This is a genomic window from Pseudomonas fluorescens (assembly GCF_002837185.1).
Lineage (GTDB): Bacteria > Pseudomonadota > Gammaproteobacteria > Pseudomonadales > Pseudomonadaceae > Aquipseudomonas > Aquipseudomonas fluorescens_AM.
Genome location: NZ_KZ477987.1, coordinates 113,079 through 169,269, shown reverse-complemented (window position 1 = coordinate 169,269; position 56,191 = coordinate 113,079). Strand labels below are relative to the sequence as shown.

At 59.9% G+C, this 56,191-nt stretch carries 51 protein-coding genes; 24 read left to right on the top strand and 27 right to left on the bottom strand.

From position 1 onward, the window contains the following. Positions 1-163: 163 nt before the first annotated feature. Genes CIB54_RS04440 through CIB54_RS04430 form a run of 3 tightly spaced genes read left to right on the top strand, consistent with a single transcriptional unit; the run spans position 164 to position 2,790 of the window. The gene (locus CIB54_RS04440; protein WP_232790522.1) at positions 164-1,396 is read left to right on the top strand and encodes a TRAFs-binding domain-containing protein; all 1,233 of its coding nucleotides are present in this window, start codon (positions 164-166) and stop codon (positions 1,394-1,396) included. A 50-nt stretch (positions 1,397-1,446) separates the two neighbouring features. Then, on the top strand, positions 1,447-1,923 hold the full coding sequence (locus CIB54_RS04435) for a TIR domain-containing protein (RefSeq protein WP_101218770.1): 477 nt from the start codon (positions 1,447-1,449) through the stop codon (positions 1,921-1,923). A gap of 3 nt (positions 1,924-1,926) precedes the next feature. Next, entirely contained in the window at positions 1,927-2,790 is an 864-nt protein-coding gene (locus CIB54_RS04430; RefSeq protein ID WP_101218768.1) for a DUF4231 domain-containing protein, read from the top strand. A gap of 191 nt (positions 2,791-2,981) precedes the next feature. On the opposite strand, the gene CIB54_RS04425 is transcribed toward CIB54_RS04430, so the two are convergent. The 5 genes from CIB54_RS04425 to CIB54_RS04405 form a co-directional block, all read right to left on the bottom strand. After that, positions 2,982-3,449 (bottom strand): TIR domain-containing protein, encoded by a 468-nt coding sequence (locus CIB54_RS04425; RefSeq protein WP_101218766.1) that lies wholly within the window; start codon positions 3,447-3,449, stop codon positions 2,982-2,984. After that, entirely contained in the window at positions 3,449-4,042 is a 594-nt protein-coding gene (locus tag CIB54_RS04420; protein WP_101218764.1) for a 7-cyano-7-deazaguanine synthase, read from the bottom strand. The genes CIB54_RS04425 and CIB54_RS04420 overlap by 1 nt, the downstream gene beginning before the upstream one ends. Next, positions 4,039-4,737, bottom strand: a complete 699-nt coding sequence (locus CIB54_RS04415; protein ID WP_101218762.1) for an 8-oxoguanine DNA glycosylase — start codon at positions 4,735-4,737, stop codon at positions 4,039-4,041. The genes CIB54_RS04420 and CIB54_RS04415 overlap by 4 nt, the downstream gene beginning before the upstream one ends. After that, entirely contained in the window at positions 4,734-6,113 is a 1,380-nt protein-coding gene (locus CIB54_RS04410) for a toll/interleukin-1 receptor domain-containing protein (protein ID WP_101218760.1), read from the bottom strand. Before CIB54_RS04410 ends, CIB54_RS04415 begins: the two co-directional genes overlap by 4 nt. A gap of 64 nt (positions 6,114-6,177) precedes the next feature. Beyond that, positions 6,178-7,338: a carbohydrate kinase family protein gene (locus tag CIB54_RS04405; protein WP_101218758.1), complete on the bottom strand. Its 1,161-nt coding sequence runs from the start codon at positions 7,336-7,338 to the stop codon at positions 6,178-6,180. 781 nt (positions 7,339-8,119) lie between these two features. On the opposite strand from CIB54_RS04405, the gene CIB54_RS04400 reads away from it, so the two are divergent. Continuing rightward, positions 8,120-8,632 (top strand): DUF6367 family protein, encoded by a 513-nt coding sequence (locus tag CIB54_RS04400; RefSeq protein WP_198557183.1) that lies wholly within the window; start codon positions 8,120-8,122, stop codon positions 8,630-8,632. Positions 8,633-8,889: 257 nt separating this feature from the next. Here CIB54_RS04400 and CIB54_RS04395 read toward each other — a convergent pair whose 3' ends face one another. The 7 genes from CIB54_RS04395 to CIB54_RS04365 all read right to left on the bottom strand — a co-directional run bounded on the left by CIB54_RS04395 (position 8,890) and on the right by CIB54_RS04365 (position 15,945). Continuing rightward, the gene (locus CIB54_RS04395; protein ID WP_101218756.1) at positions 8,890-9,765 is read right to left on the bottom strand and encodes a TIR domain-containing protein; all 876 of its coding nucleotides are present in this window, start codon (positions 9,763-9,765) and stop codon (positions 8,890-8,892) included. Positions 9,766-10,257: 492 nt separating this feature from the next. Continuing rightward, positions 10,258-11,190 (bottom strand): phosphatidate cytidylyltransferase, encoded by a 933-nt coding sequence (locus CIB54_RS04390; RefSeq protein WP_065933648.1) that lies wholly within the window; start codon positions 11,188-11,190, stop codon positions 10,258-10,260. Position 11,191: 1 nt separating this feature from the next. Beyond that, positions 11,192-11,812, bottom strand: a complete 621-nt coding sequence (locus tag CIB54_RS04385; protein ID WP_065953327.1) for a lysophospholipid acyltransferase family protein — start codon at positions 11,810-11,812, stop codon at positions 11,192-11,194. 9 nt (positions 11,813-11,821) lie between these two features. Then, a complete protein-coding gene (locus CIB54_RS04380) occupies positions 11,822-12,265 on the bottom strand; it encodes a hypothetical protein (protein ID WP_101218754.1) in 444 nt (147 codons plus the stop codon). Beyond that, positions 12,255-13,553 (bottom strand): phosphatase PAP2/dual specificity phosphatase family protein, encoded by a 1,299-nt coding sequence (locus CIB54_RS04375; protein WP_101218752.1) that lies wholly within the window; start codon positions 13,551-13,553, stop codon positions 12,255-12,257. The genes CIB54_RS04380 and CIB54_RS04375 overlap by 11 nt, the downstream gene beginning before the upstream one ends. Before the next feature lie 2 nt (positions 13,554-13,555). Next, the gene (locus CIB54_RS04370; RefSeq protein ID WP_065953324.1) at positions 13,556-15,310 is read right to left on the bottom strand and encodes a bifunctional alpha/beta hydrolase/class I SAM-dependent methyltransferase; all 1,755 of its coding nucleotides are present in this window, start codon (positions 15,308-15,310) and stop codon (positions 13,556-13,558) included. A gap of 11 nt (positions 15,311-15,321) precedes the next feature. Beyond that, complete coding sequence (locus CIB54_RS04365; RefSeq protein ID WP_065953323.1) at positions 15,322-15,945, bottom strand: CDP-alcohol phosphatidyltransferase family protein; 624 nt, start codon at positions 15,943-15,945, stop codon at positions 15,322-15,324. A 310-nt stretch (positions 15,946-16,255) separates the two neighbouring features. Here CIB54_RS04365 and hflK (CIB54_RS04360) point away from each other — a divergent pair, with 310 nt between their 5' ends. From hflK (CIB54_RS04360) to cfaB, 8 genes are all read left to right on the top strand, one after another. Further along, the gene (gene hflK, locus CIB54_RS04360; RefSeq protein ID WP_101218847.1) at positions 16,256-18,160 is read left to right on the top strand and encodes a protease modulator HflK; all 1,905 of its coding nucleotides are present in this window, start codon (positions 16,256-16,258) and stop codon (positions 18,158-18,160) included. A gap of 12 nt (positions 18,161-18,172) precedes the next feature. Next, the gene (hflC, locus tag CIB54_RS04355) at positions 18,173-19,162 is read left to right on the top strand and encodes a protease modulator HflC (RefSeq protein WP_101218750.1); all 990 of its coding nucleotides are present in this window, start codon (positions 18,173-18,175) and stop codon (positions 19,160-19,162) included. Then, positions 19,159-20,193 (top strand): protease modulator HflK, encoded by a 1,035-nt coding sequence (gene hflK, locus CIB54_RS04350; RefSeq protein WP_065953321.1) that lies wholly within the window; start codon positions 19,159-19,161, stop codon positions 20,191-20,193. The genes hflC and hflK (CIB54_RS04350) overlap by 4 nt, the downstream gene beginning before the upstream one ends. Beyond that, entirely contained in the window at positions 20,190-22,076 is a 1,887-nt protein-coding gene (locus CIB54_RS04345) for a cation-translocating P-type ATPase (RefSeq protein WP_101218748.1), read from the top strand. Before hflK (CIB54_RS04350) ends, CIB54_RS04345 begins: the two co-directional genes overlap by 4 nt. A 116-nt stretch (positions 22,077-22,192) precedes the next feature. Further along, positions 22,193-22,444: a BufA2 family periplasmic bufferin-type metallophore gene (locus CIB54_RS04340; RefSeq protein ID WP_065953319.1), complete on the top strand. Its 252-nt coding sequence runs from the start codon at positions 22,193-22,195 to the stop codon at positions 22,442-22,444. A 61-nt stretch (positions 22,445-22,505) separates the two neighbouring features. After that, positions 22,506-23,351, top strand: coding sequence for an MNIO family bufferin maturase (locus CIB54_RS04335; RefSeq protein ID WP_101218746.1), 846 nt, complete (start codon positions 22,506-22,508; stop codon positions 23,349-23,351). Further along, positions 23,342-24,130 carry an HvfC/BufC N-terminal domain-containing protein gene (locus CIB54_RS04330; RefSeq protein WP_101218744.1) on the top strand — a complete coding sequence of 263 codons (789 nt, stop codon included), beginning with the start codon at positions 23,342-23,344 and terminating at the stop codon, positions 24,128-24,130. Before CIB54_RS04335 ends, CIB54_RS04330 begins: the two co-directional genes overlap by 10 nt. Positions 24,131-24,217: 87 nt before the next feature. Beyond that, positions 24,218-25,402, top strand: a complete 1,185-nt coding sequence (cfaB, locus tag CIB54_RS04325; protein ID WP_101218742.1) for a C17 cyclopropane fatty acid synthase CfaB — start codon at positions 24,218-24,220, stop codon at positions 25,400-25,402. A 109-nt stretch (positions 25,403-25,511) separates the two neighbouring features. On the opposite strand, the gene cls is transcribed toward cfaB, so the two are convergent. Beyond that, on the bottom strand, positions 25,512-26,951 hold the full coding sequence (gene cls / locus CIB54_RS04320; RefSeq protein ID WP_101218845.1) for a cardiolipin synthase: 1,440 nt from the start codon (positions 26,949-26,951) through the stop codon (positions 25,512-25,514). A gap of 130 nt (positions 26,952-27,081) precedes the next feature. On the opposite strand from cls, the gene CIB54_RS04315 reads away from it, so the two are divergent. Next, positions 27,082-27,603: a DUF3617 domain-containing protein gene (locus CIB54_RS04315; protein ID WP_065886672.1), complete on the top strand. Its 522-nt coding sequence runs from the start codon at positions 27,082-27,084 to the stop codon at positions 27,601-27,603. Between the two features lie 74 nt (positions 27,604-27,677). Here CIB54_RS04315 and CIB54_RS04310 read toward each other — a convergent pair whose 3' ends face one another. The 5 genes from CIB54_RS04310 to folE2 are packed head-to-tail and all read right to left on the bottom strand — an operon-like array spanning position 27,678 to position 31,546. Further along, on the bottom strand, positions 27,678-28,238 hold the full coding sequence (locus CIB54_RS04310; RefSeq protein ID WP_065886671.1) for a gamma carbonic anhydrase family protein: 561 nt from the start codon (positions 28,236-28,238) through the stop codon (positions 27,678-27,680). Next, a complete protein-coding gene (locus CIB54_RS04305) occupies positions 28,235-29,113 on the bottom strand; it encodes a metal ABC transporter substrate-binding protein (RefSeq protein WP_065953315.1) in 879 nt (292 codons plus the stop codon). The genes CIB54_RS04310 and CIB54_RS04305 overlap by 4 nt, the downstream gene beginning before the upstream one ends. Before the next feature lie 11 nt (positions 29,114-29,124). Continuing rightward, positions 29,125-29,991 carry a metal ABC transporter permease gene (locus CIB54_RS04300; RefSeq protein WP_101218740.1) on the bottom strand — a complete coding sequence of 289 codons (867 nt, stop codon included), beginning with the start codon at positions 29,989-29,991 and terminating at the stop codon, positions 29,125-29,127. Beyond that, complete coding sequence (locus CIB54_RS04295; RefSeq protein ID WP_101218738.1) at positions 29,991-30,659, bottom strand: metal ABC transporter ATP-binding protein; 669 nt, start codon at positions 30,657-30,659, stop codon at positions 29,991-29,993. The genes CIB54_RS04300 and CIB54_RS04295 overlap by 1 nt, the downstream gene beginning before the upstream one ends. Next, positions 30,656-31,546, bottom strand: a complete 891-nt coding sequence (gene folE2 / locus CIB54_RS04290) for a GTP cyclohydrolase FolE2 (protein ID WP_101218736.1) — start codon at positions 31,544-31,546, stop codon at positions 30,656-30,658. Before folE2 ends, CIB54_RS04295 begins: the two co-directional genes overlap by 4 nt. A gap of 128 nt (positions 31,547-31,674) precedes the next feature. Between folE2 and CIB54_RS04285 the strand changes: the two genes are divergently transcribed. Then, on the top strand, positions 31,675-32,886 hold the full coding sequence (locus CIB54_RS04285; protein WP_101218734.1) for an N-acetylmuramoyl-L-alanine amidase: 1,212 nt from the start codon (positions 31,675-31,677) through the stop codon (positions 32,884-32,886). On the opposite strand, the gene CIB54_RS04280 is transcribed toward CIB54_RS04285, so the two are convergent. Further along, on the bottom strand, positions 32,883-33,251 hold the full coding sequence (locus CIB54_RS04280; RefSeq protein WP_101218732.1) for a glutamine synthetase: 369 nt from the start codon (positions 33,249-33,251) through the stop codon (positions 32,883-32,885). The genes CIB54_RS04285 and CIB54_RS04280 overlap by 4 nt on opposite strands. 140 nt (positions 33,252-33,391) lie before the next feature. Here CIB54_RS04280 and zigA point away from each other — a divergent pair, with 140 nt between their 5' ends. From zigA to CIB54_RS04265, 3 genes are read left to right on the top strand one after another with little or no spacing between them, the layout of a single operon-like run. Continuing rightward, the gene (gene zigA, locus CIB54_RS04275) at positions 33,392-34,600 is read left to right on the top strand and encodes a zinc metallochaperone GTPase ZigA (RefSeq protein ID WP_101218730.1); all 1,209 of its coding nucleotides are present in this window, start codon (positions 33,392-33,394) and stop codon (positions 34,598-34,600) included. Next, positions 34,600-35,244: a DUF1826 domain-containing protein gene (locus tag CIB54_RS04270; RefSeq protein ID WP_065953308.1), complete on the top strand. Its 645-nt coding sequence runs from the start codon at positions 34,600-34,602 to the stop codon at positions 35,242-35,244. Before zigA ends, CIB54_RS04270 begins: the two co-directional genes overlap by 1 nt. A gap of 44 nt (positions 35,245-35,288) precedes the next feature. Further along, positions 35,289-36,251: a CobW family GTP-binding protein gene (locus CIB54_RS04265; RefSeq protein ID WP_101218728.1), complete on the top strand. Its 963-nt coding sequence runs from the start codon at positions 35,289-35,291 to the stop codon at positions 36,249-36,251. On the opposite strand, the gene CIB54_RS04260 is transcribed toward CIB54_RS04265, so the two are convergent. Then, positions 36,245-36,640: a DUF3301 domain-containing protein gene (locus CIB54_RS04260; RefSeq protein WP_057726057.1), complete on the bottom strand. Its 396-nt coding sequence runs from the start codon at positions 36,638-36,640 to the stop codon at positions 36,245-36,247. The genes CIB54_RS04265 and CIB54_RS04260 overlap by 7 nt on opposite strands. Before the next feature lie 117 nt (positions 36,641-36,757). On the opposite strand from CIB54_RS04260, the gene pdxY reads away from it, so the two are divergent. After that, on the top strand, positions 36,758-37,630 hold the full coding sequence (gene pdxY / locus CIB54_RS04255; RefSeq protein WP_065953306.1) for a pyridoxal kinase PdxY: 873 nt from the start codon (positions 36,758-36,760) through the stop codon (positions 37,628-37,630). A 125-nt stretch (positions 37,631-37,755) separates the two neighbouring features. Here pdxY and CIB54_RS04250 read toward each other — a convergent pair whose 3' ends face one another. Next, positions 37,756-38,241 carry an acyl-CoA thioesterase gene (locus CIB54_RS04250; protein ID WP_053258732.1) on the bottom strand — a complete coding sequence of 162 codons (486 nt, stop codon included), beginning with the start codon at positions 38,239-38,241 and terminating at the stop codon, positions 37,756-37,758. 274 nt (positions 38,242-38,515) lie between these two features. Here CIB54_RS04250 and CIB54_RS04245 point away from each other — a divergent pair, with 274 nt between their 5' ends. Further along, positions 38,516-40,285: a cation:proton antiporter gene (locus CIB54_RS04245; RefSeq protein WP_101218843.1), complete on the top strand. Its 1,770-nt coding sequence runs from the start codon at positions 38,516-38,518 to the stop codon at positions 40,283-40,285. 102 nt (positions 40,286-40,387) lie between these two features. Here the strand turns inward: CIB54_RS04245 and CIB54_RS04240 are convergent, their stop codons facing one another. The 3 genes from CIB54_RS04240 to uvrD all read right to left on the bottom strand — a co-directional run bounded on the left by CIB54_RS04240 (position 40,388) and on the right by uvrD (position 44,287). Then, positions 40,388-40,795: an SMI1/KNR4 family protein gene (locus CIB54_RS04240; protein ID WP_003195742.1), complete on the bottom strand. Its 408-nt coding sequence runs from the start codon at positions 40,793-40,795 to the stop codon at positions 40,388-40,390. Positions 40,796-40,931: 136 nt separating this feature from the next. Continuing rightward, positions 40,932-41,801 carry a Tim44 domain-containing protein gene (locus tag CIB54_RS04235; RefSeq protein ID WP_065953305.1) on the bottom strand — a complete coding sequence of 290 codons (870 nt, stop codon included), beginning with the start codon at positions 41,799-41,801 and terminating at the stop codon, positions 40,932-40,934. 302 nt (positions 41,802-42,103) lie between these two features. Further along, positions 42,104-44,287: a DNA helicase II gene (gene uvrD, locus CIB54_RS04230; protein WP_065953304.1), complete on the bottom strand. Its 2,184-nt coding sequence runs from the start codon at positions 44,285-44,287 to the stop codon at positions 42,104-42,106. A 267-nt stretch (positions 44,288-44,554) separates the two neighbouring features. Between uvrD and CIB54_RS04225 the strand changes: the two genes are divergently transcribed. The 3 genes from CIB54_RS04225 to CIB54_RS04215 all read left to right on the top strand — a co-directional run bounded on the left by CIB54_RS04225 (position 44,555) and on the right by CIB54_RS04215 (position 48,871). After that, positions 44,555-47,428 carry a GGDEF domain-containing phosphodiesterase gene (locus CIB54_RS04225; protein ID WP_101218727.1) on the top strand — a complete coding sequence of 958 codons (2,874 nt, stop codon included), beginning with the start codon at positions 44,555-44,557 and terminating at the stop codon, positions 47,426-47,428. Between the two features lie 162 nt (positions 47,429-47,590). Further along, positions 47,591-48,457: a transcriptional regulator HexR gene (hexR, locus tag CIB54_RS04220; protein WP_003177007.1), complete on the top strand. Its 867-nt coding sequence runs from the start codon at positions 47,591-47,593 to the stop codon at positions 48,455-48,457. Between the two features lie 216 nt (positions 48,458-48,673). After that, positions 48,674-48,871 carry a PA3496 family putative envelope integrity protein gene (locus tag CIB54_RS04215; protein ID WP_083218075.1) on the top strand — a complete coding sequence of 66 codons (198 nt, stop codon included), beginning with the start codon at positions 48,674-48,676 and terminating at the stop codon, positions 48,869-48,871. On the opposite strand, the gene CIB54_RS04210 is transcribed toward CIB54_RS04215, so the two are convergent. Beyond that, positions 48,801-49,775 (bottom strand): LysR family transcriptional regulator, encoded by a 975-nt coding sequence (locus CIB54_RS04210; protein ID WP_065953301.1) that lies wholly within the window; start codon positions 49,773-49,775, stop codon positions 48,801-48,803. The two genes, CIB54_RS04215 and CIB54_RS04210, sit on opposite strands and share 71 nt — an antisense overlap. A 196-nt stretch (positions 49,776-49,971) precedes the next feature. Here CIB54_RS04210 and CIB54_RS04205 point away from each other — a divergent pair, with 196 nt between their 5' ends. Next, the gene (locus CIB54_RS04205) at positions 49,972-51,387 is read left to right on the top strand and encodes an acetyl-CoA carboxylase biotin carboxylase subunit (protein WP_065953300.1); all 1,416 of its coding nucleotides are present in this window, start codon (positions 49,972-49,974) and stop codon (positions 51,385-51,387) included. A gap of 100 nt (positions 51,388-51,487) precedes the next feature. Further along, positions 51,488-53,296 (top strand): sodium-extruding oxaloacetate decarboxylase subunit alpha, encoded by a 1,809-nt coding sequence (gene oadA / locus CIB54_RS04200; RefSeq protein WP_065953299.1) that lies wholly within the window; start codon positions 51,488-51,490, stop codon positions 53,294-53,296. A 68-nt stretch (positions 53,297-53,364) separates the two neighbouring features. On the opposite strand, the gene CIB54_RS04195 is transcribed toward oadA, so the two are convergent. Then, positions 53,365-54,759 (bottom strand): autotransporter outer membrane beta-barrel domain-containing protein, encoded by a 1,395-nt coding sequence (locus CIB54_RS04195; RefSeq protein ID WP_157829688.1) that lies wholly within the window; start codon positions 54,757-54,759, stop codon positions 53,365-53,367. Positions 54,760-54,885: 126 nt separating this feature from the next. Then, entirely contained in the window at positions 54,886-56,187 is a 1,302-nt protein-coding gene (locus CIB54_RS04190) for an autotransporter outer membrane beta-barrel domain-containing protein (RefSeq protein WP_101218723.1), read from the bottom strand. Positions 56,188-56,191: the final 4 nt, after the last annotated feature.

Below are 56,191 nucleotides of genomic sequence, written 5' to 3'. Positions count from 1 at the left end.
TTGCCAGCTTCCGGTTTCTTGATGAGCGCGGGCTATTTGAGCTGCGCCCCCTCCGTGTCGATGTTCTCCGGAATATCTAACCGAATTTTCAATGACGTCAGGGAGGCAGTCAGCCTGTCCCTTGTTGGAATGGGATATTGTGATGAAGGTATGCTTTGTCGTAATGGGTTTTGGCAAGAAAGTTGAGTATGAGACGGGTAGGGTTCTAGATCTCGACGCCACCTACGAGGCCATCATTGAGCCAGCCGTTTCGGGCAACGGTTTGAGGTGCATCAGGGCTGATGAAATCACGCAGTCAGGCATCATCGATGTCAAAATGTACGAGATGCTGCTCAGGGCGGACTTGGTAATTGCCGACATTTCCACAGGGAATGTGAATGCTGTTTATGAGTTGGGTGTACGTCATGCACTCAGACCTAACTCGACCATCATCATGAATGAAGATCAGGGCAAACTGTACTTTGATCTAAATCACATCAGTACTTTTCGATATCAGCATTTCGGTGATGACATCTTGGCACGGGAGGCTAGAAGGGCGGTCAAAGATCTGGGGACGCTCATCGGATCTGTAATGGCGGCTCAAGCTGTTGACAGTCCGGTCTACACCTACCTGCCCAAACTGCTTTCGCCTCGTATGTCTGATGAGGAATATGAAGAGTTGCTTGGTGAGGCAGAGGAGGCGCATCAGCGCTTCTCTCGGCACATGCGCGATGGTGAAACTTTCATGCGTCAAAGCAAGCATGAGCTGGCTTGCCGGGAGTTTTCTGCTGCCCGCGAAATGAGGCCCGGGGAACCTAACATTCTCCAGAAGCTGGCGCTTAACACCTATAAGTCCAAGCAGCCAGACGAGCTCACAGCTCTGCAGTCAGCTTTCGAAATCATTACACAACTGAATCCCGACGAGTCCAATGACCCGGAAACCGTGGGCATTGCAGGGGCCATCACCAAGCGTCTATGGTTACTTGAGGGTGATCGATCTTCCCTTGATGCTTCGATTCAATATTACCGTCGAGGGTTTGAGGTCAAGCGTGACTATTACAATGGGCAGAATCTGGCGCAGTGTTTCGAGTTTCGCGCGCAGGTTCAGTCTGCGCGTTCGGAGAAGTTTTTTGATTTCATGTGTGCCCAGAAGATCCGTCAGATGCTTCTGAAGTCGCTACAGCCTGTTTTGAGTTCCGATAATTTCCTAGAGAGGCCCGACAAACGTTGGATTTATGCAACTTTGGCCAACTGTTATTTTGCGTGCGAACAGCCTGAAAAAGCTGAGCCATTTGAACAAATGTTTCGAGGCGCCGCCCAAGCCCAGTGGGAAATCGATACCTACCAGACCGGGAAGGATGAGCTTTTCAAGATCCGGGCAGACCGGCTGGCGACGCTCACGCCGGATGATAAGTAAAGTCAAAAAAGTACGACGAGAAACGCCGCAGTTCGCAAAAGGGATGAAAAATGGGTTTGCCTAGAACGTTCGTGGGATTCAGCAGCACTGATCGGCATATGTACGAGCTGATGGGGGCATGGAAAAAGAATACGCGCATTGATTTCAATTTTGCAGATTGTCAGCTGAACATGGCGCTGAATTCTGAGGATGAAGATTACATCAAGCGCAAATGCCGAGAGCGAATTGACTTGGCGGGCACCTTCGCGCTTCTGATCGGGCAGGACACGCGATCTAAACACAAGTATGTGCGTTGGGAGATCCAGGTAGCCATGGAGAAGGGTTGTAAGCTCATCGGCATCAACCTAGACGGTAGCCGTCATCTCAATGCTGACCTCTGTCCTCCGATCTTGCAGAATGTTGGCGCAGTATTTGTGCCGTTTTCGCCAGTGATTATTCAGCATGCCTTAACTCACCCAACCAACAGTGAGCTAGGTGATTATTATTACGCACCTGAGATCTATAAAAATCTTGGATACAAGGATTAATCAATGCAAAATACGGACTTCCCAGGAATATACCAGTCAGCTGACACCCTTTCTGGCAACGCCCAGAAATATTTTCTCGGTGCCCTTTTCAGTAATCTCTTGCTGCTAGTGCTTGCAGCCCTTGTCTCCGTGATCAACCACCCCCACTGGGTTGCTGCGCTCATCCAATTTATGTTGTTGCTGCTCGCGCTTGCTAGTTCCGTTTTCCTCGCGTGGAAAAGACCTGAAAAGACATGGTATTCGGGGCGAGCAGTTGCAGAGTCCATCAAAACGATGACTTGGCGCTATGTTTCTCAAGCCGAACCCTTCGACAAGAGCGACGAGGAATCACGGTCGCTGTTAATCAGTAGGCTTCGAGACGTCGTGCAGCAAAATCCTGGTGTCTCGAACCAGCTGATCAGTCATGCTTCCGCACCTCAAGTCACAGACACTATGACGCAAATGAGGTCTCAGGTCTTTACTCAACGGCGCGATACCTACATTAATCACCGCATTAACGACCAACTGGAGTGGTACAAGCGTAAGGCAAAATTCAACTCCACTGCCGCCAAATGTTTTTTTACCGGGCTGATCGTAGCTAACTTAATCGCTTTGGCTTGCGCGGCGTCAAAGATTGCTAATCCCACGTTTCAGTATTTTCCTACGGATGTTTTCATCACTGTTGCTGCTAGCATTTTGACGTGGATGCAGGCAAAGCGATTCACAGAGCTATCGACCTCATATGCACTCACAGCCAATGAGATTGCGCTTATCCGTGAGGATGCATACGGGCTGGCAGAGGATATGGAGCTATCAAAGTTTGTTGGTGACGCGGAGAATGCATTCTCTCGTGAACATACGCAGTGGGAAGCACGAAAAGACAACTGACAAATCACTGCGAGTTGTGAAAATTGTGAGGGAAATTATTTCGCTTCCGGATCCTCATATATCACTATGTAGCATTTGATTGGGAATTCCGACAATGCTCTTCCTAAAAAATGGATGCGCTTGAGAGGAGGGTCAGGCGTCAATTCTGATTGTAACTCCGAGGCCCGATCCGGGCCTCTTGTATGGATGGGTTACTTAAGTTCGTTTGCTAGGCCAGACCAAGGTACCATTTTGATTCCTCGTTCAGAAATCCAACTAGGCTTCGCTCCGTTAAAGCTATCTCCGGCATGAGCTGCTATAACTTTTTTCCCTAACTCCAAACTTTTTTCGACTTCCCATTTCACCCATCTGCTTTGTGCTGTTTCGCCTGAAATATAGACGACCGTCACAGAGCAGCGGTTGATACGTTCGGTGATTTTCCGTTTGATATAGTCAGCCTGATCACTATCATAAGCCTCCTTTACAGAATGATCGTTGAATTCAAGATCATTGTTTTCGTTTTTTGTCTGCGCTCTAAGCAGATTAACTTCATTCATGTCCTCAGTCGCAAAGCTGATGAACACGTTGCGTTTACCTTCGTTCAGCGCCGCCTTGGCCTTTTGTTCAAGCGACTTGACGTCGCCAAGGCGACTCCATCCTCCAGAGCTGCTCCCCCCCATTACTGTGCTCCCTCAAACTTGAATTCGTTGCAGGCGATGCAATTACCACAGGGCTCGTCCTCGCCAAGGTGGCAGGAATAGGTTTGAGATATCCCTTTGGCTTCGGCGAGAGCGACAACGTCCTGCTTAGTGAATGAGGATAATGGTGCGAGCACTTTGATCGATCTACCCATACACAGAGAGATCATTTGCTCAGCCTGCTGAAGGAAGTGAGAAGTCTGGTCAGGAAAGAGGCTAGTGCTTTCATGCAGCAGGCCTATCGAAATGGCATCAGCATTTTTCTGGTATGCATACGCGGCTGCGGTGAGCAGGAATAGCATGTTGCGACCAGGCGTAAAGGCATCGTCAATGATATGAAGACCCGGATCTGTGAGACCTGATCGAATAAGCTTACCGAAGCCCGACAAGGCCGCCACCTCGGGTTCAGGTAGTCCCAGCTTTCTCATCGCCAACTGGCAGGCCGCAAATTCACGATTGCGTGCACGCTGACCGTAATCGACAAAAAGAGGAAAAATTCGCAGACCCTTTTCAAGCGCCAGTTTGGCGACAAGCGTAGAGTCCAGTCCCCCGGAAACAAGGGTAACGATGCTCATAAAAATACAGCCTCCTGCTTGCGGTTTGCGACGCGCATCACAATCCATATCGCCCAGTCCAGAAGACCTACGGGGCAATCCATCTGTTGGGCATGATCACGAAGACGCTTTTCGTATCTGCCGTATTGGTTCAGTCCAGCAATTGATACCTGTTTGCCTGAGCAGATACCCTGAGCCGACATATAATTGAGTACGTGTCGATCCAGTATGGCCAAGTCATAGGTAACGCCACAATTGCGCAAAAACATGCTCGCCTGCTTGGGCCCCATTCCGGAGGCGTTCGACACAAGCCAAGCCCTCACGCCATTTACATCTCCGCTGATCAAGGCTTTGAGGGATCCCCCTGCTTGGGACACCGCCAGCCATGTCGCTGCCAAGTGGGTCGCTTTTGCCCTCGGAAAACGGTAGAGCCGACGCTTGCCTTCGACATCAAGAGGGGTAGTAAGCGCCGCAAACAGCTGATCAGCAAGCTTAAGGTGATCTTGCTCACCTACGCGCAGATAGCCCTGCGCATCGATTCTGTCCGCAGCCGCCATTGCAAGTGGATAGGGCACCTGACTGCTGAGGATGCAGCACGACAACTCCCACCATAGGTGTCGCTCATCTAAGACGGGTCCGGTGTCAATACGCTCCCGGATGTCTGGGCAGACTGCCGCGACCGCTCTGCAAAGGGCTTCGGCACTATAGACGGTCATTGAAAAATCTCCGGGAATAGCTTCTTGAGCTCTGGGGCTGTCAGTCCAATGCCTGTTGCGAACAACGTTGCGTCGTTGCTTGCAATCATAGACTGCATCAGCTGACCAAACTCCTCATAGTACTCCAGATTGTAAAGTGCCACCTTGCCCGCATATTTGATTTTCGGATCTGTGTCGACGATGTCAAGCAGGGAGGTTCTATTCCATAAGTGCTTGAAAAAATCGAAATGTTGGAAATGGTGAAGGCGGCCTCTGGTGGGGTCGATGCTGAATCGGCACCATTCGAGGCCGTCAAAGGTGTCGGCGCCGGCAGCCACTAGCACCGAGATGCTCCAAGGATTGCCTGTGCCGAGCAAATGGATGGGCTGATAAAAAGGAAGATTTTGTAGCTGAGTTCTGACACGTTTCATCGTCCGAGCGCGAAGTGCCAAGCCTGGGCCCAGCTCTCGCTCTGCTATGGCGATGACACCTGGACGAATACGATTGGCCACTTCAAAAACGATGTTTGGAAGGCGTTTGAGCCCCTCTTCATCCTGTGACACGTGCACAATCGGATACACCGGCGCTGATGTGTTTAGGCGGTCACGCTCGAACGCTTGAATCACCTCCTCAACTGCCATCTCCAGATCACTGCTTGGCTCCAGGTTGTCAAAGCAAAACGCACAATCATGTGGCGTCTCAAGCAGAGCCTGATGAAACTCGGCCGCCGTCCATGTTTCGTCCTCGGTACGGTCTGCCTCGTAATTGCCTGAATCGATGAGAACAAATCCTCCTCGCTCACGATAAGCTTTGATCTCCTCAATCATCTGATCTTTGTCTTCAGATCTTCTCAGGTCGTACGCGGACACCAGAATCGACTTCGTGCCATGAGCCTTCAACACGCTTAACGCTTCTGCAGGCTTGAATTGAGTTTCGTGAGACGAAACCGACATGAAAATGTTTGGGATCGGCAGTGTGTTACTTTCAAGCGATGATAGTCTCTCGGCAGGCCGCATTGCGGGGACTACTTCTTGGATTTTGACCTGAAGTAGCTTGAATGCCTCATGGTCGGGTTCGCCTGACCAATATTGGAAATTCACGGTGCTGAGGTTCCCAAAAGAATAGGGAGGATCACTATCGTCAAGCTGCAATGGGATAATTTTTTTACCGTATTTGGTGGCAAGCCTTAGCTCGTCTGTCACCGCTGGCTTGCTTGCGGATTCTGAATACAGTGCCACCACGCACGCCGCTTTCTGGAGATTCTCTTTGATGGCAGTAGCGAAGTCGCCCACAATGAGGTCATCCATCCAAACAGTCCAAGACTTTAAAAGCAGATCGTGCACCTTTACCGCGATGTCCCGGTTCTCTTTGGCATAAATGATGTATACGTCCGCCATGTGTGGACTGAGCCTCAGCTGATTACATTCCATTGCACTACCCTGAGGGCGATGCTTTAAGTGTTTAAGGCATGCCTGGTGACAAAGCTTCACCTGCCGCCCATGCTGTGAAATACAAGGCTGTTGTAAAGTCTGATGTTGTCAAAGTATCTGTGGGCCATGGTGTATCCCTTTCTGCCCGTTCTTTGAGAACGATGATAGGTGTGCCCCGAGCAGCATGTTCTGCAATGCGGCCTACCGATTCTGGAGGGAGAGCATCGTCTATAACGAGTATTGCCTCGTAATTCCCAGTGGGAATTGCGAGCTCAATATTTGGACAAATCGCATTGACTCCTAATTCTCTCAGTGCGAAGCGAGCTTCCTCCAGCGCATAGCGCTGCCCAATCGCGTCGATTCCTGCTTCAATGCAAGCGGTGGCCCCGCGAGTTGCAAAGACTGGTTGGCGAGCAGCCAGGGCAGCATGGTCGAACTTGAATGTGCGGGTTTCGCAGTAGAGTGATACTGCGCGGGAGGCGAGGTCTGCAGCCTCATGGGCCGGCATTCTCATCTGTGCCCAGTAGTGAGCAAATACCGCGCTGAACACATCCCCAGTTCCGATCTTGAACACTCGGACTGAGCTGTACGCAGGAACGTGAGTACTGCTGTCTGAGGCGTCATATACCTTGGCGCCGTAGGGGCCTTGCTTGACGACCACGACCTCAGCTTTTTGGGTTTGGATGAGGTGATGGGCTGCCTGGTCGATGTTATCTATGCCCGTAGCACTCGATATTTCCAACTCATTCATGACAAGGGCGAGTTCATCTGCCGATGATCCGTTAGCTGAAAATGGCTTCGGATTTCGCCACGTTTGTGGGTCATACACCGCACGGCGCGCCTTGACGACGGCATCACCCTCTAGGAAGCCGAACCGCAAAACCGCATCGGCCGTTACCTGCAGGGAGGATTGAGTGATCAATTCCTCACGTCCTGGCTCTATATGTGGAGATGAGAGAGGATGGAAGTAGGCGAAAACAATGGGGCTTGGTCTTGTCGCGATGGTGGTTGCGATGCCATGGCGCTCAAGCGCTTCAACCGCCATGCTCTCGCTAGCAGCAGCATAGGTCGTGAATTTCGTGCCCGGTGAGAGTGCAGCGACAGTCAATGCTGCACGTGCACCGGATCCCATGAGCGTGTCCCACTCAGGTAGATGACACAGCTCACGGTAGAAGCCACCCACGATATGCATTCCTTACCTCGTAGTGAACCGCTCCGGCTTTCTCGGAGGTGTTTTGTGTGAGTCAGGCAGCAGTGGAGGTCGCTGCCGGACTCTGCTCATATAGTGCTTCAAACTCCGCTGGCGGCACATTGCCATACTAGGTGCAGTGTTTGGAACGGGCAATACATAACTCAGCTAGGTTAGATGATGTTATTTCTTTGCGAGCTCTGCTGCGTCGTCAAGCAGTTTAGATCCTATGTTATCCGGGCAGCCCCAAAAAAAATCATTGGCATTTTTAACACGTGATCGGTCGCATCTTCACACCCGCTCCAATCCTGATAGTGAACCCTTTTGACAAGCTTCAACGGAAGATCGAGCCAGTAAAAAGTGAGGATGGAGATAAAGGTACCCAAGAGCGAGTATTGATTGGACGGAGGCTCTGGGGTCATAAATTTGGAAAACGTTCATCGGATGTCAACTCATCGATGGACTACCCTAAGAGCTCCTGATGGGGTGACCGAGTCATCGCCTACTCAGCTCGAAGTACAATCCCGCAAGAATCTTCACCGGAGAGGGAACCACGGGCATCGACAGCATGTACATGTGCATCTATGGCATGATTCGAGCGGTTCGGTGCAAAATTTCCTGATCATGATGAACGAATCGTGCATTGAGGCTTGAATGCGCAGCTCAATCCGGTCTGTCATACGGTGAACATCGATGATGCTGAGCGAGTGACTGCGTCTATTAAATTGTGTCTGATAACACAAATCTAGACAGAGCGAACACCCGGAAATAGGCAGTGAGAGACATGAGCCTCAGCGATTACCTGAAAGCTGCGTTGAATTCCGAGTCAAGCGACGAGCTTGATGAAATCACCGACCTGTACGTGACGTTACCAGCAGAGGTCTTCAGTTGCGTGACCATTTCCCTCGAAGGGAGCTGGAGGGAAATTGACAGTGTTTGGTCTGCTCGGTTAGACGCAGAAGATCAAAAAAACAATTCAAAATGTCACGTCCATATCTCCAAAACTATGCATCGATCCTCAAAAGGCAAGCAGGTTTCCTGGAACGATGATGGTAGCCGGCATGATAAAAAAACATTTAACGCTAAGCTGGGACAGAGCAGAAAGGTCCAGGCGATAGCAAGGAAAATCTTAGGTCTTGGTGAGTCCATAAGCCTGGAGAGCATTGACTCCAAGCAAGTGGTTGAAAGGCCGCTTCTCAGCGGCTCTCCATCTTTTTCAAGTGATGGAAAAGAGGCGAAGGTTGAGTTCTATGTGGAAAAATCCATCGCCCACCTTCCTGCATGGTTACGTTGGTAGCAATTGGTGAGGGAGAGGGTGAGGCTGAGGGCGAGTCTTCACGCGCTCGAGTCGAGGCAGAAACTGTGTGACGGAAATTGAGATCGTCTGATGGGACTTTTACTGGCAGATACGAAAAAGCCCACTTCCGGGGCGGGCTCTCGCGTGTCTCCAAGGGGAGGCAATTTGCCAACAAAATCTCGGAGCAGACCATCGAAAGCTACACCTCCGGCCACCTTTGTCAGCAAGGATCAGGTCTGGGCTTTAGTCCCGCCTGCCTAGCTGCGCATCACCTTGTTCCAATCAATTTCGTACCCAGCGTCCTGAAGCTCCCTGCTCAAGGCTTGCTTCCAACCTTCGTCATTCATCGAAGTCCATACCACGCCTGCGAAGTCGCTTGGAATTTCTATCTGGCCACGATTCAGTGCACAGACTCGGTCACGACCTAGGTAGCCAAGAAAATAGCCAAGCTCCAACAGAACGTTTTGTCTGGCACGTGGCTCCAATTGTCCGCCCTTTACGCAGCCTTCGTCGTCAGGAGTGAGCAGCACCACCGCGAATCCGACGTCTCGGTATCCCTCAATTTTCTCGATTACGGTGCGACCACGGTTTGCCTGTTCGTGGAGAATGACTGGTTCAAGACCAAGTCTCTCGAGGAATCGAGCCACCGACTCTCTAACTCCCTCGTCATGGCCGTGAACTACAAATACTCGATCTGAATGGACAGTTTTATTTTCAGGGGCCGAGGCGGTCTCGACATCCTCCGATGCTGGGAGATCTGCCAAGTCCTCCTTCAGGCTTTTTTGTGCTTGCTCAAGTAAAGCAATAGAGTTCAGCACCCGGCGTTGAATTGGCGAGTGGTAATCGATCCGCTGTCCGCTACTAATCATCATCGGGTAATACGTGAGGTCAGTGGCGGCAGCGTAAGTGCGATAGGCGCTGGTGTCCTCCCCGAAGCATCTGGTCAGACTATCCTTGATGGCAACCTCCAAAGCCTTCAGCTCGGGTGTATTCCCATCCCGGACGGTATTGAGGTCTAAAGCGCGAAGCTCTGCAATTCGTTCAGATAGCCGAGCAAGGCCACGATCGATCTCTTGAGATGTCAGTCTCAGCTTCGGCTGCGGAGGTGTAACAGAGGTGGTTTTTCGTGCCATGGTCTACTCATTCCTTGGTAGCGGTAGGCTATTATTGCTGATTTTGAAATGTCTGTTCACTCTTTGGGCCCCCGGCCGCTTTATCTTCAGGCGAGACTGACTTAATTATTTTTGCGAGGCGTAAACCCACGTTGGCGGTTTCGCGAGACTGACTTTAAAACTCAAAGTGGCAGCCTACAGACGCTAAGCTACGCGAGCCGACGAGACTGACTTAATTGTTTAAGATCAGGGGCTGTTTCGACAGCCCCTTTTTACGTTTTGGATTCGCTCCATTCAAGGATGCGGGCCGATGCAAAGTCCTTCTGCGACTGTCCATGCACGCTTGTACCTTCGGCGGTCTGAGTGGGTCCTGAAGCACCAAAAACCAAGGTGGGAGGGGGCTTGCTCCCGATAGCATTGGTTCAGTCAACTCACAGGTCACTGATACTCCGCCATCGGGGGCAAGCCCCCTCCCACAGTTTGATCGTCATTGGTTTTGAGAAAGGGGAAGGCTCAGGTCCACCAGTAGCGCACGAGGTGGAAGAAGATCGGCGCCGCAAAGCATACCGAGTCCAGCCTATCCAGCATGCCGCCGTGCCCCTCGATCATATGGCCCCAATCCTTCACGCCGCGGTCACGCTTGATCGCTGACATCACAATCCCGCCGGCAAAGCCCAGCAAGTTGATCAACAGCGCGATCAGGAATGACTGCCACGGGTTGAACGGCGTGGTCCACCACAGCGCCGCACCGATCAGGGATGACAGCAGGATGCCGCCGACAAAGCCTTCCACGGTTTTTGACGGCGAGAGGTTGGGCGCGATCTTGTGTTTGCCGAACAACTTGCCGCACACGTACTGCAGCACGTCGGACAGTTGCACCACGATCACCAGGTAGGCGATCAGCAGCAGGTTGCGGCCTTCATAACCGGGGATGTCCAGCGTCAGCAGCGCCGGGACGAACGACACGCAGAACACCGCGATCATCAGGCCCCATTGCACCTTCGATGCGCGCTCCAGAAAGTGGGTACTGTCGCCGCCCAGGGAGGCGAGGATCGGCAGCAGCAGGAACACGTAGACCGGGATGAAGATCGAGAACAGCCCGTACCAATCGGCATAGATCAGCACGTACTGCAGCGGCAGCGCCAGGTAGAACGCCGCTACCAGCGCCGGGTAGTCGCTGCGCCGGGTCGGCGTGAGGGTGAGGAATTCGCGCAGGGCGTAGAACGACACCGCGTAGAACAGCAGGATCACCGCGCCGGTACCGAGCCAGAAGGCAATACCGATCACGACCACCATCACCCACCAGGCGTTGATGCGCGCATTGAGGTTGTCGATCACCGCATTGGGGTTGCCACGGGTGCGCAGCTTGAGGATCAGGCCGATCAGCGAGGCGGTGACCAGGATCGCGCCGATCCCGCCGAATAACATCAGGGTTTGGCTATCCATCTCAGGAATGCTCCGGGGCGAGGGCGAGCAGGGCGTCGCGTGTGCGGGCAAGGAACGCGGTTTTGTCTTCGCCTTCTTCCAAGTGCAGTGGAGCGCCGAAGCTGGTTGTGCATAACAATGGCAATGGCAGGACACGGCCCTTGGGCATGACGCGGTTGAGATTGGCTATCCACACCGGGATCAGCTCGGCCTGTGGGTAACTGTTTGCCAAGTGATACAGGCCGCTTTTGAACGGCAGCAAGCCGTCCTCCAGATTGCGCGTACCTTCAGGAAAGATAATCAGCGAGTCGCCGCCTTCGAGGGCGGCGAGCATCGGCTGCAGCGGGTTATCCACAGGCTCCTTGCGCTCGCGATCAATCAGTACGCCGTTGAACACGCGGTTGATGATGTAGCGGCGCAGCGCGCTTTTATTCCAGTAATCGCTGCCGGCCACAGGGCGGGTGAATTTGCGCAGGTTCTGCGGCAGCGACGCCCACACCAGCACGAAGTCGCCGTGGCTGCTGTGATTGGCGAAATAGATGCGTTGTACCGGCACTGGCGCGCAACCCAGCCACAGGCTGCGAGCGCCCGTAACGGTGCGGGCCATGGAGGTAATCAGTGTGGCGACCACGGGTTCGAACATGGGAACTCCTTATCCGGCGAAAGGTAGCCAAGGGCTGGCAAGTATCACGCCCAGGGTCAGCAACACTTGCGCGCCAAGCAGCCAGGCCTGTTTGCGCAGCAATTTGAGTGCACCGCGACGGCGTTCGGCCCAAGGCCGGCCGGCGCGCTCGGCCGATTGCAGGCCAAGGGCTTGCAGGGCTTGGTCAAGGTCCGGGGTGCGCTCGGTGTCGCGGGCCAGCAGGGCGAACAAATCGGCATCGAACGCAACGCGTAGCGCCCAGTATTTTTGTAGAAGGCCCAGGATGATCATCCACAACGCCAGCAGCAGGCAGATCGTCGAAACGCTGGCCATCAGCAGTTGGGCCAGACCGAACAGCACACCGACCAGGGTCAGGCCTGTGGATAACTGGTCCAGCGAACGGCCACGACGCAGCAGGCTGGCAACTACGTGCAGCTCCATGTCAGCGGGCATGGGACAACCCCTCCAAAGCCAAGCGATGTGCAGGATGCAGGACCACACGGGTTCGTGCTGTACGAATAATAGCCAGCGCCTGATCGACCGTCGCCGCGCGCCCGCTGTGCAACAGCCAGGCTGCGATGGCCGTTGCGCTGCGCGAGTAGCCCAGGGCGCAGCACACCAGCAGCGGGCCGTCCAAGCGCAAGCGTTCGATGGCCTGGGCGGCTTGCAGGCATTCGGCGGGGGTTGGCGCAATCAAGTCCAGAACAGGGATGCATTGATAGCGCCGGCCTTGTGGATCAATCGGCAGTTCGGCGCAGAGATCGACGATGGCCTTGAATGGCTTTTGCTCGCCGGCCGCTGGAATCCGGCCCAGCCATACGTTATCCACAATCGGTTCAGGCTGTGGATGGCCACGTGTCCACAGCCGCGAATTGATCCAGGCAGCCGCCAGGTAAGGGGCATACAGCCAACGCGCGGCTGGGGTCAGCTGGCCATCGCTGCGTTTCTGAAAGCCCTCGGCACCCAGCAGCCAGTAGTTGGTCGCGACCAGACCGAGGGATGCCGCCGGCCATAGCAGCCATAATCCCCAACCGCCAAAGGCCAGCGCCAGTGCCATCAGCGCCAGCGCGCCAAGGCCGTAGCGCGCACCCAGCCAACCGCGTTTAGAGTCGCGTGTCAGTCGGGCATTGCGCAGCGGGCTGGGATGTTCCAGCGGCCATAGCCACACGCACAACCAGCCGGCGAGGGCGCCTGTGGGTAAGTCGATGAAGTGATGTTGATAAGTGGTCAGTACGGAAATACCGATCAGTGCAAACCAGCCGTGCACTGCCCAGCGCCAGAACCCCTGGGTATGCCGCTGGTACACCACCCACAGGATCACCAGCAGCGCGATATGCAGTGAAGGCGCCTGGTTGAAGGGTTTGTCGAAGCCTGCCAGCACTGCAAACAACCAGCCGAACACGCCCTCCAGTTCCGGCCGTTCGAAGGTGAAGCGTAGCGGCCAGATCAGGAAGCAACTGACGGCAATCACCTGGGCCGTCAGCAGGCGCAGGGCGTGTTGCCTGAGTTCGTGGCGGGTGCTCGGCAGCAGCAGGGAGAAACCGTACAGCAGGTCGATGGACCAATAAGGCACGATGGTCCAGGCCCAGAACGGCATATGGGTTTCCCAGCCGAACACCAGCGTACCCACATCGCTACGCTGGGTGGTGACCCAGGTGGCGAGGCCGTAGGTGCTGAAAAACAGCGGTGCCAGCAGCAGCAGCCAGAGAAGCGCTGGTTTGAATAAGCCGGGTTCGCGCATGCTCAGATCTTCTGCGCCAGGGACACCGTGAAAATGCCCCACTCATCCACACGCTGAGTGATCTTGCGAAAGCCTGCAGCCTCCACCAGTTGGTCCATTTCCGCCTGACTGCGCCGACGCATCACCCAGGCCTGGCCCTGGCGGTGGCTGGTCAAGGCGCGGGCGATCAGTTCCAGCTGCGGGTGCCACGGTTGGCCGGTGTAGACCAGATAACCGCCGGGCTCCACCGCTTCGGCCAGGCCTGCCAACGAACCGCCGACCATGGCGTTATCGGCAAACAACTCATATAACCCGGACACCACCGCCAACGTCGGCTTGGGCTCCAGCGCCGCCAGGCTCGCACGGTCGAACGCATCGCCTTTGACGAACTGGGCAATGTCGCCCAGGCCTTTTTCACGGATCAACGCACCGCCGTCGCGCACGTTGATGTCGCTGTAGTCGCGCAGCAGGATCGATTCCGGCAGCGGCGACACACCCTGCAACGCTTCCAGAATGTACCGCCCGTGACCGGCGGCGATATCGACGATACGCACTTCACGCTCGTCCGCGCGCAACCGCGCCATGGCCAGGCGCAGCAGTTCTTCGACGTTCAGTTTGCGCTGACGAATACCGCGCCAGCCGATGGAGTTCAGGTAGTTGGTGTCGATCATCCGCCCCAGCGCGCCTTTGCCGGTGGGCGTGTTGCGGTACACGTAGTCCAGGGTGCTGCCGGAATCGAAACCGGTGTCGAAGCCCAGTTTCACGCCGTCGGACAGGTTCTTGCCCAGGCCCATGCTGGCGCGCGTCATGCGCCAGTACAGATCGCGCAGGGAATTGCGCGGCAGCGGTGCGGCGAGGGCTTCGGATTCGGCGCAGGTGGCACCCAGTTTGTCGGCATCCAGCAGGCTGGCGCGGTCCAGTGGCTGCGCGAAGCTTTGCAGGATAAAGCGCCTGGCGCTGTTGACGGCCGTGGCGCGGTCACGTTCACCGAGGGTGTCGTGGAAGAAACCGGGAAGCACATGCAGCTCTTTTTTCAGGCTGCCGAGACGCTCGAAAAACTGCTGCTGGGGTTTGCGGTGTACCACGAAGTCGGAGCCGGAGATCAGCAATTGGGTCGGCACCTGAATGGCCTGGGCGTCGGCGACCACTCGGTCGGCCGCTTCGTACAGGCCCAGCAGCACGTTCACCGAAATGGCCTTGGTGATCAGCGGATCGCTGTCGTAGGACGCCACGCGCTCCGGGTCATGGCTGAGGAACTTGGCCTTGACGTAGCTGTTGACGAAAAAGTTGCCGCGAAACTTGCGCATCAGTGCCAGGCCCGGGCGGGCGAAAGGCACGTACAGCTTGACCTTGAAGGCGGGGGAGGCGAGTACCAGGGCGCGGATCTTCGGTGCGTAGTCATGCACCCAGGTGGCCGCGATCACCGCGCCGACGCTTTGGGCGACAACGGCGAGATTTTCTGCGTCGATACCGTAGGTGGCGCCTATGTGGTCGCAGAAGGTCTGTACGTCGCGAGCGCTGGTGGCAAAGCTCGGGCTGTCACCGCGCTCGCCGGGGGATTGGCCGTGGCCACGGGCGTCCCAGGCGAAGAAGTCAAAGTCGGGCAGGCCCAGTTCGTCCACCAGGTGCGCGATGCGACCTGAGTGCTCATGACCGCGATGGAACAACACAATGGCCTTGCGCGGCCCGGCGTCTGCCGTGGCCGTGGCCGTCCAATGCCGGTAAAAAAGCTCGACGCCATCATGGGTGCTGAAGGTGTGCTGTTGCTGTTCGCGCATCGCAGAAATCCTTATGCAATCGGTGAGGTTGCTGATTGTTCCTTGAGGCCGTGGCGCACCCGGTTGACCAGGGTGTAGGCCAGCAGCGCGGCGACCAGCCACATCAGCGTGTCGACCCACCCGGCGCCGAGCCAGCCCAGTGCCACGCCCGTGGCCAGCACGCCGAGTACGAACGCCCGGTCACTCTTGCCCATCGGCCCGTCATAGCGACGCGAGGCGCCCACCATCGGCCCCAACACGCCGGCGTATTCGCTGAACACCGCGAGCAACGTCACCAGCAGCACGGGCGCCAGGCTTACGCCGGGGATCAGCGCAAACGGCAGAATCAAGGCGCTGTCGGCGATCACATCGCACAATTCATTGAGGTAGGCGCCCAGACGTGATTGCTGGCCGAATTCCCGCGCGAGCATGCCGTCGATGGCGTTGAGGGCCATGCGCACAATCATCCACAGCGGGATCAGCGCAAACAGCCAGAGGTGCTGGGCGAAGCCGGCGATCAGCAGGCCCACCAGCACGGAAATGACGCCGGCCAGCACGGTGATCTGGTTGGCGGTGGTGCCGTTGTCATAGAGGCGTTGCACGAGGGGGCGCAGCAGGTTCTGAAAGCGCGGTTTGAGCTGATAGATGGAGATCATGAGGGGCGATGCTTCCTTGTCCGTGGACCCGCGAAAAACTGTTCTGGAGTGTGCCGATTAATTGTCGCGTGCACCAGTGATGTCGCGTGTTTATGGGGGTTTAGTCACGGTCTGGAGAACGCGCAGATTCAAATGTGGGAGGGGGCTTGCCCCCGATAGCGGTGTGTCAGCCAACACCTGTTTTAACAGACCCATGGCCATCGGGGGCAAGCCCCCTCCCACAAGGATCGGCGGCGTGGCCAAAAGCGAACAAAAATTTCACGCTCTGTGTTATATCGTAACGAATTATGTACAAGCGGGCGTTGAGTGGATGCAAGTGGATCTAGAGGCTGCTGGCGCTTCGGTTGAAGGCTTGCCGCGTTTTCAGCAGGGGTTGTTCCATGCCCGTCGATTGAGGCAAGCCGGCATCAGCTTGACTGCCCTGGCCGTCACCGGTTGGGTATTGGCGCTATTTGTCGTTTTGTTTGCACCGGTATCGATCTGGCCGGTGGTGCTGATCAATTGCTCATCGGCCCTGTGGGTGCTGGTTGCCGCGTTGCAGTCGGCGTGGTGGGTGGCCGATTGGCGTGCCCAGGCGCTGGAAGAGCCGCCGGCCGATGCGCAGGTCACAGAGACGGGCCGCTACGCTCGTCTGGTGGAGCGCTTGGGCAAGCAGATTGGCGCGCCGGTGTTGTGGTTGTGCGGTTGGTCATTATTGGCGCTGATCAGCATCATCGAATTCTGGAACCTGACGCTACCCGCCGCGGCTGTCGGTCAATCCGCGAGCATCGGCGCGGCGCTGGGGTTGGCGCTGGCGTTCGGTTTGCTGGTGTTCGAGCGGCGCCTGGCCCAGCAAACGCCTGCGCAGTGGCCTGAAGCCTCCCCCCTGGCGCAGCTGTGCCGCGTGGCGATCGGTTGCCTGTTGGTCAGCTCGATTTGCCTGCTGTTCGCCGGTGCCGAGTCGGTGTGGCCGTTGCGCCTGGCCGTGCTGATCGGCCTGCTGCCCGCGCTGGTGGCGCTGGAGTTTCTGTTGCGCGGCGTGCTGTCGCTGTTCAGCCCACGCCAGCCGCGTCTCGAACCGCGCCTGATAGCGCAGAGCTTTGTCGCGGGCTTGCTGCGCTGGCCGCCGCAACCCTTGCTGGCCTTGCAGCATGAACTGCATAACCGCTTCGGCATCGACCTGCGCCAGATTTGGGCGTTTACCTACATGCGTCGCGCGTTCCTGCCGGTGCTGCTGGTGGTGCTGGCGATCGGCTGGGCGCTGACGGGCGTGCATGAAGTGCCTTTGCAGGGCCGTGGAATCTATGAGCGTTTCGGCAAACCGGTAGAGGTATTCGGCCCGGGCCTGCACGTCGGGTTGCCCTGGCCGCTGGGTCGTGTGTTGAACGTGGAGAACGGCGTGGTGCATGAGCTGGCGACCAGCGTCAGCGAAACGGCCGCCCCCGAGTTGGCCAGCGCCGAAGGTCCGGCGCCGCTGATTGCCAACCGCTTGTGGGACGCCAGCCATGTGAATGATAAATCCCAGGTCATCGCCAGCAGCAGCGGCGACAAGCAGAGCTTCCAGATCGTCAATATGGACGTGCGGTTCGTCTATCGCATCGGCTTGACCGACCAGGCCGCGTTGGCCGCCACCTATAACAGCGCCGATGTCCCGACCCTGATTCGCAGCACCGCCAGCCGTATCCTGGTGCATGAGTTCGCCTCGCGCACCCTCGATGAATTGCTCGGCGAACAACGCACCAGCCTCGCCGACGAGATCGGTCGCACCGTACAAGCCGACCTGAACACACTCGACAGCGGTGTGGAAATCCTCGCCACGGTCGTTGAGGCGATTCACCCACCGGCCGGCGCCGCCAACGCCTACCACGGCGTGCAAGCCGCGCAGATAGGCGCGCAGGCATTGATCGCGCGCGAGCGAGGCGCCGCCAGCGAGCAGACCAACCAGGCGTTGCTGCAGGCCAGCACGGCCCGCGACCAGGCCCAGGCCACCGCCGGCGAAGTGAATGCCGGTGCCCAGGCGGCGAACCTGCGCTTTGTTGCCGAACAACAAGCCTATGCCGCGGCGGGCCGAGCCTTCGTGCTGGAGCAGTATCTGGGCCAGCTCAGCCAGGGCCTGGCCCACGCCAAACTGCTTATTCTGGATCATCGCCTGGGCGCCGACAGTGCGCCGACGATCGATCTGCGTTCTTTTACTTTGCCGGCCGACCCCTCGATGCCGCGTAAAGCCGTTCAATAAGGAGTCTGTCTGTTGAGCGCTCATTCTCACGATCACGGTCATCATCACGGCCATCACCACCATCACCATCACGGCGATGAACAGGCGGCCGGGCCTTTTCCCTGGCGGCGCATGGCCTGGGCGGCAGTGCTGGTGCTGTTCGCCATCGCGGCGGCGAGCCTGGTGCAGGTGCGTTCCGGCGAGGCCACGGTGATTACCCGGTTCGGCAACCCGGTGCGGGTGCTGCTGGAGCCGGGCCTGGGCTGGCGCTGGCCGGCGCCGTTTGAAGCGGCGATTCCGGTGGACCTGCGCCTGCGCACCACCTCCAGCGGGTTGCAGGATGTGGGCACCCGCGATGGCCTGCGCATCATCGTGCAAGCCTACGTGGCGTGGCAGGTGCAGGGCGATACCGACAACGTGCAGCGCTTCATGCGTGCGGTGCAGAATCAGCCGGACGAAGCAGCGCGCCAGATCCGTACCTTCGTCGGCTCGGCGCTGGAGACCACGGCGGCCAGTTTTGACCTGTCCAGCCTGATCAACACCGACGCCAGCCAAGTGCGCATCGCCGAGTTCGAAGCCCAACTGCGCCGGCAGATCGATCAACAATTGCTCGCCACCTATGGCGTACGCGTGGCCCAGGTCGGCATCGAACGGCTGACCTTGCCCTCGGTGACCCTCACCGCCACGGTCGACCGCATGCGCGCCGAACGTGAAACCATCGCCACCGAGCGCGCCGCCGTGGGCAAGCGCGAGGCGGCGCAGATCCGCTCGGCAGCCGAGCGTGATGCGCGGATCGTGCAAGCCGAGGCCACGGTCAAGGCCGCTGATATCGAAGCGCAATCGAGGGTCGAGGCGGCGCAGATCTACGGGCGTGCCTACGCGGCTAATCCGCAGTTGTACAACCTGCTGCGCTCGCTGGATACCCTGGGTACGGTGGTGACGCCAAGTACCAGGATCATTCTGCGTACCGATGCCGCCCCGTTCCGTGCGCTGGTGGATGGACCGAAGGATGTTCAGCCATGAGTGAGCGTGACAGCCCGGACAGCCCCTGGATCCAGGCCGGGCGCCTGACGTTCCTGGCGCTGTACGCAGTCACCGTATTGGCGGCGTTGGCCTGGGCGTTTTCCAATGTGCGCCAGATCGACCCGCAGAACCGCGCCATGGTGCTGCACTTCGGCGCCCTCGACCGCATTCAGAACGCCGGGCTGCTGCTGGCATGGCCGCCACCGTTCGAGCAGGTGGTGTTGCTGCCGGCGGCGGACCGGGTGATCGAGCGTCGGGTGGAGAACCTGTTGCGTTCGGAGGCGGCGGTGCAGGCGGACCGCGTGGCCAGTTTCGCCACACCCTTGAGCGATACGCTGGCCGGCTCCGGCTATCTGCTGACCGGTGATGCCGGGATCGTACAACTGGATGTGCGAGCCTTCTACAAGGTCACCGAACCCTATGCCTTTGTAATGCAGGGCGAGCATGTGCTGCCCGCGCTGGACCGCCTGGTAACGCGCAGCGCCGTTGCCCTGGCGGCGGCGCGGGACCTGGACACTATTTTAGTGGCGCGCCCTGAATTGATCGGCACTGACAACGGCGCCGCCGAGCGCCGCGAACGGCTGCGCGGTGACCTGGTACAGGGCATCAATCAGCGCCTGGCGCAGTTGACCGCCAGCGGCTTGGGGTTGGGTATCGAAGTGACACGGGTCGATGTGCAATCGAGCCTGCCGGGCCCGGCCGTGAACGCGTTCAACGCGGTCCTCACCGCCAGCCAGCAAGCCGACAAAGCGGTGGCCAACGCGCGGACCGATGCGCAAAAGCTCACCCAAACCGCCAACCAGGAGGCTGACCGCCAAGTGCAGGTCGCCCATGCCCAGGCCAGTGAGCGTCTGGCCAGTGCCCAGGCGCAGACCGCCACCGTCGCCAGCCTGGCGCAAGTAAAAGACCCGGGCTTGTTGCTGCGCCTGTACCGTGAGCGCCTGCCGAAGATTCTCGGCCAGGCCGGCTCGGTGACCACGGTCGATCCCAAAGACGACGCCCGTTTGATCATCCAGGGAGCCGAGCAATGAGCGCACCCATGCTGACCACCGCCGAACAGCGCAGCGCCGCCCGGCAATTGACCCTGGCCATGCTGGCCCTGGGTTTACTCCTGCTGGGCCTGGTATGGCGCTGGCTGGCGGCGGACCAGAGCGGGGTCAGCCAGCTGCTGCTCGGTGTTGCCTCGCTGCTGGTGGCCGTGCCGGTCATGCGTTCGGCCTGGTACAGCCTGCGCTACCCGAGCCTGCATGGCATCACCGACCAATTGATCGCGCTGGCGATGATGGGCGCCTGGGCCACGGGCGATCTGCTGACCGCTGCCCTGCTGCCGATCATCATGATTTTCGGGCATGTACTCGAAGAGCGCAGCGTGATCGGTTCCCAGGAAGCGATCCATGCGCTGGGTAGGCTCACCCGCAGCCATGCGCGTCGGGTGCAGGCTGACGGCAGCATTGTGGAAGTGGATAACGCCACGCTGAACACCGGTGATGTAGTCGAAGTGCGCGCCGGCGACCGCGTGCCGGCCGACGGCGTGGTGCTGTCGGGCCAGGCCAGCCTGGACACCGCGCCGATTACCGGTGAGTCGGTGCCCCTGGAGGCCAGTGTGGGCGTACAGGTGTTTGGCGGGGCGATCAACCTGGACGGCCTGCTGCGCCTTGAAGTGACGCGCACGGGTAATGAGTCGACGCTGGGCAAGGTCATTGCGCTGATGCAGAACGCCGAGCGTGCCAAGCCGCCGATCACGCGGTTGCTGGAGCGCTATGCCGGCAGCTATATGGTGCTGGTGCTGTTGCTGGCGGCGGTCACCTGGTTTGTCACCCACGATGCTCAGGCGATGCTTGCCGTGCTGGTGGCGGCGTGTCCGTGTGCATTGGTTTTGTCAGCGCCGGCCACCGCGATTGCCGGGATCGCGGTCGCCGCACGCCATGGCATCCTGATTCGCAGTTCGGCGTTTCTGGAAGAACTGGCGGACCTCACCTCGCTGGTCGTCGACAAGACCGGCACCCTGACCTTCGGTACCTTGCGTCTGCAGTCCATCCAGACCGCTTCGACCGATCGCCAGGCACTGCTCAACCTGGCGGCCAGCCTCGGTTCGGCCAGCAGCCATCCGGTCAGCCGTGCGCTGGCGGGGTTGGCGACGCAGGAACAACTGCTGGCGCTGAGCGATATACGCGAGCGCCAGGGGCTCGGCGTGGTTGCGCACACGGAACAGGGCGAAGCGGCGTTGGGCCGTCCCGAACTGTTCGAGCAACTGAATATCGTCACCACCTCGGTGCCTGAGCACGACGGCCCGATTGCCGGGCTGGCCCTGAACGGGCAATTCCTGGCCTGGCTGCTGCTGGCCGATAGCGTCAAACCGGAGGCGCGCCAGGCCCTGCAAGAGCTGCGCGACCTGGGGCTGGGTCGCCAACTGCTGCTCACCGGCGACCGCCAGAGCGTGGCCGACAGCCTGGCCGTGAGTGTGGGCATCGGTGAGGTCCAGGCCCAGGCATTACCGGAAGACAAACTCAACCGTGTGCTGGGGGAGATCGGCAGCGGTTTCCGGCCGATGGTGGTGGGGGATGGGATCAACGACTCTCTCGCGCTGAAAGCCGGCGTGGTCGGCGTGGCGATGGGCGCGGGCGGTGCCGATATCGCGCTGGCCTCGGCCGACGTGGTGCTGATCGGCAGCGACCTGCGCCGCCTGGGCACGTGCGTGCGCTTGAGCCGGCAGTGTCGGCACACCTTGCAGGTCAACGTGATCATTGGCCTGGGCTGGACGCTGGCCATCGTGGTGTTCGCCGCCTTCGGCTGGCTGGGCGCCGCCGGGGCCATGATTGCCGCGGTGTTGCACAACCTCAGCACCTTGCTGGTACTCGGTAACGCCGGGCGCTTGCTGCGCTTTCACGAGCCGCTGTTGAAGCTTGACGAATAACTTTCAGAAACTTTTGTACACGCTGTAACGCTAAAAGGGCGCCTCACTCTAGTGGTGTGTCGAGACTGGGCAACCCGTTCAGACCGACCCCACTATCGATCTATGAGGACTACACAATGAACATCAAGAAAGCCGTTTCCGGTGCTGCCCTGGCTATCGCTGCCGCTTCCCTGTTTGCCGGCGTCGCCACCCAGGTACAGGCCGCCGACGCTCCGGTTCATTGCTACGGTGTCAACGCCTGCAAAGGCATGAACGATTGCAAGACCGCCGAAAACGCCTGCAAGGGCCAGGCGGTGTGCAAGGGCCATGGTTTCAAATCCATGACCAAGGCTGAGTGCGCCAAGGCTGGCGGCAAAGTCGGCGAGTAACCGACGCGAGTGCTGCCGCAGCGGCAATTGCGCCGCTGCGGACACTGTCCAGGAGCGCATGATGGCCAGTTCTTTCCCTTTCCTGGGCTACGGCCTGGGTTTACGCAACGAATACTATGAACAGATCCTTGCCCAATCCCCTGCGGTGGATTGGTTCGAAGTGATCTCCGAGAACTATCTGGTGCAGGGCGGCAAGGCCTTGTACTACCTGGACGCGATAGCCGAACGCTATCCCCTGGTGATGCACGGTGTTTCCCTGTCGATCGGCGGTCCCCATGCCATCGATACCGATTACCTCAAGCACATCCAGCAGCTTGCCGCGCGCATCCAGCCGGCGTGGATTTCCGATCACCTGTGCTGGAGCCGCGGCAGCGCACACCAGTTGCATGACTTGCTGCCCCTGCCTTACACCGAGGAAAGCCTGTACCACGTGGCCAGTCGCGTGCGTCAGGTGCAAGACGTGTTGCAACGCCCGTTGGTGCTGGAAAACGTCTCCAGTTACCTACGCTCCAAGGCGGATGAATTCACCGAGTGGCAATTTCTCAATGCGTTGACACACCTGACGGGATGCCAACTGCTGCTCGACGTGAACAATGTGTACGTCAGCTCGCGCAACCACGGGTTCGATGCCTGGGAATTCATTCGCAACCTGCCGCCTGAGAGCATTCGCCAGCTGCATCTGGCGGGGCATGTGGATTACGGCGACTACGTGGTCGATACCCATGATCATCCGGTGTGCGACCCGGTGTGGGCGCTCTATCAGCGCACCCTGGAACATCTGGGGCCGGTGTCGACGCTGCTGGAACGCGACGATCATTTTCCGCCATTCGAGGCGTTGCTGGCTGAATTGAGCAAGGCCCGGGAACTGGGGGCCACCGCTTTGGCCAGGGGGGCGCTATGCGCCTGATCGATTGGCAGCTGGCCTTCGAGGCGCATCTGTTGTCTGAAACGTCCACCGCCGCCAGTGGATTTTTTTCCACCCTGCTTGGCGGCCCGACGCTGGATGTAGACACGGGCCTGGCGATTTATCAAAACGCTTACCTGTCGCGCTTACAGGACGTGTTACGCCACGACTTCGCCGCCATCCGCTACTGGCTGGGTGATGAAGAGTTTGCCGCATTGAGCCAGGCGTATGTTCGGCGCTACCCGTCGGACCATTACAGCCTGCGTTGGCTGGGTGAGCGCTTTGCAGTGTTTATTCTTGAGCATCTGGTGGCCGAACACAGTATCCCCCTGGCTGAACTGGCGCAGTTGGAATGGGCGTTCACCCTGGCATTCGACGCGCCTGCGGGCGAGCCGCTGAACCTCGATCACATGGCGCACCTGGCTCCTGAGCACTGGCCGCAACTGCGCGTATCGCTGGCGCCTACAGTGCAACACGTGCTGTGCCGTTTCAATACGGTGGCGATCTGGCGGGCCAACAAGGATGAATCGGACTTTCCCGGCAGCCAGGCGCTGGACGTGGCCCAGGTGTGCCTGGTGTGGCGTCACCGCAACCTGTGTCAGTACCGCAGCCTGGAACCGGATGAGGCCCGTGCCCTGGCAGGCATGGCGACCACCGGCTGGAACTTTTCAGAACTGTGCATCGAGTTGGCAGTCACTTATGGAGAGGGTGCGCCACTGCAAGCGGCCACGTGGTTGAAACAGTGGATCCAGGAAGGGTTGCTCGAACGTCGGGCTTCATAGCAGGCAGTTATTTAATCGATAGCTTCCTACTTTATTTGGCATGGTCTACCCTCACTCCAGACGTCTGAAACAAGGGGGGGACTACTCATGCTCGCGCAACTTCCACCGGCCTTACAGAATCTTCAGCTACCGCTGCGTCTGCGACTCTGGGACGGCCATGAATTCAACCTGGGCCCGGAGCCCAGTGTGACCATTGTGGTGAAGGACCCTACGGTTGTCACACAGCTGACCCATCCCACGCTCGATTCACTGGGCGAAGCCTTCGTCGAGGGCAAGCTGGACCTTGAGGGCTCCATTGCCGAGGTGATCAGGGTATGTGACGAATTGAGTCACGCCTTGATCGAAGACGACGACGGACCTCGTCCGGTGCGCTCGATCCACGACAAGGCAACCGACGCGGCGGCCATTTCCTATCATTACGACCTGTCCAACGAGTTCTACCAGTTATGGCTGGACCAGGACATGGCGTATTCCTGCGGTTATTTTGAAACCGGCAGCGAGTCCATCGACCAGGCTCAGCAAGACAAATTTCGCCACCTGTGCCGCAAATTGCGCTTGCAGCCGGGTGAATACCTGCTCGATGTGGGATGCGGATGGGGCGGGCTTGCGCGGTTTGCGGCGCGGGAATTCGGGGTCAACGTGTTCGGGATTACCTTGAGCAAGGAACAACTGGCCCTGGCCAGGGAGCGGGTCAGAGCCGAAGGCCTTGAAGAGCAGGTCGACCTGCAGTTGCTCGACTATCGCGACCTGCCGCAGGATGGCCGTTTCGACAAGGTGGTGAGCGTGGGCATGTTTGAACATGTCGGCCACGCCAACCTGGCGCAATACTGCCGGATTCTGCACGGCGCCGTGCGCGAAGGCGGCCTGGTGATGAACCATGGTATTACCGCCAAGCATACCGACGGTCGTCCCGTGGGCCGTGGCGCCGGGGAGTTTATCGAGCGCTATGTCTTCCCCAATGGTGAGCTGCCGCACCTGGCGATGATGACGGCCGACATCAGCGAAGTCGGGCTGGAAGTGGTGGATGTCGAAAGTCTGCGCCTGCACTACGCCCGCACGCTGGACCATTGGAGCGAGCGCCTGGAGGACAACCTCGAAGCGGCGGCGAAGAGCGTGCCGGAGCACGCTTTGCGTATCTGGCGCCTGTACCTGGCCGGTTGCGCTTATGCGTTTGCGCGGGGCTGGATCAACCTGCACCAGATCCTGGCGGTGAAACCCCATGCCGATGGCAGCCATGAACTGCCGTGGACGCGGGAAGATATCTACCGCTAAGAACACTGAAGATCAAACTGTGGGAGGGGGCTTGCCCCCGATAGCGGTGTATCAGTAACCCAACTTGTGGCTGACACACCGTAATCGGGGGCAAGCCCCCTCCCACATTTTAAAGGATGGGTGAAATCAAGCGCGCCACGCGCATGCCCAGCTGTTGCAGGCGTCGGGTTTCGCGGCTTTCTTCCTGGCTGACTTCATGGGCCAGGGCGAAGTCGTCCAACAGCATCCGCTCCACCTCTTTGGCGAAGGCTTCGTCGACCGTCAATAACATCACTTCGAAATTCAGCCGGAACGAACGGTTGTCCATGTTCGCGCTGCCGATGGCGCTGATTTCGCTGTCCACCAATACCACCTTTTGATGCAGGAACCCCGGGGTGTAGCGAAACACCCGCACGCCAGCGCGTACCGCTTCGATGGCATAGAGGCTGGAGGCGGCGTACACGATGCGGTGGTCGGGTCGCGAGGGCAGCAGCACGCGCACGTCCACGCCGCGCAGGACGGCCAGGCGCAGGGCAGCGAACACGGCCTCGTCGGGGATGAAATACGGGCTGGTGATCCACACGCGTTGGGTTGCGGCGTGAATGGCCTCGACGAAAAACAGCGAGCAGGTTTCATACGGGTCCGCCGGCCCGCTGGCGAGCAATTGGCAGAGCACGCCGTCTTCCGGATAAGCGTCCGGCAGGATCAGGGGCGGCAATGCCCGCGCGGCCCAGAACCAGTCCTCGGCGAACGACTCCTGCAAGCACGCCACCACCGGGCCGGTGACCTGCACGTGGGTGTCGCGCCACGGTGACAACGGCAGCTTTTTGCCCAGGTATTCATCGCCCACATTGTGCCCGCCGACAAACCCGGTAATGCCGTCCACCACCACGATTTTACGGTGGTTGCGAAAGTTGACCTGGAAGCGGTTCAGCCAGCCGCTGCGGGTGGCGAAGGCCTTGACCTTCACCCCGGCGTCACGCAGCGATTGCACGTAGCGATGGGGCAGGGCATGGCTGCCGATGCGGTCGTAGAGCACATAGATGTCCACGCCTTCGGCCGCTTTTGCCGTGAGTAACCGGTGCAGTTGGCGGCCGAGGTCATCGTCATGAATGATGAAGAACTGGAACAGTACGGCGGTTTTCGCGTTGCCGATGGCTTCGAAGATTGCGCTGAAGGTGGCGTCACCATTAACCAGCAACTGCACTTGGTTATTGGCCAGGCAGGGCATGCGGCCCAATTTGGGCATGGCGCGCAAGGAGGCATAAGCGCTGGAGTTGCGTGCGGCCAGCGCTTCTTCTACCCAGGGGCGCCAGTTCAGTTCGGCGATTGCCCTGTGCATTTCCTGGTTGGCCTGGCGACGTGCCTGGATGTAGGCATCGAACGTGCTGCGCCCGAAAATCAGGTAGGGAATCAGCGTGAGATAGGGCATGAACATCAGCGACAGCGCCCAGGCGATCGAGCCTTGGGCGGTCCTGACGGTCAGTACGGCATGGATGGCGGCGAGGCTCCCGAAAAAATGCAGCGTGGCAATGAAGTAGGCGAGCAGGTGCGGGCCAAAAAAATCCATGAACGACATCACTCCGGGCAGTCCAGTGCGTAACAGACCATGTTCGACAGTGAATGTCGCTATTTTATTTGCCGTGCAACACTGGCGCCTTTGCGGCGTCTAACGCCCACCATTGCCCAGGAGTTACCCGATGAATGCTCGTCTGCTGTGTTTGTCCATGGTTGTTGGTTTGTCGCTGCCGGTGGCGGCGCAGGCGCAGATGTTGGCGCCGGGCTTGTGGGAATTGACCACCAGCAATATGAAAGTCGATAACCAGGACCTGCCGGACCTGTCGCTGATCCTCGGTCAGCTCAAGCAACAGATGACCCCCGAACAACGCGCCATGCTGGAAAAACAAGGTATTACCATGGCCGGTAAAGGCGTGCAGGTGTGCCTGACGCCGGCCCAGGTCGCTTCCGATTCCATCCCCCTGACCGACCCTCAATCGGGCTGCAAACAGCAAGTGACCGACAAGACCGGCAACCAGTGGAAATTCCGCTTCAGTTGCCCTAAAGCGCAAGGCACGGGCGTGGCGACGTTCCAGAGCCAGAAAGAATTCACCACCACCGTCAACGGTACCTTCAATGCCACCGGCATCCAGCAAAAGGGCAGCCTGGACACTCACGCCCAGTGGCTGGGTAACGATTGCGGCACCGTCAAACCTCGCGCTTGACCCTGAAAATGCAGGGGCAGGGTCTGGCCTTCATTGACCCGCCGTCCATTTAGGATCATCAGGCCGCTCATGCGTCAGAACTCGTTTTGCAGGGCTTTGTAACCGCGCACCAGGTCGACATTGGTGCGCGCCACGTCTTCAGAAAACTCCGAAGCGCTGACGCTCACTGGCGGGAATTGCGACAAGTCGGTAGTGGGCCCGATGCGGGTGGTGGAGGGTACGTAGAAGGCCGCGGGCAGGTCGCGCCCGTCCACCACCGAGTTGTGCCGCACCACGCAGCCGTCGCCCACGGCGCAGTTGAACAGTACGCTGTTGAACCCGATGAACACGCGGTCGCCGACGGTGCAGGGGCCGTGGACGATGGAGCGGTGTGCAATCGAGGTGAACTCGCCGATGGTCACGGCGGCACCGGACTTGGAGTGGATCACTACACCGTCCTGGATATTGGAATTGGCACCGATGGTGATCGGGTCCATGGCGCCGCTGGCGTCGACTTCGTCGGCGCGGATCACGGCGTAGGGACCGACAAACACGTTTTCGCCGATGATGACCTTGCCGCAGATGATCGCGGTTTTGTCGACGTAGGCCGATTCGGCTATCACCGGCAGATCGCCGGAAGGGTTCTTGCGAATCATGGTTTGCCCAGCGCGGCGCACAAGGTGTTGAGGTTGTACTCGAACAGCCCGGTAAAGGTACTGGCCGGACCTTCTGCGGCCAGAGCATCGGAGTACAGCGTGCCGCCGATCTGCGCGCCGCTTTCGTCGGCGATTTGCTTGAGCAGGCGTGAGTCCTTGATGTTTTCGATGAACACGGCCTTGACCTTGTCCTTGCGGATCTGGGTGATCAACGCGGCCACTTCGGCGGCCGACGGTTCGCGCTCGGTGGACAGGCCTTGGGGCGCGAGGAACTGGATGCCATAGGCCTGGCCCAGGTAACCAAAGGCGTCATGGGAGGTCACGATACGGCGGTTACCGGCAGGCAGTGCGCCGAACCTGGCCTTGGCTTCGGCCAGCAGGCGGTGGATGTCTTTCAGGTAGGCCTGGCTGTTGCGCAGGTAGTCCGCCTTGTTGGCAGGGTCGGCGGCAACCAGCGCCTTGGTGATGTTGTTGACGTAGATCTCGGCATTGGCCAGGTTGTGCCAGGCGTGCGGGTCGGGGATGGTCTCGCCGTCCTCGTCCATGGTGTGGGAGATCACGCCCTTGCTGGCGGTGACCACCGTGGCCCTGGTTTCGGTGCTGGTCACCAGGCGGTCCAACCATGGCTCGAAGCCCAGGCCGTTCTTGATGATGAGCGTGGCCTTGAGCAGCGCCTTGGCATCGTCCGGCGAGGGTTCGTAGGTGTGGGCGTCGGCGTCCGGGCCGACCATGTTGCTGATCTGGATGTGATCGCCACCAATCTGATGGGTGATGTCATCCAGGATACTGAAACTGGTGACCACCTGGAGTTTGTCGGCGGCCTGGGCCATCGAGAGCGGCAACAGCAGACTGAACAGCACGAGTAAAGCGCGCATTGGAAAACACCTCATTGGGATGACAGCAAGGGCGGGCGGCGCAGTAAGCCGTGCACCGGACCGAAGACCACGGACAGCAAATACCCGCCGCCCGCCACCAGCACGATGGCCGGGCCGCTGGGCAGTGAGTAATAGAACGACAACAGCAGACCCAGCCATACCGACAGGCATCCCAGCACTGCCGATACCGCGATCAGCACCGGCAGGCGCCGGCTCCAGAAGCGTGAGGCGATGGCCGGCAGCATCATCAAACCCACCACCATCAAGGCGCCGATGGCCTGGAAACCGATTACCAGGTTCAGCACTACCAGGGTCAGGAACAGCCCGTGGGCGAGCGGGCCGAGGCGGCTGACGGTTTGCAGGAACAGCGGGTCGAGTGTGTCGAGCAGCAGCGGTTTATAGATCAGCGCCATGGCAATCAGGCTGAAGCCGGTCACCCACAGCATGCCGGTGAGGGTGGTTTCATCCACGGCCAACGCGGAGCCGAACAGCAGGTGCAACAGGTCCAGGCGCTTGCCGGCGATGCCAAGGATCAACACCCCGGCGGCGAGGGAGATGGGGTAGATGGCAGCGAGGCTGGCGTCTTCACGCAGGCCGGTGCGGCGTGTGATCCATGCGGATAACCCCGCCATGCTCAGCCCTGCGCCGAGGCCGCCGATGGTCAGCGCGGGCAGGCTCAGCCCGGCGAACCAGAAGCCCAGGGCGGCGCCGGGCAGAATGCCATGGGCCACCGCATCACCGATCAGGCTCATGCGCCGCAGGATCAGGAACACCCCCAGCGGCGCCGTGCTGCAGGCCAGCACCAGCCCCCCGATCAGCGCGCGGCGCATGAACACGAAATCGACAAAGGGCATCCACAAGTGGGCGGCAAACTGCATCAGGCCACCTGCAATTGCGGTTGTGGGCGAATCAGCTCTTTACTCGGGCCCAGCGTGCAGCCTGTGCTTTTGATGTGCAGCACGTTCTGAGTGTGATGGCGCACCGACGCCAGGTCATGACAGACCACCATCAGCGTGCGGCCCTCGTCATGCCAGGCGTGGATGTGTTTCCAGCACAGCGCCTGGCCTTCCTCATCGAGGGCGGCGTGGGGTTCGTCGAGCAGCAACACCGGCGAGTCGGTCAGGCTCATCCGGGCGAGCAGTGCGCGTTGCAGTTGCCCGCCGGACAGGGCCATCAACGGGCGTTGCTCCAGGCCGCTGAGGCACCAGTCTTCCAGCAAGGCCTGCAGGCGCTCGCTGCGTTGCGGTGGCGTGAGCCGAGTGCCCCACAGTCCGGCGGCGACCAGTTCTTGCAGGCTGATGGGGAACTGTCGGTCCAAGTGTTGCTGCTGGGGCAGAAAGGCCAGGCCGCCGCGCCGTGGAACATCGACGCTGACCTTTCCTGCCAGCGGCTTCTGCAAGCCGGCGATAACCTTGAGCAGGCTGCTTTTGCCACAGCCATTGGGGCCGATGACGCCGGTGAGGCTGCCTTTTTCCAGGGTGAAATCCACGGCGGGGGTGAGCGGTTGGCCCGGAGCGCCCCAGCGCAACGCATTGCAGGTGATCATGTGGAAGGTCTCGTCCAGCGGCTTTCAGCCACGGCATCGTGCGCGTGCAGGCTTTCGGCGTGGACCACTTTGAGGTGGAAGGCTTTGACCGCATCCGAGCGTTTCAAGGCGAGGTTAAGGCGGCGAGCGGCGTCCTCGCAGAACATCAGGTTCTGCCCATTGGCCAGGGCGAAGGCTTGCTCATCGGCACGTTTTACCGCGGTTTGCACGGCGGTGCCGAGGGCTGCTTCGGCCCTGTCGATCAAGTCAACGATTGGCAACTGGTTGCCTTGCAGGTGCACGTGCAACTGCGCGCTGCTGCGCTGGCTGTGGGGTGTGGCGACGACGCCGTTGGCGCTGCCGAGCCAGGTCAACACGTCTGCGTGCTGCAATGGCGCGTTGGCAAAATCATTCAGAAATTGCTGCTGAATCAACTGCCTGGCGAGGGCGGCGGAGCATGGGCAGGTTGAGGAGTAAGTCACGTCAATTTTTAGTTCCACGTGGAACATCTGGTTTTCCAGACGCGCCTCGAGGCTGACCGGGTAGCGCTTCCAACCATCCAAAGGGCTGACCAGGGCAGGGCGTTTTAACAGCAACTCGGTGTGAATACGCAGGTAGGCGTTATTAGATAAATCTTCATGTGTGTCGAGAAAACGCTGCAGTACATTACGCAGAAGTGCAGGCGTAAGCGGCTGTTGGTCGAACATCTCCAGCGCCAGGTACAAGCGTGACATATGAATGCCACGGGCCGAGCCATCGTCCAGGCTCACACCCGCATCGGCAGTGGCGGCCAGGCGTTGGCCATCGAACAGGACAGGCAAGGCAACGCCGCACATGCCCACCCAGTCGAGGGGCAAGGCTTGGCGTGAAGCCTGCGCGGCGATATCCGGCAGAGTCAGCGCATTCATAAGCAGGTCCATCGTTGGTAATAATTTGACATGTTATAGTATAACAATGAAGTTCACGATGAATTTTCTGCTCCAGCCTTTCTTCAGTCACGTCGAGCAGGGACGCTCCCTTATTCGCGGTATCGGTCATGCACAGACGTCAGCTCCTCAACCTGCTGCTGCTCAGCCCCCTGTTCGCCTTGCCGCTGGGGGCTTACGCCACGCAGATCCGCAATGCGCGCCTGTGGCGTTCCGCCGATAAGCTGCGGCTGGTCTTCGACCTCAGCGGCCCGGTGCAATACAAGACATTTTCACTGACCGCCCCTGAGCGCTTGATCATCGACCTGAGCGGCGCGGGGCTCAGCGGTGACTTCTCCCAGTTGGCGCTGAAGAACAGCGGAATTACCTCGATCCGCTCCGGGCATTTCGGCCAGAACGACACCCGTATCGTGCTGGACCTGGCTGCGCCGATGCAGCTCAACAGTTTCCTGTTGCCACCCCAGGAGGGCCAGGGCCATCGCCTGGTGCTCGACCTGACCCGCGCCACACTGGCGCCTCGTCAAATCGCCGCCGAGCCTGCGCCCTTGATCGCGCCGGTGGATAAAACACATCCCCGGCGCGACATCATCGTGGTGGTCGATCCGGGTCACGGCGGCAAGGATCCCGGGGCCATCGGCTCCAAAGGCCAGCGTGAGAAAGATGTGGTGCTGTCGATCGCTCAGTTGCTGGCCAGACGCTTGAAGCGCGAGAAGGGGTTCGACGTGAAGCTGGTGCGCAACGATGACTTCTTCGTGCCTTTGCGCAAGCGCGTGGACATCGCCCGTCAGCACAAAGCCGATATGTTCATCTCCGTGCATGCCGACGCCGCACCTCGGCTTACCGCCTCGGGCGCCTCGGTGTATGCGCTGTCTGAAGGCGGCGCCACCTCGGCGACCGCACGCTTCATGGCGCAACGCGAAAACGGTGCTGACCTGCTGGGCGCCACGACGTTACTCAACCTCAAGGACAAGGACCCGATGCTGGCGGGGGTGATTCTCGACATGTCGATGAACGCGACCATCGCCTCCAGCCTGCAACTGGGTAGCTCGGTGCTGGGTAGCCTGCAAAACATCACCAGCCTGCACCAGAAGCGCGTGGAGCAGGCCGGCTTTGCGGTACTCAAATCACCGGACGTGCCGTCGATCCTGGTCGAGACCGGCTTTATCTCCAACACCCAGGACGCCCAGCGGCTGGTGACGGCGCGCCATCAACAGGCGGTTGCCGATGGCCTGTTCGACGGTCTGAAAAAATACTTCGAGAAAAACCCGCCGATGAACAGCTACATGGCGTGGGTGCAGGAGCAGAAGAAAGGCCAGGTTTAACAGCCGGTGATTCGGCTGCAGGTGAATGTGGCGCTGGCTCCACCGGAACTGGAGAAGCGGTTAAGCGTGGTCCAGCCCACGCGCCGCGTGTAGCCGACCCACGCCTCACCGTCCGATGCCAACCCGGTAAAGAACGTCAGCTGCCCATAGCGGCTGTTGGTTTGTGCCCAGTAGCGTTTACCGATCACTTCGACACCGCGCAAATACGTGGTGCTGCCCACGGTCGCCACGCTGTAGGCATTGCCCAGCGGGTCTACGCAGGCCAGCAGGTTGGCGCTGCGCGTGCAGTGGGCCGACAGGCTTGGAGATTGGGCACAGGCAGGTCCCGCCGCTGCCAGTAGCGGGATGTACCAAAGGCGTTTCATCGGGTTTCTCTGGGGTTGGGAGGTGATCAAGCTTCTCGCCCTTCGTCACGCAGAGCAAGGAAGGTTGGCTTGTTTGTATTGTTATACTATAACATAAAACAAAGCCTGGCTTGACCGGGCAGCCTGATGAGAGCGACCTGATGCCCAATCGTCTACCTGTTACCGTGTTGTCCGGCTTTCTCGGCGCCGGTAAAAGCACGCTGCTCAATCACGTACTGCGCAACCGCGAACACCTGCGCGTGGCGGTGATCGTCAACGACATGAGCGAAATCAACATCGACGGCAGCGAGGTCCAGCGCGACGTCACTCTCAATCGTGCCGAAGAAAAGCTGGTTGAGATGAGCAATGGCTGCATCTGCTGCACCTTGCGTGAAGATTTGCTCGAAGAAGTCGGCAAGCTCGCCAGGGAAGGTCGGTTCGATTACCTGCTGATCGAATCCACCGGTATCTCCGAACCGATGCCTGTGGCTGAAACCTTCACCTTTCGCGATGAAGACGGGCAAAGCCTGGCGGATATCGCACGCCTGGACACCATGGTCACCGTCGTCGACGGCATGAATTTCCTGCTCGACTATCAAGCCGCAGAAAGCCTGGCCTCACGCGGGGAAACCCTGGGGGAAGAGGATGAGCGCTCGATCACCGACCTGTTGATCGAACAGATCGAGTTCGCCGACGTGATACTGATCAGCAAGATCGACTTGATCGGCAGTCACGAGCGCCAAGAGCTGATGGCGATCCTCGAACGGCTCAATGCCCAGGCGCACATCATCCCGATGGTGATGGGGGAGGTGGCGCTGCACAAAATCCTCAACACCGGTCGCTTTGATTTCGAACGGGCCGCCCAGGCCCCGGGCTGGTTGCAGGAGTTGCGCGGCGAACACGTGCCGGAAACCCAAGAGTATGGCATTGCCTCCACCGCTTACCGTGCGCGCCGCCCCTTCCACCCGCAGCGATTTTTTGACTTCATCGACCGCCCCTGGGTGAACGGCAAGCTGTTGCGTTCCAAAGGCTTCTTCTGGCTGGCCAGCAAACACCAGGACGCCGGCAGTTGGTCCCAGGCCGGTGGTTTGATGCGCCATGGTTTTGCTGGCCGCTGGTGGCGCTTCGTGCCGAAAAGCCAATGGCCGCAGGACGAAGAAAGTGTTGCCGCAATCATGGGCAACTGGCAGCCGAGCACCGGCGATTGCCGTCAGGAACTGGTGTTTATCGGGCAGAACATCGATTTCGCGCAGATGCGTGCCGAGCTCGACCAGTGCCTGCTCACTGACGAAGAAATGGCCCTGGGCGTCGAAGGCTGGCGTCAGTGGGTCGATCCCTTTGGCCCCTGGTATGAGGAGGCAGCCGCCTGATGCTGGCCCCGGTTATTCCCCTGCGCCCCGTGATTCGCCAGACCAGCGGGGAAACCCCGCTGGCGCTCTCCGACATCCTGGAAGATGGCGTGAACCTGGCGCTGTGGCAGCGCCAACTACCGCTGCATATTGCCGAATTCGGTGCGTTGCTGGTGGCGCTCGATGAGCCGCTGGCCGAAGCGTTGGTCATCGAGTTGAGCGACGACGATACCGCGCCGAATTTGCAGGGCCTGGCGTCCGGTTGCCGTGATCTTGAAGGTTATGATGGCTTTATCGCCGATGTCTCCTGGCTGGTCAGCGCCTTCGCCTGCCTGCTTGGCGCCAGGCGCATCGGCGTGCGTTTGCGCCTGCTGGACAAGGCCATGTGCCCGCGTTTTCATGTCGACCACGTGCCTGTGCGGCTGATCACCACCTACGCCGGCGTTGGCAGCCAGTGGCTGCGCGAAGGCGTCATGGACCGCCGCCGGTTGAGCCAGCCTGACGCAGAACCCAGCGAGCGCATCGAGCACATCCACTGCGGTGAAGTGGCGCTGCTCAAGGGCACCAAATGGCACGGCAATGAACACCATGGCCTGATTCACCGCTCGCCCGCCCTGAAGGCCAATGAGCGTCGCTTGATTCTCACGCTGGATTGGCTCGCATAAACGCGTAGGATCAAGCGCTCTACATGGCCTGAATGATGCCTTCCATGCTGCAGAATATTCCCACCCACGTGATTGCCGGGCCCTTGGGCGCCGGCAAGACCAGCCTGATCAAACACCTGCTTGCCCAGCGCCCGGCCAACGAGCGTTGGGCGGTGTTGATCAACGAGTTCGGGCAGATCGGCCTGGACGCTGCCTTGCTCACCCAAGAGGAGGATGGCATTGCCCTGGGCGAGGTCGCGGGTGGCTGCCTGTGTTGTGTGAATGGTGCGCCGTTCCAGGTAGGCCTGGGTCGGTTGTTGCGCAAGGCCAAGCCGGATCGGCTGTTTATCGAGCCTTCGGGCCTGGGCCATCCGGCGCAGTTACTCAAACAACTGAGCCAGGCGCCATGGCAGGACGTACTGGCGGTTCAGCCCTGCGTACTGGTGCTGGACGCTCAGGCCCTGGCAGCGGGCAGACCTTTGCCGCCGGCGCAGCAGGAGGCGCTGGCCAGTGCCGGCCTGCTGGTGTTGAACAAGGATGAGACGCTGGATGCGCTGCAGCGCCAGGCCATTGAGCAGCAATTATCCGGCCACGCGGTTTATTGGACGCGTCAGGCGCGGTTGCCCATTGAGCAGTTACCTGGTTTGACGGCACAGGCAGGCGGGGCTGTGGATAACTTTGTGGCCCCCAAAGGCTTGGCGCACATAGAGACGGTCTGGAGCGACCCCGCGCTGCCGATCTGCCTGAGCCAGGCCGAGGAGAACGGCTGGAGCATCGGCTGGCGCTGGCACCCGAGCCAGCAATTCGATCCGCAGCGGTTGAAGCAGTGGCTGACAGGTCTGGAATGGCGTCGTGCCAAGCTGGTTATCCACAGCCGTGACGCGTGGGTATCCGCCAATGCTGTGGATAACAGCCGGTTGGCCTGGCAGCCCAGCGAATGGCGCCGCGATTCGCGTATCGAACTGATCTTCAGCGCACCCCAGGACATGGCGGCATTGCAGGCCGCCGTGATGGCCTGCCGTTACTGACGGTTCTTGGTGGCGTGATCCTGGCGCCACTGGCTCAGTTCGATGACCTCGGCGCTGGGCAGCGGCTCCTTGGCTTCGAACGGGTAGGGCGCCAGTTCGATCTGCGCGCTGTGAGCGCCAAATTGGGTGATGGTGCCGCTGTGGCGAGCCTCGCCCGTCACGGTGAACTCGAAATTGTAGACGCGCGCCAGGCGGCGCCGACCACTGGCATCCTTCACGAAACCGATGCGTTTCAACGCCACCGCGCCGTCGAGCAGTTCGATGTCGAGCTTGGCGCAGTGCTGCTTGACCCGCTCCAGCGCCCGCTCGCGCAGGCCATGGTTGTGCCAGACCCAAGCGGCGCCGGTCGCCAGCAGCATCAACACGAACATGTTTCCCAGGGTCAGCATTCCATGAACTCCAACAAAGTGAGCGCAGCTTAACTGTGTCGCCGGTCTGTCGTACAGGCTGCGTTTAGTCGCATACTGCGCGGCCAGAATTTCAACGGCTTTATGGAAATCTCCTGCATGAAACGTACACCCCATCTGCTTGCGATCCAGTCTCATGTGGTCTTTGGCCATGCCGGAAACAGCGCCGCCGTGTTCCCCATGCAGCGGGTCGGGGTGAACGTATGGCCGCTCAACACGGTGCAGTTCTCCAACCACACACAGTATGGCCACTGGGCGGGCGAAGTGCTGGCGCCGCAGCAAATTCCAGCACTGGTGGAAGGTATCGCGGCGATCGGCGAGCTGGGTAACTGCGATGCGGTGCTGTCCGGCTATCTGGGCAGCGCGGATCAGGGGCGCGCCATTCTGAGTGGCGTGGCGCGTATAAAAGCGCTCAATCCCAAGGCGATGTACCTGTGCGACCCGGTGATGGGCCATCCGGAAAAGGGCTGCATCGTGCCCCAGGAAGTCAGTGATTTCCTGCTGAACGAGGCTGCGGCCATGGCGGATTTCCTGTGCCCTAACCAACTGGAGCTGGACAGCTTTGCCGGGCGCAAGCCGCAATCGCTGTTCGATTGCCTGGCGATGGCCAAGGCCCTGCTGGCGCGCGGGCCGAAGGCGGTGCTGGTCAAGCATCTGGATTACCCGGGCAAACTGCCGGACGGCTTCGAGATGCTGCTGGTGACGGCCGAGGGCAGTTGGCACTTGCGCAGGCCGCTCCTGGCATTTCCGCGCCAGCCGGTGGGTGTGGGGGACCTGACGTCGGGGCTGTTCCTGGCGCGGGTGCTGTTGGGCGATAGCCTGGTGGCGGCTTTCGAGTTCACAGCGGCGGCGGTGCATGAGGTGCTGCTGGAGACCCAGGCCTGCGCCAGTTATGAACTGGAACTGGTGCGGGCGCAGGATCGTATTGCCCATCCTCGCGTACGCTTTGAGGCGACGCCGATCAGCCTGTAAATACAAACCCATGTGGGAGGGGGCTTGCCCCCGATTGCGATATATCAGCCGCCATCTGTTTGGCTGAAAAACCGCTATCGGGGGCAAGCCCCCTCCCACATTTGATTGGGTTCGCAGATCTGGACTCAGGGCGCGTCGGCCTTGATTTCCTGGTAACGCTTTTCCAGTTCCTGGCGAATCTGCCGACGCTGCTGGGCCTGCACGAAGCGGCGCTTGTCTTCGCTGTTCTGCGGCTGCAAGGGGGGGACGGCGGCCGGTTTGCGCTGGTCGTCCACCGCTACCATGGTGAAGAAGCAACTGTTGGTATGACGCACCGAGCGCTCGCGAATGTTCTCGGTCACTACCTTGATGCCCACTTCCATCGAGGTGTTGCCGGTGTAGTTGACCGACGCGAGAAAGGTCACCAGTTCGCCGACATGGATCGGCTCGCGGAAAATCACCTGGTCCACCGACAGCGTGACCACATAGCGGCCGGCATAACGGCTGGCGCACGCGTACGCCACTTCGTCGAGGTACTTGAGCAGCGTGCCGCCGTGGACATTGCCTGAGAAATTGGCCATGTCAGGGGTCATCAATACCGTCATCGACAGCTGGGCGTTTCCGGGTTCCATAGCACACTCACGGGTTTAGGCATTGGTTGGGTAGGGCACCTCTGCGGGTGCTGGGAGCTTTGCAGCCATCCCTAACGGGACGCCGGTGGGCGGCTTGCCGTCACGCCCGCGCCGATCTGTTTCCATATATTGCACCGGCTTTCCGGCGGAAGTCGCAGTGTTAACCTTCAAACGCGCCTCTATGGGCATTTCTTACGGTCACGGCAGACTTTTCTTTCAGCGGCTGCGCGCGCGGGAAGTGGAAACCGCCAGCAATTTCAAGGAGCCCCACGCCATGCACGCCATCAGCTTTATCCAGGACTTGGCCGTGATCATGCTGGTGGCGGGGGTGGTCACCATCCTGTTTCATCGCCTCAAGCAGCCGGTGGTGCTGGGCTACATCGTCGCCGGTTTCATCATCGGCCCCCACACGCCGCCGTTCGGCCTGATTCACGATGAAGACACGATCAAGACCCTGGCCGAACTCGGGGTGATCTTCCTGATGTTCTGCCTGGGCCTGGAGTTCAGCCTGCGCAAGCTGTTCAAGGTGGGCGCCACGGCGTTTATCGCGGCGTTCCTGGAAATCATCCTGATGATCTGGATCGGCTACGAGATCGGTCAATGGTTCGACTGGAACACCATGGACTCGTTGTTTCTCGGCGCGATCCTGGCGATTTCCTCAACCACCATCATCGTCAAGGCGCTCAATGACCTGAAGATGAAGAACCAGCGTTTCGCCCAGCTGATATTCGGCGTGCTGATCGTCGAGGACATCCTGGGGATCGGCATCATTGCCTTGCTGTCGAGCATCGCCGTCAGCGGCACGGTCAGCTCCGGCGAGGTGTTTTCCACCGTGGGCAAGCTGTCGCTGTTCATGATTGTTGCGCTGGTGATCGGTATTTTGCTGGTGCCGCGCCTGCTGGCCTACGTGGCCAGGTTCGAAAGCAACGAGATGCTGCTGATCACGGTACTGGGCCTGTGTTTCGGCTTCTGCCTGCTGGTGGTCAAGCTCGAATACAGCATGGTGCTGGGGGCCTTCCTGATCGGCGCGATCATGGCCGAATCACGCCAACTGATTAAAATCGAGCGCCTGATCGAACCGGTTCGCGACATGTTCAGCGCGATTTTCTTTGTCGCCATCGGCTTGATGATCGACCCGCAAATTCTGCTGCAGTACGCCTGGCCGATTGCGGTCATTACCGTGGCCGTGGTGCTGGGCAAGATGCTGTCTTGCGGGCTGGGCGCGTTTATCGCCGGCAATGATGGTCGCACCTCGTTGCGGATGGGCATGGGCCTGTCACAGATTGGCGAATTCTCTTTCATCATCGCGGCGCTGGGGATGACTCTGCAGGTCACCAGCGACTTTCTGTATCCGGTGGCGGTGGCGGTTTCGGCGATAACGACGTTGCTCACCCCTTACCTGATCCGCGGCGCCGACCCGCTGTCATTGAAAATTGCCGCCGTGATGCCCCAGCGCATGAGCCGGGTATTCGCAATGTATGGCGAATGGCTGCGCAGTATTCAGCCTCAAGGCGAAGGCGCCATGCTGGCGTCGATGATCCGCAAGATCGTGCTGCAAGTGGGAGTGAACCTGGCGCTGGTGATTGCGATCTTCTTCGCCGGCAGCTTTTTCGCGGCGCGCATCGGAGGGTATCTGGAAGGCTGGATCAGCGATCAAAGTTGGCAGAAGGCGTTGATCTGGGGTGGGGCACTGCTGTTGTCGCTGCCGTTTTTGATCGCGGCGTACCGCAAGCTCAAGGCGCTGTCGATGTTGCTGGCGGAGATGAGTGTGAAGCCGGAAATGGCCGGGCGGCATACCCAGCGTGTGCGGCGGGTGATCGCGGAACTGATCCCCATTCTGTCGCTGTTGGTGATCTTCCTGCTGTTGGCAGCCTTGTCGGCCAGTATTCTGCCGACCAACAAGTTGCTGGTGCTGATTGCGGTGGTCACGGCGGCGGTGGCGGCCGTGCTCTGGCGCTGGTTCATCCGCGTGCATACGCGGATGCAGGTGGCCTTGCTGGAGACGCTGGATAACCACAAGGATAACCACAAGGATACGCAGTAGGAGCGAGCTTGCTCGCGAAGATCGTCAACGATAACGCGGGAAACCTGACACCCAGTGTCGCGCCCAGGTTTTTCGCGAGCAAGCCCGACTCCTACAAGAGGCTCAGCTTTCCAGCCAGACGTCCCGCGCCCAGTGCCACACCGATTCCCAGGTTTCTTCCTGAACCAGTTCTTCCTCGGCGGACCACAGCACCACGGTGCCGTCTTCTTCGACGCAGTAGTAGTCGTCGCCGTCCTGGCAGATCGGGATCAGGCTGCGGTCAACACCGGCGTCCCAGGCGTTGGCGGCAACGTCCGGCAGATACGTGTGGGACTGCGGGTCGGTGACGGTCACCGGCTCGAGGCTGCCGTAGACCACGTCGCTGACGGTCAGCAGGAATTCGCGGAACACGAAGGGAATGTCGATGAACAGTTGTTCTTCGATTTCCACCAGTTGGTCTTCGTCAGGCAGCTCCAAAGGAACCGGGACCGGTTCGTTGGCTTCACGCAGTTGTTCGATGATTTCTTCCACGGCCGGGATCCTCTTGCTAGATGGCGCGTTTTATAGGGGCGTTTTATACAGTAGCTCGCTATAAGTGCAACCGTGAAATAGAAAACCCCGGAACATGTCCGGGGTTTTTGTTACCACTTGCTTAAGCGTGCGGGTTTCAGCCGTTCTGGCGGATACCGGCGACCAGCCATGGCTGGTTTTCGCCCTGCGGACGTTCCATGTTCCAGCTTTCGCTGAACACTTCGCCCTGGTCGAAACGCGAGGTCTTCGACACGCCGCTGAAGGTCAGGGTGGCGATGGTCTTGTCGGCGCGATCATCCACACCTTCCAGCTGTACGCGCAGGTCGTCGATATAGGTCGACTGGAAGCCGTCACCCAGGTCAGCACGTTCGCGCTTGAGGAACTCCAGCAGTTGCGGGGTCACGAACTCGGCGATCTTGTCCATTTCGTTGGCGTCCCAGTGTTGCTGCAGGGACTGGAAGTGGTTGCGGGCCGCTTCGACGAAACGCTCTTCGTTGAACCACGCCGGCGCGTTGATTACCGGACGGGCGGCAGCAGGGGCTGCCGAACCGCCGAAGATCGACCCCATGGCGGGTTTTTGCTCGAACACTTCACGCTGCATCGGCGCGCCGGCCGGAGCCAGGTGCTCCTGCTGCTTGCGACGACGGGCGGCGATAAAGCGGAAGATCACGAAGGCAATGACCGCCAGGATCAGGATGTCGAAGATCTGCATGCCCTGGAAGCCGCCGCCCATGAACATGGACGCGAGCAGGCCACCGGCGGCGATGCCGGCCAATGGGCCCAACCAGCGCGAAGCACCGCCGGCCTTGGCCGCGGCACCAGCGGCACCGGCTGCGCCCGCAGTCGCTGCAGCACCGCCGGCACCGGCGGATGGAGCCATCTGACTGGTCTGGTGAGTCGGCGCCGAGCCCATGCTCTTGCCGCCGCCGAAGCGTTTGGCGTTGGCGTCGAGGCTCATTGTCAAGCCGATGCACAACGCCATGGCGATGCTAAGAAAACGTTTCATAAAGGGAATTCCCATTTGTGGATTGCACGCGCGCCATGTTGCACAGGTGTCGTGACAGTGGCTAGCGACATAATGTTTCGGGCTTTTGCGTAGGACTGATTCGGAATGGTCTGTAGGACTTATTACAGATATTGGCCCGCCCTTACTAAAAACAAGGGTAGGCCAAAAACCTTCATGTTGAACGGTTCTCTGTAGGAGCGAGCTTGCTCGCGAAAATCGTCAACGATAACGCGGGCATTCTGGATGAACGCGTTATCTGGACGTTCTTCGCGAGCACGCTCGCTCCTACAGGAGGGAAGACTTCAGACAGCCTCAAGTTTGGCGTAGCCCATCATCAGCCACTTGCTGCCTTCGGCGAAGTTCACCTGCACCCGCGCCTGGGCGCCGGCGCCTTCGAAGTTGAGGATCACGCCCTCGCCGAAGATCGCGTGCTTGACCTGCTGGCCCAGGCTGAACGGGGTTTGCGGAATCTCGGAGCCGGCAAACATGTTGCTGGAGTTCTGCTGCTGGCCACCGCCGAACGGGCGGCTGACGCTGTTGGACAGGCGCACTTCCTGGATCAGCCCCTTCGGCACTTCACGTACGAAGCGCGACACCTTGTTGTAGGTCTCGCTGCCGTACAGGCGTCGGGTTTCGGCGTAGGTCATCACCAGGTTCTGCATGGCCCGGGTAATACCCACGTAGGCCAGGCGACGTTCTTCTTCAAGACGGCCAGGCTCTTCCAGGCTCATCTTGTGCGGGAACAGGCCTTCTTCCATGCCCACCAGAAACACATACGGGAATTCCAGGCCCTTGGCACTGTGCAAGGTCATCAGCTGGATGCTGTCTTCATGCTCGTCAGCCTGGGCGTCCCCGGCCTCCAGCGAAGCATGGCCAAGGAAGGCGGCGAGCGGAGTAAGGTCCTCTTCGTTCTCGGCGTTTTCGAACGCACGGGCGGCGCTGACCAGTTCCTCGAGGTTTTCTACCCGTGCCTGGCCTTTTTCGCCTTTTTCGGCCTCGTGGTAGGCGATCAGCCCGGACTGTTCGATCACGGTCTGGGTCATCAAATGCAGGGGCATCTCCGCGCACTTGGCCGCAAGGTTCTCGATCAACTCGACAAACACACCCAGTGCGCCGGCTGCGCGGCCTGTCAGGCCTTTATTGGCGATGAGCAGGCGCATGGCCTCCCACATCGACACATCGGCATGGCGGGCGTGTTCGCGAATGGCCTCGACGGTTTTTTCGCCGATGCCACGGGCCGGGATATTGATCACCCGCTCCAGCGCCGCGTCGTTGCCCCGACCTTCCAGCAAGCGCAGGTACGCCATGGCGTTCTTGATTTCCGCACGCTCGAAGAAGCGCTGGCCACCGTAGATGCGATACGGGATGCGTTCACGCAACAAGGCTTCTTCCAATACGCGGGATTGGGCGTTGGAGCGGTAAAGAATGGCGATATCGCTGCGCGAAAGGCCGGTTTTCAGCGCACTTTCGATGCTTTCCACCACGTAGCGCGCTTCATCGTGTTCATTGAAGGCGGCGTACAGGTTGATCGCTTCGCCTTCGCCGCCGTCGGTCCACAGCTCTTTGCCCAGGCGCCCGGTGTTGTTGGCGATCAAGGCGTTGGCGGCCTTTAGAATCCCGGCGGTGGAGCGGTAGTTCTGCTCAAGGCGGATGGTCACCGCGTCCGGGAAGTCCTCGGAGTACTGATAGATGTTCTCGATCTTCGCGCCGCGCCAGCCGTAGATCGACTGGTCGTCGTCACCCACCACCATCAGGCTGTCGCCACCCTTGGCCAGCAGGCGCAACCAGGCGTACTGCACGGCGTTGGTGTCCTGGAACTCGTCCACCAGAACGTGCCGGAAACGCTTCTGGTAATGGGCCAGCAAGCCGGGGTTGTCGCGCCACAGGTCGAGGGCACGCAACAGCAGTTCGGAGAAGTCGATCACGCCGGCGCGTGCGCAGGCCGCCTCGTAGGCTTCATAGATGCTGCGCATGGTGGCCAGGAACAGATCGCCGCTGGCCTGGATATGTTGCGGGCGCAGGCCTTCGTCTTTCTGACCGTTGATAAACCACTGGGCCTGGCGTGCCGGCCAACGCTGCTCGTCGAGGCCCAGCTCGCGGATCACCCGCTTGACCAGACGTTGCTGATCGTCGCTGTCGAGGATCTGGAAAGTCTGGGCCAACCCCGCTTCCTGCCAATGCGCCCGCAACAGGCGGTGTGCCAGACCGTGGAAGGTGCCGACCCACATGCCGGCCGGGCTGATGCCCATCAGTTGCTCGATGCGATGGCGCATCTCGGCGGCAGCCTTGTTGGTGAACGTCACCGACAGGATGGAATGGGGCGACGCGTTCTCGACCTGGATCAACCAGGCGATACGGTGCACCAGCACTCGGGTTTTACCGGAGCCAGCACCGGCCAGGACCAACTGACGGCCAACGGGGGCCGCTACGGCCTGGCGTTGGGCATCGTTGAGGGAGTTCAGCAAAAGGGAGAGATCATCGCGCATCGGCGCATTCTAGGGTGCCGGGTGAAGACGGGCAAACCCCAATGCCACGCGCCCGACGGAAAACCGCCTGCGGGGCAACATTCTGTCGGGTGCGGATGACCGGTCAGTCATGCGCCACAGCCCGCGTGGCGTCTCGTTCAAGCTGTCTGGAACAGCGCTTTGCGCCCAACGGCCGGGCGTTTTTTATGATCTGGAGCAGTTTGGCCCGAGCGCTTGCTTGTGTATGCTCCGTCGACGTTCGGGCTCACCATTATAAGAACACTGCCTATGACCTTTGACACTGACCTGTTCGGCCCTTCGGCGGCGCCTGCGCAGGTTATCCGCAAACGTTACGCCACCCAGATGGCGGTCGAGCGGACACGCCTGTTGTATCAAGGCTCATTGGTGCCGACCCTGTTGATGCTGGTCAATGGTCTGGTGTGCGCCTGGCTGCTGTGGAACCCTGCGCAATACCTGCTCGACAGCCTCTGGCTGGTCTGGTTGCTGGCGCTTGTGGCGATGCGGGTCATTCAGGTGGCGGCCTTTGAGTCGGCCATGCCCAGCCGTCAGGCCCAACCTGTCTGGCGCCGGATGTTCATGCTCGGCTCGGCGGTCAGCGGCCTGACCCTGTCGATCGCCGCCATCGCCCTGGTGCCCACCGACAGCTTCATGCAACAGGCCTGGGTGTTCGGCCTGATCGGCGCGGCGATGCTGTCGGCCAGCGTGGCGTATGCCGTAAGCCTCTGGGCCTTTGTGTCCTTCGCCTTGCCGTGCCTGTTGCCGGTCATCGTGTATCTGTTCTGCAGCGGCACCTCGCAGCAACAGGGCTGGGGCGTGCTCGGTGTGATCCTGTTGGCGTCGTTGAGTGTGGTGGCGTGGCAGGTCAACCGCCTGATCCAGCGCGGTCTGTTGCGACGCTTCCAGAACCAGGCCTTGATCGAACATTTGCAGCAGGCCCGGCAACGCAGCGAGCAGTTGAACCAGGCGCTGATGCGCGAAGTCGAGCAGCGTCGCCAGGTCGAGCAGGACTTGCGTGACGCCCAGGTCGGCCTGCAAGACCGTATGGCGCTGCGCAGCCAGGAACTGGACGCCGCCAGCCTCGCCCTGAACAAAAGCGAGGCGCGCCTGGCCATGGCGCTGCAAGCCAGTGAACTGGGCCTGTGGGACTGGAACCTGCAAACCGATGAGGTGCACCACACCCAGCTCAAGGAACTGTTCGGCCTGGAACCCGAGTACGTCACCGCGATGCTCAGTCATCTCAAGCAGCGCCTGCACCCCGACGACCTGCCGCTGCTCAAGCATGCGCTGGTGGAGCACCTCAAAGGCCGCAGCGAGGACTATCAGGTGGAATACCGGATACGCCATGGCGACGGGCACTGGGTGTGGATCGAGGACCGTGGGCGCGCGGTAGAGCGTTCGCCCGGTGGGCGGGTGATCCGCATGCTCGGCACGCGCCGCGACATCAGTGCCGGCAAGGCCCTGGAAGAACAGCAACGGCTCGCCTCGACGGTGTTCGAGGCCGCCAGCGAAGGCATCGTGATTCTCGACCCGAACTACGTGCTGATTGCGGTCAACCAGGCGTTCAGCCGTGTCACCGGTTTTGACATCGACGACCTGCTCGGGCGCAATGTCGTGGAGTTACCCAGCAGTCGCGATGCCCGGCGTCACTTCCCGGTGATTCGCCAGGCGCTGCTCAGCCACGGCACCTGGCAAGGGGAACTGGTGGAGACGCGCAAGAACGGCGAGCTGTACCCGCAGTGGCTGCAACTGAGCGTGGTGCGCGATGCTCGCAGCAATGTCAGTCATATCGTCGGTTTTTTCGCCGATCTGTCCGCGCGACGCGAGTCCGAGGAGCGCATGCGCTACCTCACCCATTACGATGAGTTGACGGGCCTGGCCAATCGTTCGCTGTTTCGTGAACGACTGCGTGAAGCGCATCAGCGCGTGCGTCAGGGTGGGCGCAGCCTGGCGCTGCTGCACATCAACCTCGACCGTTTCAAGCTGCTCAATGACAGCCTGGGCCATGAAGTGGCTGACCAGCTATTGCAGAAAATGGCACGGCGGTTGATCAACGCACTGCCGGAAGCCGACACCATTGCACGCCTGTCCGGTGATGAATTCGCCGTGCTGTTCGATGCCTATGGCAACTTGTCGAGCCTGGCGCGCGTGGCGACTCGGCTATTGGCAAAGCTGCGCGTGCCGGTGACGGTAGAGGGGCATGAGCTGGTGGTCAGTGCCTCCATGGGCGTCAGCCTGCTGCCGGATAATGCGCGGGAAATTTCTGCGCTGGTCAGCCAATCGAATATGGCGATGCAGCACGCCAAGCACCTGGGCGGGAATAATTTCCAGTTCTACACCGATAGCCTGCAAGCCAGCACCCTGGAGCGCCTGCAGCTGGAAAACCATTTGCGCAAGGCCATCGACGAGGGCCAGCTCACGGTGTTCTACCAACCCAAACTGTGCCTGGCCACCGGCAAGCTCAATGCGGTGGAGGCCCTGGTGCGCTGGGAACATCCGCAATGGGGCCTGGTGCCGCCGGGGGACTTTATCGGTCTGGCCGAAGAAACCGGTCTGATCGTGCCGCTGGGTGAGTCAGTGTTGCGCAAGGCCTGCTGGCAGGCCTGTGAGTGGCAGCGTCAGGGGCTGGCGCCGATTCGCGTGTCGGTGAACCTGTCGGTGCATCAGTTACGCCAGGGCAAGCTGGTCAGCCTGGTGCGCCAGGTGTTGGAAGAGACCGGGCTGGACCCGCAATACCTCGAGTTGGAACTGACCGAAAGTCAGCTGCTCGACAGTGTCGAGCACATCATCATTACCTTCCGGCAGTTGCGCGAGCTGGGTGTGAAGCTGGCCATCGACGATTTTGGCACCGGCTATTCATCTCTCAGCTACCTCAAGCGTATTCCGGTGGATTACGTGAAGATCGACCAGACCTTTATCCGGGGGCTTGGCCAGGGGCGTGAGGACGCCGCCATTACCCGCGCGATCATTGCCATGGCCCACGGGTTGGCGCTCAAAGTGGTGGCCGAAGGCGTGGAGGATCAGCAGCAACTGGATTTCCTGCGAAGCGAGGGGTGCGACGAGGTGCAGGGCTATCTGATCAGCCGACCGATGCACGCCGAGGGGCTGGCAGATTTGTTACGGAAAAATCCGGAATTTCCTTAACGACTCGGGGGCAGCCCCTGTGGCTACAAAGCCTCTACCCTTAATTTCAGTGGGGGGCGGGGCGATTTAGTGCTGCATCAGGCGGGCAAAACGGCAATTCTTGTAGTATAACTACAAGCTTGCTACATCCCTGGCGTCTGCCAATAACAAGAGTCCTGCCCTTTGAACCTGTTGCAACATATCGCCCAGTCGCGCCACCTGTTACGCAAATCGGAACTCAAGGTTGCCGATCACGTGCTGCTTGACCCTGCGGCCGTGATGCACAGTTCCATGGCTGACCTGGCCCACAGCGTGGGCATCAGCGAGCCGACCATCGTGCGCTTCTGCCGCGCCATCGGTTGCTCCGGGTTTCAGGACCTGAAGCTCAAGTTGGCGCAAAGCCTGGCCGCCGGGGCGAGTTTCGGCCAGTTTGCGATCCATGAAGACGATTCCGTCGCTGACTACAGCCTGAAAATCTTCGACACCACCTTGCACACCCTGATGGAAGTGCGCGAGAAGCTCGACCCGGTGGAGCTGCAAAAGGCCGTGACCGCCATGTCCCAGGCCCAGCGCGTAGAGTTCTATGGCTTTGGTGCTTCCGGCGCGGTGGCGGCCGACGCCCAGCACAAATTCTTCCGCCTGCTGCTCACGGCGGCGGCCTACAGCGACCCGCACATGCAGGCGATGTCGGCGGTAACCTTGAAGCCTACCGACGTGGCCATCTGTATTTCCCAGTCCGGTCGCTCCAAAGACCTGCTTATCACGGCCAACCTGGTGCGTGAAAGCGGCGCCTCGCTGATCACCCTGTGCCCGAGCCAGACGCCGTTGGCGGAGCTGTCCACGGTGAACCTGGCGATCGACGTGCATGAAGACACCGAGATCTACACGCCGCTGACCTCGCGCATCGCTCACCTTGTGGTGATCGACGTTTTGGCAATGGGGGTCGCCATGGCCCGTGGGCCGAGCCTGGTCAACCACCTCAAGAGCGTGAAGCGCAGTTTGCGCAGCCTGCGGTTGTCGCCCAAGTCGGTCAAAGCCCTCGACGACTGATTCAAGGGCCATACTTGGTCGAAATGTGGGAGGGGGCTTGCCCCCGATAGCGCAGTGTCAGTCACCCGATTCATTGACTGACCCGCCGCCATCGGGGGCAAGCCCCCTCCCACATTGGGTTCTCATGTGTGTCCAGAATCTTCATCAGGTTGTCATCGCCCCGTCATCCCCCGCGCCCATTCTGTACTCCCACGTACTCGCATTGGGAGACTCCAAATGGCCCGGACCTACGAAGACAGCAACAGCACCGTCAAGACCCGTCGTCAGCAGGAAGACCAGCGCCGCATGGCGTTCCGTCGCGCAATCGAAGACCGCTGCGACCAGCGCCAACTGCTCCAGAGCATCAGTGATTACCCGGAACTGCATTGGCAGGCGCCCTTGGCTGCCCAGCGAAGCGCTCAGCCAGCGCGCTGATCTGTACCCGTTCGCTGCGAATAAAGCCCAGGAACGCATGGGCCACCGGTGACAGCCGCTTGGCTTTGGCTTGCACCAGGCACCAACTGCGGTATAGCGGCAGTTCTTCCACCGCCAGCTCCTTGAGCCCGCCGGTGGCCAGTTCCAGGTTCAAGGCGTGGCGCGTCAGCAGGGCCACGCCCAAACCTGCGACCACGCACTCACGCTGCGCCTCGGCCGACGCCACTTCCACGGTCTGGGTGAAGTGCACGCGTTTTTCCTTGAAGTACTCTTCGCACGCCAGTCGTGTGCCGGAACCCGGTTCGCGGATGAGCAGGGTGTAGGGTTCCAGATCCTGCAGGCGCAAAGGCCCTTGCAGGCTCAGCGGATGATCCGGCAGCGCCACGGCGACAATCGGATTGTTGAGAAACGGCAGGAATTCCAGGCCCATGTCCTGAGGCACCATGGACATGATCACCAGGTCGTCGCGGTTGTCCGAGAGTCGGCGGATCACCTGGGCGCGATTGACCACGGTCAGGTGCAATTGAACCTCCGGGTGCTGGCGCTTGAAAGCGGCGAACAGGTGCGGCACGAAGTATTTGGCGCTGGACTCCACCGCCAGCTTCAATTGGCCCTGCAGTGAGCCCTGCATGTCCGAGAGTTGCATATCGAGGTTTTCCAGGCGTCCGAAAATATCCCGGCTGGCCCGTTGGAGGGCTTCGGCGGCCTCGGTCATGTAGAGCTTTTTGCCGACATAGTCGAACAGCGGCTGGCCGATCAGCTCTTCGAGTTGGCGAATTTGCAGGCTGACGGCCGGTTGGGTAAGGGACATTTCCTCGGCTGCACGGCTGTAGGAGCGCAAATCACACACTTCATTGAAAATCTGCAGCTGACGCAATGTCATACGCATCAATGACTTACGCATCAAATAATTCCCGCTCCACCCATCGTCCTGCTAACTATAAGTCTTTACTTATACACAACCCAATAATTATTGATTTTTGTTAATCCCTCGGTGCGCATAGTGTGTGTCTCGCGACTGTCATGAAACATTTGGTCACGCGCTGACCCCCGGCTACCCAGGGTCAAAGACGCAGCAATCGGCTCAAGGGAATTTCCAAGTGATAAAAAAGATCCTGATCGCCAACCGTGGTGAAATTGCCGTACGAATCGTGCGTGCCTGCGCCGAGATGGGCATTCGCTCGGTCGCGGTTTATTCGGACGCCGACCGCCACGCGTTGCACGTCAAGCGTGCCGACGAAGCCCACAGCATCGGAGCCGAGCCCCTGGCCGGTTACCTGAACCCGCGCAAGCTGGTGAACCTGGCCGTGGAAACCGGCTGCGATGCACTGCACCCCGGCTACGGTTTCCTGTCGGAAAACGCCGAATTGGCGGACATCTGCGTCGAGCGTGGGATCAAGTTCATCGGTCCGTCGGCGGAAGTGATTCGCCGCATGGGCGACAAGACCGAAGCACGCCGCAGCATGATCAAGGCCGGTGTACCGGTTACGCCGGGCACCGAAGGCAACGTCGCCGACATCCATGAAGCCCTCACCGAAGGCGACCGTATCGGTTACCCGGTGATGCTCAAGGCCACCTCGGGTGGTGGCGGTCGCGGTATTCGCCGTTGCAACAGCCGCGAAGAACTCGAACAAGCCTTTCCCCGTGTGATCTCCGAAGCCACCAAGGCCTTCGGCTCGGCAGAAGTGTTCCTGGAAAAATGCATCGTCAATCCCAAGCACATCGAGGCGCAGATCCTCGGTGACAGCTTTGGCAACGTGGTGCACCTGTTCGAGCGTGATTGCTCGATCCAGCGCCGCAACCAGAAGCTCATCGAAATTGCCCCCAGCCCGCAGCTGACCCCGGAACAGCGCGCCTACATCGGCGACCTGTCGGTGCGCGCAGCCAAGGCCGTGGGCTACGAGAACGCCGGTACCGTGGAGTTCCTGCTCGCCGAGGGCGAGGTGTACTTCATGGAGATGAACACTCGGGTGCAGGTGGAACACACCATCACTGAGGAAATCACCGGGATCGATATCGTCCGTGAACAGATTCGTATCGCCTCGGGCCTGCCGCTGTCGGTGAAACAGGAAGATATCCAGCACCGTGGTTTCGCGTTGCAGTTTCGCATCAACGCCGAAGACCCGAAGAACAACTTCCTCCCAAGCTTCGGCAAGATCACTCGTTACTACGCGCCCGGCGGCCCTGGCGTGCGTACCGACACGGCGATCTACACCGGCTACACCATTCCGCCGTTCTACGACTCCATGTGCCTGAAACTGGTGGTGTGGGCGTTGACCTGGGAAGAAGCCATGGACCGCGGCCTGCGCGCCCTGGACGACATGCGCCTGCAAGGCGTGAAGACCACCGCCGCCTATTACCAGGAAATCCTGCGCAACCCGGAATTTCGCAGCGGCCAATTTAATACAAGCTTTGTGGAAAGCCACCCTGAGCTGACCAACTACTCGATCAAGCGCAAACCCGAAGAGCTGGCCCTGGCCATCGCCGCCGCCATCGCCGCACACGCAGGTTTATGAATAAACAGCTGCAAGTTGTAAGCGGCACGCTACAAGTAAAAGCAGATTGGCTTTTTCTTGCAGCTTGTAGCTTGAAACTTGCCGCTATGAGGAGCTACCAATGACTAAAAAAATCTTCGTAACCGACACCATCCTGCGCGACGCTCACCAATCGTTGCTGGCGACCCGCATGCGCACCGATGACATGCTGCCGATCTGCGACAAGCTCGACAAAGTCGGCTACTGGTCCCTGGAGGTCTGGGGCGGCGCTACCTTCGACGCTTGTGTACGGTTCCTCAAAGAAGATCCGTGGGAGCGTCTGCGCCAACTGCGCGCGGCATTGCCCAACACGCGCCTGCAAATGCTGCTGCGCGGCCAGAACCTGCTGGGCTACCGCCACTACAGCGACGATGTGGTCAAAGCCTTCGTCGCCAAGGCTGCGGTTAACGGGATCGATGTGTTCCGTATCTTCGATGCGATGAACGACGTACGTAACCTGCGCGTGGCCATCGAAGCGGTCAAGGCCGCCGGCAAACACGCCCAGGGCACCATCGCCTACACCACCAGCCCGGTGCACACTGTCGACGCCTTCGTGGCCCAGGCCAAGCAGTTGGAGTCCATGGGCTGCGACTCGATTGCGATCAAGGACATGGCCGGCCTGCTGACCCCTTACGCCACCGGCGAACTGGTCAAGGCGCTCAAAGCCGAACAGAACCTGCCGATCTTTATCCACTCCCATGACACCGCCGGCCTGGCCGCGATGTGCCAGCTCAAGGCCATCGAGAACGGTGCCGACCATATCGACACCGCCATCTCCAGCTTCGCCTGGGGCACCAGCCACCCAGGCACCGAGTCGATGGTCGCGGCCCTCAAAGGCAGCGAATTCGACACCGGCCTCGACCTGGAGCTGTTGCAGGAGATTGGCCTGTACTTCTACGCCGTGCGCAAGAAGTACCACCAGTTCGAAAGCGAATTCACCGCCGTCGACACTCGCGTGCAAGTCAATCAGGTGCCGGGCGGGATGATTTCCAACCTGGCCAACCAGTTGAAAGAGCAGGGCGCGCTGAACCGTATGAGCGAAGTGCTGGCCGAGATCCCGCGCGTGCGTGAAGACCTCGGCTTCCCGCCGCTGGTCACCCCCACGTCGCAGATCGTCGGCACACAGGCGTTCTTCAACGTGCTGGCCGGTGAGCGCTACAAGACCATCACCAACGAAGTGAAGCTCTACCTGCAAGGCGGCTACGGCAAGGCCCCGGGCACGGTGAACGAAAAGTTGCGCCGTCAGGCCATTGGCAGCGAAGAGGTTATCGATGTTCGCCCGGCTGATTTGCTCAAGCCGGAAATGACCAAGCTGCGCGGTGAAATCGGCGCGTTGGCCAAGTCCGAAGAAGACGTGCTGACCTACGCCATGTTCCCGGATATCGGGCGCAAATTCCTCGAAGAACGCGACGCCGGCACCCTGGCCCCTGAAGTGCTGCTGCCGATTCCGGAAGCGGGCGGTGTAGCCCGTGCCAGCGGCGAAGGCGTGCCGACCGAGTTCGTTATCGACGTGCACGGCGAAAGCTACCGTGTGGATATCACCGGTGTCGGCGTGAAGGCCGAAGGTAAGCGCCACTTTTACCTGTCCATCGACGGGATGCCGGAAGAAGTGGTGTTCGAACCGCTCAACGAATTTGTCAGCAGCGGCGGCAGCAAGCGCAAGCACGCTACCGAACCGGGCCATGTCAGCACGGCGATGCCGGGCAATATCGTCGATGTGCTGGTCAAGGAGGGCGACGTGGTCAAGGCCGGCCAGGCCGTGCTGATCACCGAAGCCATGAAGATGGAAACCGAAGTCCAGGCAGCCATTGCCGGCAAGGTGACCGCCGTTCATGTGGCCAAGGGTGACCGGGTCAACCCGGGTGAGATCCTGATTGAGATCGAAGGCTGAATTCAGCCTTCGACATTACCGCTTAATCCTCGGGGGGGGCAGGTGCCCTCCTTTTTTTTGCCTGATATTCAGGCTTCGTCAGCAGGCTTTTTGCGCTTGAAGCTGACAAAGGCGCCGGTGGCTGTGTAGATCAGTTCCGGGGTCAGGGTTTCAAGGTTGCTGGTGATCCGCTCGAAGCGGCCTTCAATCTGTGCGGCGTCGACGATGCGTAGCTGGCGGTTGAGCAGTTCATCACTTTCGTGCTCGATCTGGATACTCAGTGTTGCACCCCCCAGGCTGGCACGGTTGCCGACTTTCAGGGTGCTGTGTGTTTCGCCCTGGCCCACCTTGAGAGCCAGGGTCGAACCCTGTGTCATGTTCAGGTCGCGTTTGATGCGCCCTTGGTTTTTCAAGGCCGGGTCGAGCACCAGCGTACCGGCAACGTCAAGTTCGTTCACCGTGCCTCCGGCGTAGGTGGCACCCTGTTCAACCGCGACCGTGCCGCCGATGCGGCTCTGGTTGATCAACGTGGCGCCGCTCTGAACCCGACCTCGCTGGTTGGCCTCCAGTGCGCCGGTCAGGGTCCAGGCGCCTGCGGTGACGTCCAGGTGCTGAACCTGGCGGGCGCCGTTGAACATGCCGCCCTCGATATCATCCAGGATGACCTGATTGGTACCGCTGCCGCCGTCCACCTCGCCCCTGAATCGGGCCTGGCCGCGCACAGTCAGCACGTCGTCGCCACCGCCCATGTTCAGGGCAACGCCGTTGCCACCGCTGATCAGGCCGTTATTAATGACCCTGTCGTTGAAATTCCCGACCAGGTTTACCCCATAGCCATTGCGACCTCTGATACTGCCGTTGTTGACCAGCAACGTGCTGCCAAAAGCAGGCCCTGCGTTCCCGTTGTCGACCAGCACGCCATGATGCGCACCGCTGATGAGGCCGTGGTTATAGATGTCGGCACCCCCTATGGCGATGCCTTCACTGGTATTGGGCGCGCCGTGCTTGTCACTGCCATTGGCCCCCGTGCCCTCGATGATCCCGTAGTTGTGTATGCGCCCGAATTTGTCGATATCCAGGCCATCACCGTCGCCGTCGTTCTGCCGGGCACGCTGGGTATCTGCGCCGGTGATGACGCCATAATTGACCACCTCTGCATTGCCCTTGGATTTCAAACCGGCGCCTTTCTGGCCGGTGATCGCTCCTGTATTGGTCAGTACTACAGCGTCCTTGGCCTTGATGCCATTGCTGCCACCCATCACTGCCCCATGGTTGACGACTGTTACGTCTGCGCCGTTCACGCTTATGCCACTGTACGATTCTTCGAAGCGTGTTGAGGGGCCGGTGGATATATGCCCGTTATTTGTGAGGTGGCCTCCGGTGGTGAGTTCGATGGCGCTGCCGGCCTCGACATGCACAGCGGCCGAGTTCGAATAGAACGTTTGAGGGGAGCAGGCTGCAAGCTGTGCGGATACGCTCGACATTGGATTTCGACCTCACGTGTGCTGGAGGTCGAAAAACTACCGCAGGTAAATGCCTGTAGCTGTCGGCGGGTGGCATTGAGCGTTGTAAGAGGGCTCGTTATTGGAATAGCGCCTTAGTACGCTTGGTTAAAAGCTCATGGTCCACTGCCCCTTCACGCCCTGATTGCGGCTATGCGTGCCCGCCTGGCCGCTGTAAGTAAGGCCCAGTGTGTGTTGCTTGGAGAGTGCGACGTCCAGACCGGCTTGCACGTCCAGGCTGTTGCGATCCAGTGCCGTACCGGTGATGGTGAAGCCGTCCAGCACCACTGGAACGTTGCGATAGGATTGGTGCACCTGGCTGTCGACTGCGCCGTAGAGGTGTTTCCAGCCGGTGCTGAGGTGGGGTGTAAGGCTGATCTGATTATCGAACCGGTACACCGTCGCCAGGCGCAGACCAACCGTGCTGCTCAGGTTCTGCTGGGTCTGCGCGCCGACGTTGAGTGCGCTCAGGCCACCGCTTTCCTTGAAACTGTCGCGGTGATAACGCTGGTAGCCAATGCCGGCGAAAGGCTCGACGCGCAAGTCCTGGCTGCCCAATTGATAGCCCAGTTCCGAGAACAGCGTTTGGCTTTGGGCATCGTAACGAGACTTGAGCTGATCTTTGTAATCGAGCAGATTGACGTTGCGCCTGTTGGTCCCGGCGTGGCTGCTGTAGATCGCACCCAGGCGCAGGGCCAGCGGGCCGTCCTGTCGCACGGCATAGGCTCCCAGATGCAAGCTGTCCAGCTCGGCGGAAAAGCGCTGGGCGCCAAGATTGCTCGCGGATTTGGCACTCATCACCCCCACGCGCCAGGCTTGGTCCACCGCCCAGTCGGCGCCCAGCAACAGCCCGCGGGTACCGTGTTTCAGGCCGGCGCTGCCGCTTCGTGAATCGAGGTTGCCATCGTTGCCCAGGCCCTGCACCCAAAAGTGACTATTCTCGTCGGCTGGCAAGGCGCGCAGGGTCGAGAGTAATTGGTTGCTGATTTGGCTGGTGACGGCGTGGGTGGCGGTGGCCAGGTTAGCGTTTTGGCTGCCGGCCAATTGTTCAAGGGCTGCGCCGATTCCGCCGGGCTGTCCGGCAAGTGCTTCATTTACCTTTTGCAGCTTCTTTATCTGTTCCGAGGTCAGCTCACCGGCGTTCAGCAGTTCAAGCAGCGCGGGCTCCAGCACCTTGGCGACCTGCACGCCGTTGTAGGTAGTGGCTTGTCCAATGACGTACCCGGCGTAGGGCGGCGGGGAAGGCGGCGTACCGAGCTTGGGTTCGATGGTCCACTCAGTTTCGATTGAATCATAAGGGTGATGAAAAAACGGCCTGTATTCAATATCGCCGCGTGCTTGCGCGGGTTGAACACTGATGGCCACTGCAAGGCTGATGAACGCAGCGATTCTGGAGGGTATGAAAGACATGAAT

Bases quoted from the DNA above. Each gene is read 5' to 3' on its own strand.
- CIB54_RS04440 (WP_232790522.1), top strand. From the start codon at position 164: ATGGGTTTTGGCAAGAAAGTTGAGTATGAGACGGGTAGGGTTCTAGAT.
- CIB54_RS04435 (WP_101218770.1), top strand. From the start codon at position 1,447: ATGGGTTTGCCTAGAACGTTCGTGGGATTCAGCAGCACTGATCGGCAT.
- CIB54_RS04430 (WP_101218768.1), top strand. From the start codon at position 1,927: ATGCAAAATACGGACTTCCCAGGAATATACCAGTCAGCTGACACCCTT.
- CIB54_RS04425 (WP_101218766.1), bottom strand. From the start codon at position 3,449: ATGGGGGGGAGCAGCTCTGGAGGATGGAGTCGCCTTGGCGACGTCAAG.
- CIB54_RS04420 (WP_101218764.1), bottom strand. From the start codon at position 4,042: ATGAGCATCGTTACCCTTGTTTCCGGGGGACTGGACTCTACGCTTGTC.
- CIB54_RS04415 (WP_101218762.1), bottom strand. From the start codon at position 4,737: ATGACCGTCTATAGTGCCGAAGCCCTTTGCAGAGCGGTCGCGGCAGTC.
- CIB54_RS04410 (WP_101218760.1), bottom strand. From the start codon at position 6,113: ATGGCGGACGTATACATCATTTATGCCAAAGAGAACCGGGACATCGCG.
- CIB54_RS04405 (WP_101218758.1), bottom strand. From the start codon at position 7,338: ATGCATATCGTGGGTGGCTTCTACCGTGAGCTGTGTCATCTACCTGAG.
- CIB54_RS04400 (WP_198557183.1), top strand. From the start codon at position 8,120: ATGAGCCTCAGCGATTACCTGAAAGCTGCGTTGAATTCCGAGTCAAGC.
- CIB54_RS04395 (WP_101218756.1), bottom strand. From the start codon at position 9,765: ATGGCACGAAAAACCACCTCTGTTACACCTCCGCAGCCGAAGCTGAGA.
- CIB54_RS04390 (WP_065933648.1), bottom strand. From the start codon at position 11,190: ATGGATAGCCAAACCCTGATGTTATTCGGCGGGATCGGCGCGATCCTG.
- CIB54_RS04385 (WP_065953327.1), bottom strand. From the start codon at position 11,812: ATGTTCGAACCCGTGGTCGCCACACTGATTACCTCCATGGCCCGCACC.
- CIB54_RS04380 (WP_101218754.1), bottom strand. From the start codon at position 12,265: ATGCCCGCTGACATGGAGCTGCACGTAGTTGCCAGCCTGCTGCGTCGT.
- CIB54_RS04375 (WP_101218752.1), bottom strand. From the start codon at position 13,553: ATGCGCGAACCCGGCTTATTCAAACCAGCGCTTCTCTGGCTGCTGCTG.
- CIB54_RS04370 (WP_065953324.1), bottom strand. From the start codon at position 15,310: ATGCGCGAACAGCAACAGCACACCTTCAGCACCCATGATGGCGTCGAG.
- CIB54_RS04365 (WP_065953323.1), bottom strand. From the start codon at position 15,945: ATGATCTCCATCTATCAGCTCAAACCGCGCTTTCAGAACCTGCTGCGC.
- hflK (WP_101218847.1), top strand. From the start codon at position 16,256: ATGCAAGTGGATCTAGAGGCTGCTGGCGCTTCGGTTGAAGGCTTGCCG.
- hflK (WP_065953321.1), top strand. From the start codon at position 19,159: ATGAGTGAGCGTGACAGCCCGGACAGCCCCTGGATCCAGGCCGGGCGC.
- CIB54_RS04345 (WP_101218748.1), top strand. From the start codon at position 20,190: ATGAGCGCACCCATGCTGACCACCGCCGAACAGCGCAGCGCCGCCCGG.
- CIB54_RS04340 (WP_065953319.1), top strand. From the start codon at position 22,193: ATGAACATCAAGAAAGCCGTTTCCGGTGCTGCCCTGGCTATCGCTGCC.
- CIB54_RS04335 (WP_101218746.1), top strand. From the start codon at position 22,506: ATGGCCAGTTCTTTCCCTTTCCTGGGCTACGGCCTGGGTTTACGCAAC.
- CIB54_RS04330 (WP_101218744.1), top strand. From the start codon at position 23,342: ATGCGCCTGATCGATTGGCAGCTGGCCTTCGAGGCGCATCTGTTGTCT.
- cfaB (WP_101218742.1), top strand. From the start codon at position 24,218: ATGCTCGCGCAACTTCCACCGGCCTTACAGAATCTTCAGCTACCGCTG.
- cls (WP_101218845.1), bottom strand. From the start codon at position 26,951: ATGGATTTTTTTGGCCCGCACCTGCTCGCCTACTTCATTGCCACGCTG.
- CIB54_RS04315 (WP_065886672.1), top strand. From the start codon at position 27,082: ATGAATGCTCGTCTGCTGTGTTTGTCCATGGTTGTTGGTTTGTCGCTG.
- CIB54_RS04310 (WP_065886671.1), bottom strand. From the start codon at position 28,238: ATGATTCGCAAGAACCCTTCCGGCGATCTGCCGGTGATAGCCGAATCG.
- CIB54_RS04305 (WP_065953315.1), bottom strand. From the start codon at position 29,113: ATGCGCGCTTTACTCGTGCTGTTCAGTCTGCTGTTGCCGCTCTCGATG.
- CIB54_RS04300 (WP_101218740.1), bottom strand. From the start codon at position 29,991: ATGCAGTTTGCCGCCCACTTGTGGATGCCCTTTGTCGATTTCGTGTTC.
- CIB54_RS04295 (WP_101218738.1), bottom strand. From the start codon at position 30,659: ATGATCACCTGCAATGCGTTGCGCTGGGGCGCTCCGGGCCAACCGCTC.
- folE2 (WP_101218736.1), bottom strand. From the start codon at position 31,546: ATGAATGCGCTGACTCTGCCGGATATCGCCGCGCAGGCTTCACGCCAA.
- CIB54_RS04285 (WP_101218734.1), top strand. From the start codon at position 31,675: ATGCACAGACGTCAGCTCCTCAACCTGCTGCTGCTCAGCCCCCTGTTC.
- CIB54_RS04280 (WP_101218732.1), bottom strand. From the start codon at position 33,251: ATGAAACGCCTTTGGTACATCCCGCTACTGGCAGCGGCGGGACCTGCC.
- zigA (WP_101218730.1), top strand. From the start codon at position 33,392: ATGCCCAATCGTCTACCTGTTACCGTGTTGTCCGGCTTTCTCGGCGCC.
- CIB54_RS04270 (WP_065953308.1), top strand. From the start codon at position 34,600: ATGCTGGCCCCGGTTATTCCCCTGCGCCCCGTGATTCGCCAGACCAGC.
- CIB54_RS04265 (WP_101218728.1), top strand. From the start codon at position 35,289: ATGCTGCAGAATATTCCCACCCACGTGATTGCCGGGCCCTTGGGCGCC.
- CIB54_RS04260 (WP_057726057.1), bottom strand. From the start codon at position 36,640: ATGCTGACCCTGGGAAACATGTTCGTGTTGATGCTGCTGGCGACCGGC.
- pdxY (WP_065953306.1), top strand. From the start codon at position 36,758: ATGAAACGTACACCCCATCTGCTTGCGATCCAGTCTCATGTGGTCTTT.
- CIB54_RS04250 (WP_053258732.1), bottom strand. From the start codon at position 38,241: ATGGAACCCGGAAACGCCCAGCTGTCGATGACGGTATTGATGACCCCT.
- CIB54_RS04245 (WP_101218843.1), top strand. From the start codon at position 38,516: ATGCACGCCATCAGCTTTATCCAGGACTTGGCCGTGATCATGCTGGTG.
- CIB54_RS04235 (WP_065953305.1), bottom strand. From the start codon at position 41,801: ATGAAACGTTTTCTTAGCATCGCCATGGCGTTGTGCATCGGCTTGACA.
- uvrD (WP_065953304.1), bottom strand. From the start codon at position 44,287: ATGCGCGATGATCTCTCCCTTTTGCTGAACTCCCTCAACGATGCCCAA.
- CIB54_RS04225 (WP_101218727.1), top strand. From the start codon at position 44,555: ATGACCTTTGACACTGACCTGTTCGGCCCTTCGGCGGCGCCTGCGCAG.
- CIB54_RS04215 (WP_083218075.1), top strand. From the start codon at position 48,674: ATGGCCCGGACCTACGAAGACAGCAACAGCACCGTCAAGACCCGTCGT.
- CIB54_RS04210 (WP_065953301.1), bottom strand. From the start codon at position 49,775: ATGCGTAAGTCATTGATGCGTATGACATTGCGTCAGCTGCAGATTTTC.
- oadA (WP_065953299.1), top strand. From the start codon at position 51,488: ATGACTAAAAAAATCTTCGTAACCGACACCATCCTGCGCGACGCTCAC.
- CIB54_RS04195 (WP_157829688.1), bottom strand. From the start codon at position 54,759: ATGTCGAGCGTATCCGCACAGCTTGCAGCCTGCTCCCCTCAAACGTTC.
- CIB54_RS04190 (WP_101218723.1), bottom strand. From the start codon at position 56,187: ATGTCTTTCATACCCTCCAGAATCGCTGCGTTCATCAGCCTTGCAGTG.